Below are 57,671 nucleotides of genomic sequence, written 5' to 3' on the forward strand. Positions count from 1 at the left end.
CGAACTCAGACGTGAAACGAGGTATCGCCGATGGTAGTGTGGGGTCTCCCCATGTGAGAGTAGGTCATCGTCAAGCTCCTAATGAACAACCCCGCCCTGCACTCAGTGCGGGGTTTTTTATTAGCTTCAAGAAATGACCTACTCTCGAGTAGGGTGATGCGCGGTGGGCAAAGCCCATTGAAAGCCCCTTAACGGGGCTTTCAAAGCAAAGAACGCACGCAGCTGTGCTGCGGGCTGGGCCATCGTCAAGCTCCTAACAGACCAACGAACCCAGCCTTGTGCTGGGTTTTTTGGTTTTGGGGCAAGGCAAACATGCCCCCAAAACGGGCTTTCGAGGTGTGCCTCCGGCGCTCCACGGCAGGCCGGGAGGCCGCCTTGAGGCACACGCCCTACGCCCGCGGAATGTTCATCAACATAGGCTGCTATAAACGCACGCAGCTGTACTGCGGGCCGGGCCATCGTCAAGCTCTTAAATGACACCAAGAGTTCGGCTTAGTGCTAGTGATTGAGGTCGAAGTTACAATTTAAACTGGCGAACCAGTGTTTGTGTTTCCTGCACTGTATCTTGTATTGTGACCACGTCGCGCTGAATCATCTCACCAAACTCTGCGTTTTCCTTCGCTAAATCATTGATGTGGGTGACATGTCCACTGATGGATTCGGTGACACTCTCTTGCTCGCGAGCATTTTCGGCAATTTGCGTGATCAGTTCGGATAACTCCTGTACTTGCTCAACCATGCGGGTGATTTCGGCACTCACTTCAGTGGAAGTGGCGCGGTTATCCTGTGCCAATGATGATGCTTGCTCTGCGGATGTTAGTGCCGCTTGTGCGGCATGGCCTAGGCGTTCAATTACCCCCGATATCTGCTTTGTGGATTCTGCTGAACGAGTGGCTAATGTGCGCACTTCATCGGCCACTACGGCAAAGCCACGACCTTGCTCGCCTGCACGAGCGGCTTCAATGGCAGCATTCAAGGCCAGCAAGTTGGTTTGCTCTGCAATGGTGCTGATGACGCTGAGAGCGCCGCTAATCTCGGTTGTTAGGCTAGCTAGGCTATTAATTTTCTCTTGTGTATCACTCATGTATTGACTGACCTGTTCGGATTTCTTGGCTGAGTTTTGTACGCGCTCACCAGAAGTCTGTGCTTGTACGGCAACACCTTGAGTGATTTGGCTAACCGACAAAGCACGTTGGGCGACTTCGCCTGCTGAAGCGGACAATTCATTAATCGCCGTCGCAACCTGATCGGTTTCCAGTAGTTGATTCTGCATGTTATGTGATGCTTGTACGCTGGAGGTAGCAAAACGCTCGGAGATGACTTTTAATCCATCAACGCCATCGCGAACGGTGCCAAACGCTTGCGCTAGAGACAATGTCATACTGTTCAGGTCGCTGGCCAAACGAGCAAATTCATGTTTGCCGTTCACATGAAAATGGGTCGTTAAATCTCGACTGATCAGGCTACGAATCGGCGTAATAAGGTTATTGATCGCTTGGGCTGCGGTTCGCCCAATGAAAACGGTTGCGGTTCCTGTTATCAAAATAATGACAGAAATGATGACCAACATCAGGCTCTGTACGCGATCAATCGTATCCAGAATGCGGCCACTGCCTGTTGCTACCAAGTCGTCAAGAATGTCGTCAACACTGGACATAGAGGTCTGAAAGCGCGTGAAGTTGGCGTTTAAGTCAGCTTCGGTAGAGCTTCTGAGTGCACGCCAGTCGCGATTTACATTCTGTTGGGCGGCAATAACGGCGGGCACGCCTGATCCCGCATCTATGACGCCATTTAAGGTGTTTAACCAGCGATCACCGTCACTCTCCAGGGCGGTTGTAGTTCGACCGGCCTGTGCTTCTAGGTAGAAATTCAACGCCGTGATATTGAGATTCTTTACAGCCACCGTACCTGGTATGAGGGTTTGCGGAAAATATCCGGCTAAAGCTTTTGATAGATTAAGACCAATCAATGCAATGACTGCAGTCAGGACGATGGCTAATATTTGTGCAATGAGAAGTGCACGCATTTTTCCGAGAATGGTCATAGTAATGGATTACCTATTGAATTCAGATGCTAATTTGACTTATCGGCAGATGAGTACGGTGGTTGAGAGTTGCCATAGCAAAGACTCTCTGTACACTGACTAACAGTGACGATTCACTGTCTACCTGAATTACCGAGGTGCCTATGCCCCAACTTGTTGTCGATGAGCTTCTGCCTTTGCTGAAATCAATAGAGCATAGGGGTGCCAAAACTATCGCTTGGGAAGCGGCGTTGCATCGGTTGTTGCAGGCCAGTCAGTTTGCCAGCCAAACGCTGGCCCGTTGGCCAGAAATGTTAGAACCCATTATAGCTGCGTTACCGGATACAGAGAATTTTGCCGAGCAACGTTTGGTTCATTATTGCCAGAACGTCAGTAGTGAAGATGAGTTCATGTCAGCTTTGCGCGTGTGGCGTAATGAACAGCAGGTGTATTTGATTTGGCAGGAGGTTTTAGAAAGTCCTGAATTGCCCGTTCGATTGACCCGGATTTCTCATGTCGCGGATCTCGGGATTACTGCCGCAGAGGACTTCGCCGTAGCCCAGTTGGTGAAGAAATATGGATCGCCTGCCCTGTGCCCTTTTAGCAGCCAGCCCCAGCGTTTGGTGGTGCTCGGGATGGGGAAATTAGGGGCCGAGGAACTCAACCTGAGCTCTGACATTGACCTTATTTTTGCCTATCCAACGGAAGGTGAAACGAAGGGTGAGCGCAAGGTGACCCATGGCGAGTTCTTTACCCGCGTGGGTCGTAAGATCATTCAGTACTTAGATCAACGGACCGTTGATGGCTTTGTGTATCGCGTGGATATGCGTTTGCGTCCGAATGGTCAGAGTGGGCCATTGGCACTGAACTTCCGTGCTACGGAAACCTATTACCAGGACCAAGGGCGCGATTGGGAGCGCTATGCCTTGATCAAAGCACGTCCTGTTACCTCAGTAGCGGTCGCTGAGCAGGCCTTGATGCCTCCGTTAAAAGCCTTTGTGTTTCGTCGCTACGTGGATTACCAAGTGCTGGATGCCTTACGCGAGATGAAACAACGGATTGCTGCCGAAAACCGGCGTCTGCAACGGCAGGCAAATATTAAATTGGGGTCAGGCGGGATTCGTGAGGTCGAGTTTATTGTGCAGGCGCTGCAGCTCATTCAGGGCGGACAGTCACATGGCTTACAGAATCCCAATATTTTTGCCGCAATGGACACGATTCGGCAGGAGCAACTGTTACCAGAAGGCGTCTGCACAGAACTGATGCACAGTTACCAAGCCTTACGCCGTTTAGAGCATCTGATTCAAGCACAGGAGGACAAACAAACACAAGAGCTGCCGGTTGATGATGAATGGCGACAGCGGCTGGCAGAGACGCTGGGCTATCAGGATTGGACATCGTGTCTGGACTGGGTTGACAACATTCGAGGGGCGGTTAGCAAACACTTCGATGCCTTTATTGCTCCGCCTGAAGAAGTGATGGATGTCGAGCATCCGTGGGAGCCATTTTGGCTTGAACCCCAAAAGGCAGATTGGCAGGCTGATTTTGGTGCGCATGCCGACGCGCTGCGCAGCGCCATTGAGCACCTGCGTGCCGATGCAGAAAAGTACCACCTCTCTGACATCGCATTGGCGCGGTTGGATCGTTTTATGCCGTTGCTCTTGAATGAGCTGTCGCGCTTGCAACACCCCGCAGAAGCCATGAATCGACTGATTCCAGTGATCAGTGGTGTGCTGCGACGAAGTGCCTATTTGATCATGTTGGTTGAGAACCCGGCAGCGATTCGTGAGCTCGTGAAGCTCGTCATGCTCAGCCCATGGGTGGCCGACCAGTTGGTGGACAAGGCCTATCTATTGGACGAGTTGACCGACCCAAATGAGTTGTACCGCTTGCCCAGCCGACGAGTTTTGGCCGATGATCTCAAGCAGCGCTTGTTGCGCTTGCCCGATGATGACTTGGAACAACAAATGGAACAGTTGCGCCATTTCCGGCACAGCCGAGTGTTGCGGGCGGCAGCTTGTGAATTGACGGGCAATTTGCCGCTCATGAAAATCAGTGACTATCTGACCTACACGGCGGAAGAGGTTTTACAGCAGGTATTGTGGCTAGCTTGGGAGCAAATGACGGAAAAATACGGCATTCCAACGCGGGTTGATGGTCACTTGTGCGACCCTGACTTTGTCATCATGGCCTATGGAAAAATGGGCGGGTTGGAACTGAGTTATGAATCTGACTTGGATTTAGTGTTCATTCATGACGGCGCACCACAGGGGCAAACCCGTGGTGTGAAGCCCGTAGACAATAATGTGTTCTTTATGCGTTTGGGCCAACGCATCATTCACTTAATGACCACACAAACACCTTCCGGCATTTTATATGAGGTGGACATGCGCCTGCGGCCATCCGGGAACTCGGGTATGTTGGTGTCTTCATTAACTGCCTTTCAGGCCTATCAAGAAAAAGAAGCTTGGACTTGGGAACACCAAGCGTTAGTGCGTGCACGTGTGTTAGCCGGATGTCCCAAGTTGAAAGAGCGGGTAGAAGCGGTGCGCGCCAACATTTTACGCCGACCTAGAGACGGCGTCCGATTGTGGGAAGACGTTACCGCCATGCGCGACAAGATGCGCAGCAATTTGGGCACACCCGCAACGCGCCGTGCCGAAGAATATAACGTCAAACAAGACCCCGGTGGAATCGTAGATATTGAGTTTTTGGTGCAGTATTTGTTGCTGAAACACATCTCTGAAGTACCGGAGTTGGTGCTGTGGTCTGATAACATGCGCTTGTTGGAAACCCTTGCCGACCATGGGGTGCTGACGCAAGAACAACGTACTGCACTGAGTACGGCGTACTTGCAATGGCGACAAGAAGTGCATCGGCAAGCGTTGCAGAATGGCGGCGGTAAATTGATCAGTGTCGCCGAGCGGGCGCAATTTGAAACCACCATTGCTACCGTTACCGAGCATTGGGAACGCTTGGTTGTGGCGGCTAAGCCTACTTAGTAGATCTTGGGCTCGCCTTCCGGGCGGGTTTTAAAGCGCTTATGCAGCCACAGGTATTGTGCTGGATTCTCCCGTATACGAGCCTCAAGCCATCCATTGTACGCCGTGGTATCGGCTTCAATATCGCCACTGTTCATTCCGGTATGCTCTGCGAGGTAGATCTCATAGCCTTGTCGGGTACGAATATGATGGGTGAGGAAAATGCGTGCTTGGGCGACGTGGGCGAGTTTAGCTGTAGCGGTTACGGTGGCCGTTGGCAGCCCGAAGAAGGGGACGAAAATAGACCGTTTACGCCCCAGATCTTGATCCGGTGCGTAAAAAATAATTCGACCCTGCTTTAATCGTCGAATCATACTGCGCATGTCATTTTTTTCGATCAATGCCTCGACATAACGCAGACGTCCCCGGCATTGAAAATAATTCATCAGTGGATTGTCATGTGGGCGATGCAAGGTGTCATAGTCCAGCACGGTGCCGAGCAGCGCACCACAAATATCAACCGAGGAAAAATGTGCACCCAGCAACAGGATACCCTGCCCGGTTTCAGCGGCTTGTTTTAGCGCTTCTAACTGGTGGACTTGCCACTGAATGGATAAGCGAGACGGCTTAGAAAACCAAGCCATACAGGTTTCAGGTAAGGCTTTACCGGACTCTCGGAATACGGCTTTTACCAGCTCGTGTTGTTCCTCCGGTGTGCGTTCGGGAAAGGCCAGTGCAATGTTCTTCTTGGCCACCTGGCGGCGACTGCCAATCACATAATAAAACAGGCGACCTAAACCACTGCCAAACGCCATTTGCACCCGATAAGGTAAGTGAGCAATTACCCACATCAAGCCCAGCAATACCCAAACAGCCCAGTAGCGGGGGGCAAACCAAGCTCTATCAAGTATAGGGGTTTGGGTCATCACGATAATGCTGAGCCTATGCAAACAGTCAGGCTGTGCATTGTACGCGAATGTGCGCTCGTGTTAAGACCGTGTAGGCCGATATAATGTTGTTAACATTCAATTGGAAAAGCGTTTCCGCATGAGCACCAGGCCCGCCCAACGTCAGGATATCACCGCCATTTACCGTGCACTGAGCAGCGTGATTGCCGAACAACACTATTTGATGAGCGCACATAAGCCCGACCTACCGCATTTTTCACGCTTTCTGGAGGCCAATCTTGAACGTGGTTATCCCGTTTTGGTGGCGGAAGAGGGTAGGCATGTGGTGGGGTGGTGCGATGTGTACCCGCGTGGCCCGGATGTGCAACGCCACGTGGGGCGCTTGGGTATGGGCGTGGTGGCGCATTTTCGAGGCCGTGGACATGGTAAGCAATTACTCACGGAGGCAATAGCGGCCAGTTGGCGCGCCGGGTTTACCCGACTGGAGCTGGAAGTTTTTGCTGATAATCCGGTTGCTATTGCGCTGTATGAGCGCGCCGGCTTTCAGCGCGAGGGGCTGCACCGGCGAGTACGAAAAGACAGCAAAGGCTATCGGGATATGATCAGTATGGCGTTGCTGGCGCTTTAAGTTGTTAGCGCTGTAAGCGTTGATTCTCTTGCTCAATATGTTGGTAGAAGTCGCGCATTTTCAGTTGTTGCGCGGCGGCTTCATCAATCACTACGGTGACGTTTGGATGCATTTGCAGAATGCTGGCCGGACAAGCTGCGCTAATGGCTCCTTCTATCATGGCCTGCACGGCGGGTGCCTTGCTCTCACCCGTCGCCAACAGGGTAATCTGTCGCGCTTCCAATATGGTGCCAATACCCATGGTGATGGACAAATGCGGTTGAAATTCGTCGGCATGGAAGAAGCGCGCATTGTCGGCGATGGTCGCTGACGTCAGGGTTTTGATGCGAGTTCGGCTACCCAGGCTCGACGATGGTTCATTAAAGCCAATGTGGCCGTTGCGGCCTAGCCCCAACAGTTGCAGGTCAATACCTCCGGCCGCTCGAATCGCTAACTCATAGTCGGCGCAAGCTTGTTGCGGGTCGGTGGCCATACCATCCGGCACGTAGGTGTTTTCCCGGTTTATATCAATGTGTGAGAACAGATGTTGATCCATGAATGATCGATAACTTTGCGGATGATCAGCCGCCAGTCCCAGATATTCATCCAAATTGAATGTCCGTACCGCACGGAAGGACAGCTTGCCACGGCGTACGCGTTCAATCAGTTGTGCATAGGTATGGAGGGGCGTGGAGCCTGTTGCTAAGCCCAGTACCGAGTCTGCGCGTCGGGCAATTTGCTGTTGAATTTGCGTTGCAGCGTACTCAGCGACGGCCTGTGCATCCGGTAATATAATGACTTTCATGCTGCGTTGTCTCCCGCACGGTTTTCCGTGCGCTCGGCCATACCGGCAACCCAAGTCTCTAACACATTCAAGTCGTCATCCAGATGCACTAAATCGGCTTGGTGGCCCGGTTTTAGCCAACCCAGTTGTTCATCCAAATGCAGGTATTCCGCCGGAAAACGTGATGCCATGGCCAAAGCATGTTCCAGTGGAATGCCGACATCTTGCACGCAGCAGCGCACCGCATCGATCAGGCCAATGGCCGAGCCCGCTAGCCGACCTTCTGCCGACACCAATCGTCCATCAACCGCAGTGAGGGTTTCATCATATAAGGTAAAGGAGATGCTGGTACTACCCACGGTGGCCATGGAGTCACTGACCAAATACAGTTTACCCAAGGGCTTAGCCCGATACGCCAAGAGCACAGAGGCCGGGTGAACATGGAAATTATCGACAATAATACCTGCATGCATTTCATGGTGCGTTAAAGCCGCACCCACGACACCGGGCTCGCGACCTTGTAACGGACGCATGGCGTTGTACAGGTGAGTCACGCCATTCAAACCCTCCTGAATGGCCCGCTCCACTTCTTCATAGCGTGCGTGGGTATGCCCCGCAGATACTTCGACCCCGGCACGCACGAGCTGCGCTATTTGACCCGGTAGCATCATTTCAGGTGCCAGAGTCAGCAGTACAGGCATATCGAGTGCTAAGGTGCTGATCATTTTAAGGTCGCTGGACGTCATGGTGCGTAAATAGTCGCTGTGATGTACGCCACGTTGTTCGACATTAAAAAACGGCCCCTCAATGTGCATGCCAAGAATGCCGGGGTTGTCCACCCGTGCGTCTTTCACCGCAGCCATACAAGCCTGCAAGCGTTCAGGTGTATCGCTGATGGTGGTGGGCAGAAGGCGGGTCGTGCCGACTTTTCGATGTCCGGCGGTGATGCGCTTTAGGGCATCCACACTCGGGTCGTTATTGAACAAAACACCACCGCCACCGTTGACTTGTAAATCAATAAACCCTGGTGCAAGTAGACCACCGTTCAAGACCTGGCGTGCCATGTCGTGAGGCACTTGATGTTTTGGCACTACATTGGCGATCGTGTTGCCATCCACCAATACGGCGTGGTCGTCGAGAAAGCGCTCACCGTCAAACAGTCGGGCGCCTAACAGGGCGGTGGTCATGATAATTCCTTGCTAGAGTGTGTCCAGCTTCAGCTCGACCACAAAATCGTATATGTCGCCACGATAATAGGACCGAGTGAATTCCACTGGACGATTGTTAGGGTCAAACCCCTGACGCTCGATGTATAACACCGCGTCGCCTGGGGACATCTTTAAATAGTCAGCAATTTGTTGATCGGCATTACGTGCCGTCATTGTTTGTAAGGCTCTGACTGGCCGCGCGCCGCGCGCCTGCAGCGCGGCATAGAAGGAGTCGTCAACTTCATCCACCGATCGCACCAAATCGGCTGGCGCAGAAGCAATTTCATAGGCCATGGGCAGTTCATTGGCGTAGCGAATGCGGGCAAAACGGCAGATGCGCTGACCGGGAGACAGGTTCAATGCGATGGCTTCCTTGGGCGAAGATTGCACAAGTACGCGGCTCACCCATTCAGAACGCGGGGTCATACCGCGTGCCGTCATGTCTTCGGTAAAGCTGTTCAAGACGGACAAATTCTTATGGATGGACTCACTGCGCGGAGCAGTAACTAAAGTACCGGCACCTTGCTTTTGTACCAAGAGCCCCTGCTGAACCAGGCTCTCTATGGCTTTGCGCACGGTGACGCGGGACACATCGAGGGCGACGGCTAGTTCGCGTTGTGGCAGCAAATAATCACCATCGTGGAGTAAACCTTCATGAATGGCTTGCGTGAGTGCACGTGCTAACTGAACATACAGTGACCCCGGTTTACGCGGATCGGGTCTAAGGTAGTCGATGAGCTGTTCGGTAGTGGTCATGGTTTGGCCTCTTGGCGAATCATCAATAGTGCGCCCGCCAATGGATCCTGTTGCGCAGGGACGATCAGTGGTCGCAAGTGTGATACCAATTCTGTACCAACAAAAGGCCCAAGGCCACCTAAAAGGGCAATACGAGAAACGTTCAGGTTGGCCAGGCGCTGCACCAGCAAGCCAACGGCATAGGCTTGTTCTTGCACCAGTTGTTGCGCCAACGCGTCACCGTTTTCAAATGCTTGAACCACCCAGCGCGCAAACTGACCGAAGTCGCTCGAATGTGCATCGCGAGCCCATCCAGGAATGGCGCGTGGGGTTTGCCCAAAATGCGCCAAAATTCGATCCGTGAGCGGCGATCTTGGACGTACGCCATCACTGGCGCGCAAGCTCTCCTGTATCGCTCGCATACCCAGCCACGCGCCGCTGCCTTGGTCGGCAAGAGGAAAGCCCCAGCCATCCAGCATGATTGTCCGGTCGTGTTGAATGGCCCAGGCCACAATGCCCGTTCCCACAATGACCAGACCACCTTCTTCTCCACTGTGTGCACCCAAACAAGCGATATGGGCATCGTTATTGACCTGAATGCGACTATACGGATGTTGCCATTGGGCAATTAACGCCTGGCTTTCGGGCAACTCGGCTCCAGCCAGCCCCAAGCCGACGGACGTGCGTGCTAGGGTAACTGGCAAAGCATCGGGTGCTAAACTGATTTGCGTGAAAGCCTGGGCAATGGTGTCTTCAATGGTACGCAGGGCGTTGTAGCCTTGTTGATACAAATTGGCGCTGCCACCCTGTGCTTCGGCGCAGCACCGGCCATTGGCGTCAACGATGCGTACGCGACAGTGTGTACCACCGCCGTCGACACCGACATAATAAAGAAATGAATCAGGCTGCATAGTCATCGTTCTTATGTTTCTTTCTTTGCTAGGCCAAGATAATACCAATATAATACCTATACATAAGGTTGGCAAGTACAGGTTATAACAAATTGCGCCCAGCTGGAGACTGATATGACGTTACGCTATGAATTCAAACCTACACCCCTGAGCCGAGAAGGCGGGCCGGGCTATCAAGCATCTATTGTATTGACCAATACCACCGGTGCGGCGATGAATGTAGCTCGCCTGACGTTTTCGTCTGCGCGGATTTTGAAGCCCGGCGATATTCAGGGTGCTGAATTGTTGCAGCGTGATGGCGACTTGCATGTCGTAGGCATGGCAGAGAGCATTCCTCCGGGGGTGACGAAAGAGATTTTCATCAAGAATCCGCGTGACCGGCTGCTCAAGATCACAGATTGGCCCTATGGGGTTTTTGCCGAAGATGCGAAAGGTACATTGCTGGATCTTACGATAGTCCAGCCAAGCCTGCGGTGGGACAAACGGCCCACGCCGGTATCCGAGCCGAATGTTGTCCGCTCGCTGATTCCTGCGCCCTCACATTTAACCATGAGCGAAGTGTCATTCCCTCGTCCAAATCATGGTCAGTGGGTGGGTATCAATACCAGCGAAATATCAGGTCTAACACCGGAAGTGCTTGCTGCTTGGGCGCGCCAATTTCAAGAGTTTGCTGGGGTATCGTTTACTGATGTTCGGGATGATCTGAAGAGGTGGCCAGTAAAGATCACTCGAGCGGAAGGTCATTTGGATGGCTATCAGTTACGGGTGATGGAGCATGGCGCTGAGCTGATAGTGATGAACGTAGCAGGCGTGCATGCGGGCCTGGCGTCTTTGGTGCAGTGGGTCGCGGGCCTGACCGTTCAGCCCGTCACCATTCAAGATCGGCCACGCTTTGACTATCGTGGTTTGCATTTAGATGCCGTACGGCATTTTATTCCCTTTGCGGATGTTTTGAAAACGGTGCGCTTGGCCGCGCTGTACAAACTGAATTATTTGCATTGGCACCTAACGGACGATGAAGGCTGGCGGCTGGAAAGCACGGCATTTCCTGAGTTGACGAAAAAAACGGCTATGCGTGGGCGTGAACGTGTTATGCCGCCGCAGATGGGTAGTGGGGCAATCGATCATGGCGGCTATTACTCTCAAAGTGAAGTCCGAACGCTGGTGGCCTATGCTGCGGCGCTGGGCATTACCGTGGTGCCAGAGATGGATGTGCCAGGGCATGCTCGCGCACTATTGCGTGCGTTGCCAGAGTTGATCGAGGAGGCTGATGACTCGGAATATCGGAGCGTCCAGCACTATTCTGACAATGTACTGAATCCAGGTTTGTCTGCCACGCTCGGTGTGGTGAAGACGCTGCTGGACGAAATTATGGACCTGTTTCCTGCGCCTTACATTCACCTTGGGTCGGATGAGGTGCCGGAAGGTGTTTGGGAGAACAGTCCGGCGGCCCAAGAAAAGGCCAAGGCGTTAAGGTTGCCAAATGTGCGGTCACTGCATGGTTGGTTGATGCGTGAACTCGAGCAACACGTGCAAACGAGGGGGCGCAATGCCGCAGGGTGGGAGGAGATTTTGGTCGACGAGGCCGTGTCAACGGCAACCCTAGTCTACTCATGGCAAGGCGTTGAAGCCGGACGTCTGGCCGCTCAGCGCGGACATGATGTGGTGATGACCCCAGCCCAATATTGCTATTTGGATCTGGGTGCAAGCGACGCACCTGACGAGCCGGGCTATTACTGGGCGGGTACACCGACTTTGTCGGCGGTTTATGGTTACGAGCCAACGCAAGGTTGGGAACATGATGTTGCAGAAAGGCATTTAAAAGGTATGCAGGCGTGTTTGTGGACAGAATTATTGGCCGAGACTTGGCAGCGTGAGTACATGCTGTTGCCACGCTTACTGGCGGTTGCCGAGCGTGCGTGGTCATCCATGCACGTCAATGATCTAGCCAACTTTAAAGAGCGGGTGGCCTTGCATCAGTCAATATGGCAACGCGCAGGTTGGCATTACAACGCACACTGCGAGTAAGCGATTAGCCGGGCAGAAGATGTGTGCCAAATCCGCACAAAAATAAAATGAAGCATTTTTTGTTGTCAATGGTATCTAAAGGTATTATATTGGTATTGCCTTGATCAACAACAATAATCCGAGAGGTGAGATCACATGAAACTGCTCAAAGGCTCTATTGCGACTGCGGTCGCTGTTGTAACCCTAGGTTCTGCCGTTTTTACGTCGGCACAAGTCGCATCGGCTGAGACCGCGTTAAATGCGTACACTTGGCGCCCGCAAGATCGTGCCTTGTGGGACTACATCAACAGCAACAATTTGATTGATGGCGTCACCGTTCGCCTTGATGTCACCCCTGAAGACTATGAGTCCAAACTGCGCATCGATATGCAGAGTAATCGCCCAGACCTGTTCTTCGCGAAAGCGGGAGCACCTTGGTTAAGTTCTTGGATTGATGCTGGCGTGATCGCGCCAGTGGCCGACTATGACATCAATTTGGATGTGTATGGAGAGGCCGCATTGGGTGGTTTTACGGGCTCCGATGGCGTGATTTATTCCGTGCCGGTAGGCATGGAAATGCAGGCTATTCTCTATAATAAAGGCGTGTTTGCTCAGTACGGCATTAACGAGCCACGCACGCTGAGTGAATTGCAGGCGGCATTCAATACGTTTAAATCGAATGGCGTAGTGCCCATGCATGTAGATGGTCGCGACGGTTGGTATTTGAATCAAGTGTTGAACGAGGTCTTGACCGCTGGTTTCGCGAGTGATGCATGGACACAAGGTGTGATTACCGGTGAAGCCTGTTTTACCGACTCAGAATATGTGAACGCCTTGGCGCAGTTAGACCAGTGGCGTAGCGACGGCTACTTGAACCGTAACCCATTGGCGGATGACTACGGTGCCATGAGAACGGAAGTTGCTTTGGGGTCTTCGGCTATGATGATTGACGGTATTTGGTCTGCTGGACCTGGCTCGCCGATGTTCGATATTGAACCCGGTTTAGAAATAGGCATCATGCCTATCCCTGGCGGCAAGGTATATGGTTTCCCTGACTTTGGTTTGGCAGCGAATCCTAATTCCGATCAGCAAGACGCTATTGCTAAGGTGATGCAGTTTGTGAGCACCCCGCAATTTGCGCAACTGTATGCTGAGCGTGTCGGCTTGCCTGCCTCTAATCACTCCATTAATGTCGATGATGCGCGCATCAGTCGTGCCGCCGAGTTGATGGCCAGTAACAATGTGGCAGCGAACCCATTCTTTGTTTTCGATTTGAACGCCAATGAGCCGACCTATCAAACATTGTCTGCTGAGCAATTGCAGCGTTTATTGGCCGGTCAGGTTACGCCTGAACAAGCGGCCGCAGCCATTCAAGCAGGCTTGAACTCTTGGGGCTATGTTGGCGCGGCAAACTGCCGTTAAGTAGGGCTGGCGCGATTAGCTTGCGCTGATAAACCTACCGTGAGAGCCTCTCGCAAGAGGCTCTCTGCTGCTACGATTCTGTACTACCTTATTCATCCCGGAGTTAGCCACCATGCCCCAGTCTAAGGCGAAACTGTCATTTGCTGCTCGTGAGAAAATTGAGCGCACGCTATTGCTACTGCCCGGTGTACTGCTCTATGCGGTGTTCTATTTTATACCGATGCTGGGGTTGCTGTATTTGTCGCAAGTGAAGTGGGCAGGCATTGGCCCCATGGAATATGTCGGCTTCGATAATTTCCGACAAGTATTGGGTAACGCGTATTTTCGCGACCAATTGTTTCAAGCCCTATGGCAAAATGCGGTATTTTTCTTGGTCATTATCGGTAGTTTTCTGACTATTGGCAGCGGTTTGGCACTGTTGCTTAGCTTGAAAACCTGGGGCCGTAAGCTATATCAAATCATCTTTTTTCTGCCTTATCCCATGGCGGGTGCGGCCGTCGCTTATCTGTTGAACCTCTTTGTTGCCCAGCGCGGACCGCTCAACGCGCTGTTGATGAGCTGGGGCATTACCGATCACCCCATACCATTTTTGGGTTTGGAAGATACGGCACTCGTAACCTTGGCGTTGTTTTATTCTTGGCATCGCATGGGGTTCGCCATCATGTTGATTCTGGCCGGTATTCTCGCCGTGCGACAAGATTTGTTGGAAGCCGCTGTACTGGATGGTGCCAGCCGTTGGCAGGCCATTAAAGCCGTCGTAGCACCCGTCGTTGCACCGGCGTTTATTTTGATCACGGTGATTATTATGGTGGATGTGTTCAATAACGCGGACTATACGCTGATTATTATGGGGCCGGAGGCCGGTCCGCTGCGTTCCACTGATGTAATGGGCACCTTTCTATTTCGAACCGCTTTTGGTGCCGGAGCAAGTACGGTGAATACGAACTTTGGTATGGCGGCGGCCGTGGGTTTGATTACCGCCGTGATGATTCTTCCGGCAGCGTTGTTCTTAGCGTTGCGCAATTTCCGAAACGATTAGGAACATCGACCATGGACAAGATTTTTAAATTACGCCCGCATGAGCAGGCGGTTGTTCAGCTCATTATGCTGGCCTGGGTGGTCGTGGTTCTAGTGCCTTTTGGTTCAGCTATTCTGAATTCCTTGAAGCCCAGTGTCGGGGCGATTTTTCGTGATCCATTCGGCTTACCCGACCCATGGACATGGGGCAACTACGCCAAAGCTTGGGTGCAAGCCAGCTTCGACCAGTATTTCTTAAACAGCATGATCATCGCCGGTTGTACGGTGGTATTGGTGGTGTTTTGTTCCACCACCACGGCGTTTGTGCTGGCACGGATGCCGTTTAAAGGCAGCACGGCTATTTTCTTATGCTTTATGCTGGGGGTGATTGTTCCTATTCGCTTAACCCTTGCGCCCCTGTTTGTGGTGGTGCGTGAACTGGGCTTGTTGGATACCTTAGCCGCGGTGATTCTGGTGCAGTCCGCCAGTATGATGCCGGTGGCGGTGTTTATTCTGGTGTCCTTCATGCGAGGAATTTCGAAAGAGTTGGAAGAGGCGGCGCGGATGGATGGCGCCCTACCAATTCGCATCTACTGGAGCATTATTCTGCCTTTGATGCGGCCCGCCGTGGCAACGGTGGCGTTGTTAACCTTTGTACAGGCATGGAATGAATACTTTCTGCCGTTGATCTTCCTACAAAGCGAAGAGCTGTTTCCGTTAACGCGCGGCATTACTCAGTTCAATCAGCAATTCGCCGTGCAATGGCACATGATGTTTGCGGGCATCATGATCATGATGGTACCCACGATTTTGGCGTTTGTGTTGGCGTCGCGGCAGTTTATCTCGGGGTTGACGCAGGGTGGTGTTAAAGAGTAAAGGAACACCTAAAAACCCCCTTTTCTCAAGCTGGCGTTGTTAAAAATGTCCTCAAAATGCTCATTTACGTACAGTAAACTGCGCTTTTTCGGACATTTTTTGCCTAGCCAGCTTTTCGCCTCTGAGGTTTTTAGATGCTCCTTGGGGAACGCGGGCAGGAGAATATGTCACCTGCATTTTAAATTCCTAAAGGAAAAGGTAGAATACCGCGACATTAACCCAGTAATTTAGTAGGACTTTTGACATGACCGACACTCTTGATGTTATCAAGCAACAAATCGGCGATAACCCGGTGTTGCTGTATATGAAAGGCTCGCCAAATCAGCCGATGTGTGGTTTTTCGGCGCAGACCGTGCAGGCTGTTATGTCGTGTGGACGCCGCTTCGCCTTTGTGGATATTTTGCAAAACCCGGATATTCGAGCCGAACTGCCCAAGTACGCTAATTGGCCGACTTTCCCCCAGTTGTGGATTAATGGTGAGTTGGTGGGAGGGTGCGATATCGTGACCGATATGCACGCCAAAGGTCAGCTGCAACCGTTGATCGAAGCGGCTGTGCCAGCCGACGAAGAAGAGTAGTACCCCGCTTGCTGAGCAATACCTCGGGTCACTGAGGCATTGCTCAGTTCTAATTATCCCGTCTTGTGTGCACACCCTATGTTTGAGTTGACTGTGCCATTTTGGCAGTGGGGCTTGGCTTGTCTGGTGGTAATGTTCGGCGCTTTGGTGCAAACCTCCATCGGTTTTGGAATTTCCATTGTAGCAGCACCCATCTTGGTGTTTATCAATCCCGCTTGGGTGCCGACCAGCCTGTTAATTGCTGCTATATCCCAATTGATACCTGCCTTTTTACAACAACGCCGCGGTACGCAATGGCGTGGACTCCGAATCGCATTACTGGCTCGAATTCCCGGAACCCTAGTGGGCATTGGTTTGTTATTGGTGATGACGGTATCGGGCTTAATGGTGATGATCGGGGCCGCAACCTTAATTGGCGTGGTACTCAGTCTGACTAAAGTCCGGCTCATGCCGACGGACCGTAACTTAGGTTGGGCAGGCTTTGTATCGGCCATCATGGGCACCACCACCAGCATTGGTGGGCCGCCCATGGCGTTGGTGATGCAGCATGCCGACGCCGTGCACTTGCGGGCGAACTTGACCGCGTATTTCCTCGTCGGCGCGTTAATTTCTTTTGCTGCACAATGGAGCGCGGGCTACGTCACCAAAGCGTCTATTTTGGCGGGCTTGTTTTTTGTGCCCGCCAGTCTGATCGGCTTCGCTTTCGGTTCTGTGGTGGCGCGCCATATCCCGGTAACGGCTTTTCGCTACGGTATTATTGTGCTGTGTGGTATCGCTGGCACCTTAGCCTTAGTTCAGGGCTTTCTTATGCATTTCGAGTTCATCAGTTAAAGTAGCGGTTCCAACACCGACCACACGTGCTCCAGAATCATCGGTTGCGCTTCTGCCGTCGGGTGTATGCCATCGTGCTGCATTAAGTTGGGCTGGTCGGCTATGCCGTCCAGAATGAACGGATGGTAGGGCAGATCGTGGCGCTGCGCCAAATCACCGAACAGGGCAAAAAAAGGTTCGGTATAACGTGGCCCATAATTCGGCGGGATGCGTATGCCCAAAAGAATGACTTGAACACCTTGTGTTTGGGCCAGCTCGATCATACGGTCGAGCCGTTGCTCGATGCCGCCAACGTCGAGCCCTTGCAAACCGTCGTTGCCACCCAATTCTAAAATCATGTAATCGGGCTGGTATTGGTTGAGTAAAGCGGGTAGGCGGCTTAAACCGCCTCGGGTAGTTTCGCCGCTGATACTGGCATTAACGACACTATGACCCAGGGGTTCAAGGCGTTGTTCAAGTAAAGAGACCCAACCTTGCTGTTCGTTGGCCAAGCCGTAAGACGCACTGATGCTATCGCCTACCACCAAAAAGGACGCACCTTGCGCAACGCTGCTTAACGATACCAAGCAAATTAATGAAACTCGAATAAAGAACTTAAAAACCATGACGCAAAATGCTCCTGTTGTACAAACTGTCGACTTGTGGCAAACCGTGCCCACCAGTGCAGGTACGCTCGACATCCTGAAAGGGATTGATCTGGAAATCAAGTCGGGTGAGAGCGTGGCTATCGTCGGTGCCTCAGGATCAGGCAAAACCACCTTGCTGGGCATGCTGGCTGGTTTGGATACGCCGACCCGTGGCCAGGTCATGTTGCAAGGCAAAGACATAACCCAAATGAATGAAGAAGCACGTGCCCGCTTACGTGGTGAGTTGGTGGGTTTCGTGTTCCAGAATTTTCAACTTTTGCCTGCCTTGACGGCCTTAGAAAATGTGGTGTTACCGCTGGAACTGCGCGGCACCAAAGTGGATATAAAGGAAGCGAGCGACTTGTTAGCGCAAGTCGGGTTACAAGACCGTGGACAGCATTTTCCGAAACAGTTGTCTGGCGGTGAACAACAACGGGTAGCCATTGCGCGGGCTTTTGCGGCGCGCCCGCCGATTTTGTTTGCCGACGAACCAACCGGCAACTTGGATACGGTGACCGGAAATACCATTGCAGATTTACTGTTTAACCTGAATGCGCAATTCGGTACGACACTGATCTTGGTCACGCACGATCCCAAATTGGCGGCTCGTTGTGCGCGCACCTATGTGATGGATTCTGGCGTATTACAGGCGCAGGAGATCATTGCATGAGCTTGACGTGGCGCATGTTCTGGCGTGACTTCAAAGCCGGTGAATTGACGCTGTTGTTAGTGTCTGTGGTATTGGCCGTCACCGTGGTGACCAGTATTGGCATTTTTTCCGAACGTATCCGCCAAACGATTTTCTCCGAGGCCAGTGCCTTGCTGGCTGCTGACTATGCGTTATCTGGCTCACGGGCACCTGAACCCGCTTGGCTTGACTTGGCGGCGGAGCAGGGTTTGGCGCAAGCCGAGGTGATCAGCTTTCAAAGTATGTTGTTCGGTGCGGAAGGCAATCAACTGGGTGCGATTCGGGCGGTGACGGACAACTTTCCTTTGCGTGGGCAGATCGTGGTCGCTGAGCAACCTTTTACAGCTGGGCAAGCGGTGCAGGGCGGTCCTCCGCCCGGTGAGATATGGCTGACCTCACGCTTGTTCCCCATTCTTGGCGTCGCGGTGGGTGATATGGTCGGCATCGGTGCGACCGATTTACGCGTCGGTGCAGCGCTCATTACCGAGCCTGACAGCTCAAGCAGTGCCTTTAATGTCCAGCCGCGAGCGCTAATCAACCGGGCCGACTTGGCCGCTACACAGGCCGTACAGCCAGGCAGCCGAATCAGTTACCGTTGGTTATTGGCGGGCGATGAGGCTGTTATCCTGGCTTTGCAAGACACCATTGGCGACGACATTGAGCCGCATTTTCGCTGGCGCAGTGCGCGTCGGGCTAACGACAATATCGGTGCGACCTTGGATCGCGCTGAAAGCTTTTTATTGCTCGCCGGTTCATTGGCCGTCGTGTTGGCGGGCGTAGCGCTCGCCATGTCGGCGCAGCGCTATGCCGGGCGGCATGTGGATGCGGTGGCGTTGCTGAAGACTCTGGGTTACCCACCGTCGCGAATCATTCGCTTGTACGGTTCGGGGCTCTTGGGTTTAGCCGCCGGTGGTATTGTTGTTGGTTTATTGATGGGTGAGCTGTTGCATCAGGTCATCGTTTGGTTATTGGGAGATTTATTGCCCAATAATCTGGCCGTGCACGGTTGGCAGGCCTATGGCTTGGGCGCGTTAACCGGATTCGTTACCTTGATGGGGTTTGCGTGGCCGCCATTCTATCGTTTGCGCGATGTGCCGCCGGTGCGCGTTATTCGCAGCGATGTGTACCAGCAACCCAAGCTCCTATGGCAGCTTTGGGGTGCCTTGGGTGTGTTGGTGATCGTGTTTCTATACAGCGGCGATTGGAAGTTGACCTTGGCCATGGTGGCGGGTGGAGCATTGTGCATTTGGGGGGCTTCCTTGTTTGCTCGTAGCTTGCTGTGGATGTTGCGTCGCTATGGCAGTCGACTAGGGCGAAACTGGCGGCTGGGTTTGGCTAGCTTGCAACGTCACAGCCAACAGAATGGCTTGCAGGTGGTGATCTTCTCCATTGCCTTGATGTTGCTGTTTACGCTGACCTTGATACGTACGTCTCTGCTTTCGGAGTGGGAACGCCAATTGCCCGAAGGCTCGCCGAACCATTTTGTGTACAACGTCTTTGCCGAGGACCTGCCCTATGTCGAAACCTGGCTAACGGATTCGGCCGAAAACCCTTCTCCCGCTTATCCGCTCACTCGTGGGCGCTTGGTTGAGGCGCGTGGCATTGATATTGATACCCTTACCGAGAACTTACCGGATCGAGGCGACTACGTGCGTGAGTTAAACATGACGTGGTCGGAGACTTTGGGCGCCGATAACGAGGTAGTGGCCGGTGCATGGTGGGAAACGTATGGCGAAGGTGAGTTACTGGTGTCGGTGGAGCAGCGCTTTGCCGAAGACCTGGGGGTCACGGTTGGCGATCTATTGGTATACAGCGTCGGTGGTTTGCGCATCGAAGCCACCGTGGCCAGTTTGCGCAGTTTGGATTGGGAGTCGTTCAACCCTAATTTTTATATGATTTTCAATCAGCCTCTGCAAGCGGGGGCAGGCGCCACCTATTTGGTCAGTTTCTATTTGGCAACCGACAATAAGATTGCCTTGAATGAATTGTTGCGCAATGTGCCGACGTTGGCCGTTATTGAAGTGGATGCGTTGATAGAACAGATCCAAGGTATTATTGCCCAAGTGACCTTGGCGATTGAGTTCATTTTGGCTTTGGTTTTAACGTCTGGATTGCTGGTGTTGATTGCGGGCATTCAGTCCAGCCTCGATACCCGATTCCGAGAGAGTGCATTGTTGCGCACCATGGGTGCCTCTGCGTCGCTGGTGCGCGGTACGTTGTGGGTTGAGTTTGGGGCCTTGGGGGTGTTGGCCGGTCTGTTGGGCGCGGCAGGCACAGAGGCTATCTTGTTCTATTTGCAAGGCAGTGTGTTTGGCATGGAGACGCGTTGGCATCCTGTATTGTGGTTGGTTGCACCAGCGGCCGGTTTAGCATTAATTGGTGCGGTGGGGGTGTGGTCGACCAGCAAAGTGATTCGCACGCCGCCGATGCGGGTATTACGAAACTGGCTTTAATCGAGCCGTGGCGCTATTAGTCGAGCGATGGCAATTCGATGCACTGGTCAACCCAAGGTTCACTCTTTGGGCTGGCCCAGCGCACGGCGTTCACTAACACCCGTTGAATGTCGGCTTGGTGATAAATAGGAAAGGTTTCATGGCCGGGGCTGAAATAAAAAATCCGGCCGCCTCCCCGCTGAAACGTAACCCCGGAGCGAAACACCTCGCCGCCCGCAAAATGGCTGATAAACACCGTTTCATCGGGGTTCGGAATAGCAAAGGGCTCGCCATACATTTCACTTTCCGGTACTTCAATAAAACGGCCTATGCCCTGAGCGATGGGGTGGCTGGGGTTGGTCACCCATACTCGTTCTTGCCGCCCGTCTTCGCGGTACAGCAACGAACATGACGTGCCCATCAGCCGTTTAAAGATTTTGGCGTAGTGCCCGGAATGCAACACGATCAGCCCCATGCCTTGCCATACCCGCTGCGCTATGCGTTCGACCACTTCATCCGTGACGTCATCGTGGGCTAAATGGCCCCACCACAGCAAGACATCGGTATCGCGCAACCGCGGTTCGGTAAGGCCGTGTTCAGGCTCCTGCAGCGTGGCGGTACTGGCTGATATATCCGGGGCGGTGTTCAGGGCTTCGGCAATGCAGGTATGCATACCCTGCGGGTAGAGCGCACGCACCGCCGGGTGAATCTGTTCGTGAACATTTTCTCCCCAAACAACGGTGCGTATGGTCATTGGTTCAAGCCCTATGTATGCAATAAATCGCGCACGAACGTGGGTAGCGCAAAGGCAGCAACATGCACTTCCGCGTTGTAATAGCGGGTTTTAAAGCCAGCGGCTTCGACGCGCTGTTGAATGGTCGAAACGTTTTGCTGGCGCAAGGTTGTGTCATCGCTCGCCCATGCTAAGGCCATGACGCCACCGGCATAGGTGGGCACGGCCGCGACATAAAAACTGACATCTTGATAAAGCGGCGTCAGTCGTTTAAACGTGTTGGTCACTTCATCGCCTTGCATAAAGGGCACGCCATTTTGCGCCACCATGATGCCGCCCGGTGCTAGGCAGGTTTTTTCGTCGGCGTAGAAGTCTGAGGTGAACAATACTTCGCCGGGGCCGATGGGGTCGGTTGAGTCGGCAATAATCACATCGAAGGTATCGTTGCAACTAGCGACGAAATCTTTGCCGTCGGCAATCACGATGTTGGCACGTGGGTCGTCAAATGCGCCGTTTGAATGCTTGGGGAAATAGGTTTTGCACATGTCGATCACGCTTTGGTCAATCTCAACCTGTGTCACATGTTCAATGTTCTTGTGGCGCAGCACTTCGCGAAGAATACCGCCGTCACCACCGCCAATAATCAATACTCGCTTCGGGTCCGGGTGAGCGAACAGGGGGACATGAACCATCATTTCATGATAGATGAACTCATCGCGCTCGGTGGTTTGTACAATACCATCCAACAACATGACGCGACCCATGAAGGGCGTATCGATGATTTCAAGATGTTGATGCTCGGTTTTGAATTCAAACAGCAGCTCTTTTACGGTAAAAGACTGCGCATAACCGTTATAAAGCGTTTCAGCGACAATGCGCGGAGCGGTGGGTTTAGTCATGCTAGAGTTCCATCATTTATTGGCTAGATTTTACCAGCGGCCAACCGCCTAATGATTGTATCCGATTGACCATGGCGCAAAACAGCTCGGCTGTGCGCAATGCATCGTAGGCGGCGCTGTGCGCACTGGAATTGTCGAATTCAATATCGGCCACTCGACAGGCTTTAGCGAGTACCGTTTGACCATAGATCAACCCGGCCATTGAGGCCGTATCGAAACTGGAGAAGGGATGAAAGGGATTGCGTTTGGCGTCAATGCGTTCGGCTGCTGCCATAATGAAGTTATGGTCAAAGGTGGCGTTGTGGCCCACCAAGATAGCGCGCGTACATTTTTCTGTTTTCACGGCACCACGAATCATGCGGAAAACTTCATCCAAGGCTTCGCTTTCATCCACCGCATCCCGGTCCGGATCGTCCAGATTGATGCCGGTAAAATCAAGGGCCGATTGTTCAATGTTGGCACCGCGAAAAGGCTTTATTTCGTACGACAGTTGCTCGCCGGGTTTCATAAAACCTTTGTCGTCCATGGTGAGCATGACGGCAGAAACTTCCAGTAATGCATCCGTTCGGGCATTAAAACCTGCCGTTTCAACATCCACCACTACGGGTAGGAAACCACGAAATCGCTCAGCGATTAAGGGCGTTTGAGAGAAGTCTGACACAGAGCGTTTCCAACCTGAATATGGGGGGTATGGTACGGGGGTATGAGAAAATGGCAAGTGCCGACCGAGGTAATCGCAAATTATGCTCAAGAATTCCGATGGGACGCCGTTATGCATAGGGAAGAATCAGGTATCATGCAGCTATGAAACTCCGACAGGCCCCCTTCGCAGCGCTAGCGATATTAGCGTTGATCCTGCCTACGCCCACGCCCGGCGTAGAGTTTGGTGCTGGCCTGCATAACACGCAATGGTCGCTCTACGGTGATGTCTTTGGTTGTTTTATTACCCAGCCAATCCCGCGCTACGGCAATGCTGTCTTTTATCATGAGGCAGGAGAGGACGTGCGGTTTTATCTGGAGACGACGAATAATCGCATGCAGCCGGGGCGCGCCGCGTTGACCATAGAAGCGCCGGTTTGGCGATCTTCGGCGTTAACGAATGATTTGGGGTATGTTTCGGTAACGAATACCGATCGCCCACTGAACGTTGAAGCGACAAGAACACTCAGAATGTTGGCTGAACTGGAGGCGGGCATGGCGCCAGCCTTTACCCGCCAAGGCCGAGGGATGGATGAGCCCGTGCGGGTGAAGCTGTCGCCGGTAAATTTCGGCCGTCAGTGGGAAGACTACCAAACCTGTGTGGCTGACTTGTTGCCGGTCAATTTTCGCCAGATCGAACGCAGTCGAATTCAATATGAGCCGGATATTTTCACCATCGACGATGAAGGACGTACCGTATTGAATAACATTGCTATGTACGTTAATGCGGACCCCAGTGTGGTGGCTATATACATCGAAGGTCACAGTGACAACCGCAATACACGTTTTGATAGCCGTCGATTGTCGGAACGCCGCGCCTTAACGGTGCAGGACTATTTGATCGAGCAGGGTGTGGACCCGCAATTGCTGTTGGTGGATTTTCACGGTGATCGCTACCCCATTGGCGATAATGCAACCGCCGCCGGGCGCGCGGAGAATCGCCGTACCACGCTAAGATTGGAACGGCTCCCTTAATTCTTGCCCGTCACTCTGGCCGCCCACCATTGAGTTAGCAGCTTACCCTCCGTACAATACCGCGAGTTTTTACTTTCAATGCCTCGTTTGTGGTCGGAGAACCAACCTCATGTCTGATATTAAAAAAGTCGTTTTGGCGTATTCTGGTGGCCTAGATACCTCCGTGATCGCCAAGTGGATTACGGAAACCTATGGCTGTGAGGTGGTGACCTTCACTGCAGACTTGGGGCAGGGCGAAGAAGTTGAACCCGCGCGCGCTAAAGCTCAGGCTCTGGGTATCAAAGAAATTTATATCGATGACTTGCGGGAAGAATTCGTGCGCGATTTCGTATTCCCCATGTTTCGCGCCAATACGATTTATGAAGGTGAGTATCTGCTGGGCACCTCAATTGCGCGTCCGTTGATTGCAAAGCGCTTGATTGAAATTGCCAATGAAACCGGTGCCGATGCGATTGCTCACGGCGCAACAGGAAAGGGTAACGACCAAGTACGTTTTGAATTGGGCGCTTACGCCTTGAAACCAGGGGTGAAAGTGATCGCGCCTTGGCGTGAGTGGAACCTAAACAGCCGCGAGAAATTGATGGAATACTGTGAAGAACACAATATTCCGGTCGACTTTAATAAGAAAGGCAAAAAGTCCCCGTATTCCATGGATGCCAACCTGCTGCACATTTCGTATGAAGGCGGCATTCTGGAAGATCCTTGGGCGGAAGCGGAAGAAGATATGTGGCGCTGGTCAGTATCGCCTGAGGCGGCACCTGATAAAGCGGAATACCTTGAATTGACGTACAGCAAAGGCGATATCGTTGCTATTGACGGCAAAGACATGACACCGGCTGAAGTGCTGACCTATTTAAATAAAGTGGGTGGTGCGCATGGTGTCGGGCGGTTGGATATTGTGGAAAACCGCTATGTGGGTATGAAGTCTCGGGGCTGTTACGAAACCCCCGGTGGGACCATCATGTTGCGCGCGCACCGGGCGATTGAGTCCATCACGCTAGACCGGGAAGTGGCGCACTTGAAGGATGATTTGATGCCCAAGTACGCCGAGATGATTTACAACGGTTACTGGTGGAGTCCTGAACGCATCATGATGCAGAAAATGATCGACGCTTCACAAGAAACCGTAAACGGTAAAGTGCGAGTTAAACTGTACAAAGGAAATGTCATCATCGCGGGTCGACAATCGGAAGACAGTCTGTTCGATGCCAGTATTGCGACCTTTGAAGACGATGCTGGCGCTTATGACCAGAAAGACGCTGAAGGTTTTATCAAATTAAACGCGTTACGACTGCGTATTGCGGCAAAGAAAGGACGCAGTCCGTTGTAATCTTGCTCGGTAATAGCGCGGAACTGCTAATAAGCACCTTCGGGTGCTTTTTTTCGGCCCAATTCTTGCATTTGACGATACAAAGATGTCAATTTTTGTGTCATAGATCACGCTTTACCAAAAGGTCAGTTGTTCTGTCTAACACTATTCAGTAACATTGCGCAATGTAAAGTCAAAGATTTGACTAAAATTGGCGCGATAATCTGTACAAATCGTATGGGTTTTTAGGCAGAATTCCGCAGCATTGGCAAAGTATTGTCGGCGAGGCTAGGTTTGAACGGAAACTATAACAATAAAGCGTCCGCCACGAGGCTTTTGTCTTGGTTGGTTGTCATGTTTATTGTCGTGTCCAATGGTGTTTTGGCACAAAATTTAACGCTGCCAAACGTTGAACCGATCAATGAGGCGTTGTCCGGCGATGTTGTGGATGAGGCTTCTGACTTTGAAGCTGAAGCGGAAACCTCTGACCTAGAAGCGTTACCTCCCGCAACAAACGACGATACGCCCGCGGAGAGCGAACCGTTGGCAGCAGTTGCACCGCCCGAGCCTGTCAATAAATTGGCTGTCTCCCCCATTATCCGTCAAGCGTTAAATCATAACCCTGAGGTGCGTGCCCGCTTGGCAGCCTTTTATGCCGCCATACAAGATCTGCGTGGTTCTGAGGGTGCGCGGCTGCCATCGGTAGATTTGAATGCGAACGCTGGTGTTGAATGGTTGTCGTATGACGACCGTACGGCTTATGACATTTTTTCGGGTGATGTGGTGGTTACACAATCCTTATACCAGGGTAATCGCACCGTCAATGAAATGGCCCGACTGAACCATCAGGGAGTAGTACGCTTTTTCGAATTGGAAGAAGCGGTCAACCTAGCGGTTTATGAAACCATTGTCGCTTATGAAGATGTACAACGAACGCGACGGTTGTTGGCCTTGGCGCGTGAAAACCACGAGTTGACACGTCGGGTTAGGGCGCAGGTGGAAAGTCGGGTGCAGTCGGGTGCAGCGCCTCGCGTGCAGTTGGAACAAATGAATGGGCGTATGGCTCTAGCGGAATCAAACCTACTGGTCGAAAGTGCCAATTTGCATGACGCTATGGCACGTTTTCGGCGTTATGTCGGTGCATCGCCGGACGACGAGTTGACACCGAATGAATTCGACGCGGCATGGATACCGGAGGATATACAGGATGTGTTGAGTACCGTTTATACCTATAACCCCCGGTTTAGGGCGGCGGTCGCGACTGAGGCAGTCGCAGGTTCTGCGGTAGAAGTTCAGCGCAGTGCCTTTGCGCCGGAAGTCTTTTTACGCGCCCGCCAAAGCATAGGCCGCAATCAAGGTGGCTTTGATTCTCGGATTAATGAGCTGGGTGGGCGTACGGGGGTCGAAGTGGTCTTGAACTACAGCCTATATCGAGGTGGTGCTAATGAAGCAGCGTTGCAAGCCACTCTGGACCGGCAAGATGCGAGTCGTGAGCGTCGTGAAAATGTGTGTTTGGATTTACGTTTCCAGACCCAGGTGCGTTACAACGACCAACAAAGGTTGCAGGAGCAACTGGCATCTTTGCGCTTGCATCAAGCGTCAGCCGACTATGTTCGGCGTGCTTATCGTGATCAATTCGACATTGGGCAGCGTAGCTTAGTTGAAGTTTTGGATATCGAAACGGAATACCTAGACGCCTCGCGAGCCTTGGTAAACGGCGAGCATGATTTGAATATTGCGAATGCGCTTACCCTGCGCACCATGGGGCAATTGTTATCCACGTTAGAAATAAACCACCCAGCAATGCCTACCCTGCAAGACTTCGGATTACAAGCACCCATCATTGATGGCGCTTCCGCCTGTGGTCCAATAGAGCCAGAACCCGAGCCCGTCGAGGCGACCCCAGTAATCGAGTTCGAATTGCCAGAGTTCTTGATGGAAGCCCCCACACCGGCTGCGCCGCCGACGCCGCCACCGCTCGTCTTTACATCGACCACGTCGTTTGATGTGGGCAGTACAGAACTATCGGCCGATGGGCGAGAGTTCTTGGAAACCCTGGCGCAACATTTAAGTACGATGAGCAATGTTGAGGCCATATTGGTGGCTGGACACACGGACAATACCGGGCCTGACCGTATTAACCGACAGTTGTCACAGGCGCGCGCCGATGCTGCGCGTGATTATTTGATCAACCTTGGGGTGCCGGCCGAGAGCATCGAAGCCATTGGCTTTGGTTCGGAAATGCCGGTCGCAACCAATGACACACCGGCCGGTCGAACGGCGAATCGGCGTATTGAGGTTGAGGTGAGAGCGCGTGACTGACACACTGGCACAAACATGGCTTGCCGCGCCTGCTCAGAGACTACCCTAGGTAGAGGTAATGATGACCCGCCAGCACACAGAGTCTGAAGCTATTACCCTTTCGGCGAACACGCCGGCTGATGCCTTGTCTGAGTGCCTGCTGAAACTTGCCCAGTTGCATGGTCGAAATCTTACCCGTGAAGCTTTATTGGCCGGGTTGCCGTTGAATGATGGCCTCCTAACACCGGAATACGCGGATCGCGCGGCCCAGCGTGCAGGGTTATCCTTACGGGCCGTACACCATCGCTTAGGGGCGATTAATCGTCAACTTTTGCCCGCCATTTTGATTCAAAAGAACGATACGGCATGTTTGCTGATGCGCTTGGATCGCAAGGCCAAAAAGGCCTGGGTCATTTATCCGGAACTCAGCGATTCCGTCGTTGAGGTGCCGTGGGCGGAGTTGAAGGAAGACTTTGCGCATGCTGTGCTCTATGTTCAGCCGGAATTCCGCTTTGATACGCGTGCGCCCGAGCGCCAACCATCCCGTCGCGAGCACTGGTTCTGGGGTGTCATTCTCGGCAATACCCGGCTTTACCTTGATGTAATCATCGCTGCCGTCTTGATTAACCTCTTGGCTATTTCCATGCCGCTGTTTGTGATGAATGTATACGACCGGGTGGTGCCCAATCAAGCGCTGGAAACGCTCTGGGTATTGGCCGCGGGGGTGGGTACGGTTTTGGTGGCCGATTTAGTTCTCCGTTCGTTGCGTACGTGGTTTGTCGACCATGCCGCTCGGCGGGCTGATACGGAGCTGTCGGCACGCATCATGACCAAAGTTCTCGGTTTGCAGCTCGCGGCGCGGCCTGTTTCGGCGGGTTCTTTCGCGTCTGTGGTGCAATCGTTTGAGTCAGTGCGCGGATTTATCGGGTCGGCAGTGGTGATCGGCTTGGTGGACTTACCCTTTGTCGTCTTCTTTGCCCTGATCATCGCGATGATCGGGGTGCCCTTGGTGATCCCTGTGGTCATTGGTGGCAGTTTTGTGTTGTGTTATGCGTTGATCATGCAGGGCGCTATGCGTCGCCTGGCCGACGAGTCTATGCAGGCCACGGCGCAACGAAACGCAACCTTGGTGGAGAGTCTGGTTGGGATGGAGACTGTAAAAAGTTTTCGGGCCGAGCAAAAACTGCAAAGTGTGTGGGAGCGGACGACGGCTTACCTAGCAGACAAGACTTCACGCAGTCGTTTTTTTGCCGGCAGTATCGGGCATGTGGCGCAATGGGCGCAGCATACGGTGGCTGTCGCCATCATCGTGATCGGCGTGCATTTGGTGGGTGCGGGCGACCTGAGCCAAGGGGGCTTGGTGGCCGCCTATCTGTTATCGTCGCGTGCAATGGGGCCGATCAGCCAAGCGTCAGCGTTACTCGGACAATTTCATTCCGCCGCGACGGCTTTACGTGGCTTAAATAATGTCATGCAGTTGCCCTCCGAACGCCAGCCGGATGAAACCCGGGTCAGCCGTCCGACGGTCAAGGGCGACATCGAATTTCGTCAGGTGACCTTTCGGTACCCGCAGGATGATGTCGATGTGCTGCGTAATGTCAGCTTTAAAATCAAAGCCGGGGAGCACGTCGCCATTCTTGGGCGCAACGGCTCGGGCAAATCCACCATCGAAAAACTCTTACTCGGTTTGTATCAGCCCAATCAAGGCACAGTATTGGTTGATGGCGTGGATCTGCGCCAATATGACCCCGGTGAACTGCGCAGTAACATCGGCTATGTGCCGCAAGACATTACGTTATTCTTTGGCTCGCTCCGTGACAACGTGGTGCTGCCTTTTCCAACAGCAACCGATGACGAGGTTCTGGCGGCGGGCGAATTAAGTGGTCTGTCTGCGCTGGCTGACCAACACCCGCAAGGTTACAACATGCCGGTCGGAGAACGCGGGGAGCGCCTTTCGGGTGGGCAACGACAGAGCGTAGCGTTAGCACGCGCCTTAATTCGTCGTCCTAATCTGTTGCTGATGGATGAGCCCTCCGGCGCGATGGACCATTCCAGTGAGGAGGAATTCAAGACGCATCTGAACCAATATGCGGTGGGTAAAACCCTCTTGTTGATTACCCATCGCACCTCGTTGTTGGAATTGGTGGACCGAATCATCGTCATTGATCGCGGCGTGATTGTGGCCGATGGCGCGAAAGCCCAGGTCGTTGATGCCTTGCGCAATGGTCGCATTGGGAAGGCCTTATGAAGCCGACCATAGAAACCCCTGTTCGTCCTGAACAACGTCCAGAAGCGGTGTCTACGTGGACACAGGTGATGGGCCACAATTGGGCGGATAACAGTAATTGGTTACGGCAGCAGCAGAAACCACTGCGGGCCCGATTACTGCTATATGCCTTGGTGTGTACCCTGGCCGCCCTAGTCTACTGGGCATCGATTGCCGCGTTGGATGAAGTAACTCGGGGTGATGGCCGCGTAGTTCCAGCGTCGCAGCGTCAGTTAATTCAATCGTTTGATGGTGGTGTGGTGTCTGAAATCAATGTCCGTGAAGGCGAAGTGGTGGAAGCCGGAGCGTTATTGATGAGCATAGACCCGACGCGATTTTTGGCCAGTTTTCGCGAAAATCGTGCGGAAATTTTGTCGCTTACCGCCCGCGCAGAGCGCTTGGAAGCGTTGTCCAACAATCGCCCCATGCGCTTTTCAACCGAGATTTCTCAAGAGGCACCCGAACTGATTGCCCGTGAACAGAGGCTCTATGATGCCGCGCAGAATGAGTTGAGTTCGCGCCAGAATACTGCCTTGGAGCAGCTTAACCAGCGTCGACAAGAACTGAATGAAGCGCAAGCGCGTATAGATCAGTTGCGGCGCTCCTTGGAGATCACGCAGCGCGAATTGGATATAACGCGCCCGTTGCTGGCCAGTGGCGCTGTTGCAGAAGTCGAGGTATTGCGCTTAGTGCGGGATGTCTCCAATGCACAAGGTGAAATTGCCCAAGAAGAAGCACGAATTTCGCGCTTGAACTCCTCCATAGCGGAAGCTCAGAGTGCCTATAACCAATTGGATTTGAACGCCATTGCGGACTGGCGACGCGAATTGTCGGATGTAGAAGGGCGCTTGGCCGGATTAACCGAAACGGCTGCCGGACTGGCTGATCGGGTGCGCTTTGCCGAAATTCGCGCCCCGGTGCGTGGGATAGTCCAGCGGCTGTTCATCAACACGTTGGGTGGTGTAGTACAACCTGGCCGCGAAGTGCTGGAGCTGGTGCCGTTGGATGATCAACTGATCATTGAGGTTCGAATTGCACCCCAGGATATCGCTTTCTTGCGGCCGGGACAGCCAGCGGTCGTGCGTCTTACCGCTTATGATTACGCGGTTTTCGGCGGTTTGAATGGCGTGGTAGATTTAATCAGTGCAGACACCATTACAGACGAACGCGATAACACCTATTATCTGGTTCGGGTGCGCACCGAGGTCGCACCAGAAGAAGCCAACATGAACATAATTCCGGGCATGACGGCGCAAGTAGACATTCTCACAGGCAAGAAAACCGTACTGGAATATCTGCTTAAACCTATTCTCCGGGCAGGATCATTGGCGTTGAGGGAACGATGAGACAACATTATTTTGTAGCGCCAGCAGGCACGGTTTCACCTCGGTGGGAAGAAGCCTACGAGGATGCGTTAGTGATTGCGCAGCTTCCACCGGTTATGGACGCTGATACCACGGTCTGGTTGCACACCGCCTTGCCGGGCTGGGCTGATTGGGTCGGTCCGGTGCTTGCGTGTGAAGGTCGGGTGATCATTTTGTCGTCCGCACCGCGGCGTGACGAGTTGATTGTGGCGCTGGGTGCCGGTGCCAGAGGCTATGCCCATGCGCTTTCCTCGGTATCGATCTTACGTCAGATTGAAGAGGTGTTAGATCGGGGCGGCATCTGGGTTGGCAGTGAGCTGGTGGCTTTACTGGCAGAGCAGGTTGCACCGCAAGTGGATACCAATGCGGCGGCGATGCAAGATGTCCTGCAGTCGTTAACCGAGCGTGAACGCGAGGTGGCACTGGCGGTGGCTAATGGGCAGTCCAATAAAGAAATTGCTCGCCAACTCGGCATAACCGAACGTACCGTTAAAGCTCACCTAAGCGGTATCTTCAACAAATTGGATGTGCGCGACCGCCTGCAATTGGTGTTGCGAGTAAAAGGGCAAAATTAGTCCGTATTGTCCTTTAGTACAATGTTCAGTTTGCTTTCTCTCCCGTAATCTACACCCTGTAGAATTCTCCGTATTGTTTAAAGCAAGGAACTTTCCATGGCAATTGCAACCATCGTCTCTTTAAACGGCCCCGCATGGGCACGTAACCCCGATGGCTCTTTGGTTGAACTGCAACCCGGTGATGAGTTGCAGGTTGGGCAGATTCTGCTGGCGGCAGAAGGCACCATGGTTGAAATGGACTTTGGTGACGGAGAGCCCATGTATTTCGCAGGGGAGAGCACCCTGTTCCTGACCTCGTCGGTCGGCAAAGATGCCTTCATGGACGCCGAAGACGCAGCCTTGTTTGATGAGTCTGTACAGGCCGTATTGCAAGCCTTAGAAAATGGCGAAGACCTTAATTCTGTATTGGACTCCACCGCCGCCGGTGGGCAACAGCAAGCAGTGCCGAATGCATCCGGCGCTGCCACCTCACGTGCTGCGCGATTGTTCCAACAAGCTACGGAAGATGATGGTTTGGGTGATGCTGGCGCCCTAGAATTTGAAACCCCCAATATCACCCGCGACGACAATGGCCCTCAGCGTTTCGACGGCGATGAAGCGACATCCGATACGGATTTGAGCGAAAACGACAACGACACAAATACTCCGCCAGAAATCGAATTTTCTTTTTCGGGATCAGGCGACTCTATACTTTCTGGCGTTGTGCAAAATGGCCAAGCCGGCAGTGATGTTCGTGTAGACTTCATCGATAGTGCCGGTAATACCTATACCGTTAATGTCCCCCTTAGCCCAGCAGGGAGCTTCTCCGTATCGCCTGCTGATATTGACAATTTAGTCTCTGGTGACTTATCCGTTACCGTGACAGCTCAACGCAGTGATGGAGAGACAATCACTGGTCAAACGACCGTAGAAAATTACCAAGCACCAGAAGTACCGACTGGTCCAGTTGACCCGGAAGATCCTGTTGATCCAGAAGATTCGACCGATCCTGTTGATCCAGTGAATCCGTCAGAACCTGATGACTCAGATACCGATGCAGACGCTGATGCCGATGCTGATGAGGACTCCGATGCTGACGCGGATGCTGACGCGGATGCTGACGCGGATGCTGATGCTGACGCAGACGCCGATGCCGATGCAGACGCTGATGCTGATGCTGATGCGGACGCTGATGCGGACTCCGATTCAGACGCTGATGCTGATGCGGACGCTGACTCCGATGCTGATGCTGACGCCGACGCTGATGCAGATTCAGATTCAGATTCAGATGCTGACGCCGATGCGGATTCTGATGCGGACTCCGATGCCGATGCCGATGCCGATTCAGACGCTGATGCTGATGCTGATGCTGATGCTGATGCGGACTCTGATTCCGACGCTGATGCTGACGCGGACGCAGACTCTGATGCCGATGCCGATGCCGATGCGGACGCTGACTCCGATGCTGATGCTGACGCCGACGCTGATTCAGATTCAGATTCAGATTCAGATTCAGATGCTGACGCCGATGCGGATTCTGATGCGGACTCCGATTCAGATGCTGATGCTGATTCAGACGCTGATGCTGATGCTGATGCCGACGCAGATTCTGACGCGGATTCTGACGCGGATTCTGACGCGGATTCCGATGCAGACTCTGATTCCGATGCCGATGCAGACGCTGATGCGGATTCCGATGCCGATGCAGACGCTGATGCGGATTCTGACGCGGATTCCGATGCCGACGCCGATGCAGACTCTGATTCCGACGCTGATGCTGATGCCGATGCCGATGCCGATGCAGACGCTGATGCGGATTCTGACGCGGATTCCGATGCCGACGCCGATGCAGACTCTGATTCCGACGCTGATGCTGATGCCGATGCCGATGCCGATGCCGATGCAGACGCTGATGCGGATTCTGACGCGGATTCCGATGCCGACGCCGATGCAGACTCTGATTCCGACGCTGATGCTGATGCCGATGCCGATGCAGACGCTGACGCGGATTCCGATGCCGACGCGGATGCCGATGCCGATGCCGATTCTGACGCGGACTCAGATGCTGATTCTGACGCGGATTCTGACGCGGATTCTGACGCAGATGCTGATGCTGATGCTGATGCTGACGCCGATGCGGATGCGGATGCGGATGCGGATGCCGATTCCGACGCTGACGCCGATGCGGATTCTGACGCAGATGCTGATTCTGACTCCGACGCTGATGCCGACGCTGATGCCGACGCCGATGCCGACGCAGATTCCGATGCAGATGCGGACGCTGATGCCGATGCAGATGCGGACGCTGATGCCGATGCAGATGCAGATGCAGACGCTGATGCGGATTCCGATGCCGATTCAGATGCAGATGCAGATGCTGACGCTGACGCGGATTCCGATGCCGACGCCGATGCAGACTCTGATTCCGATGCCGATGCCGATGCAGACGCAGACGCTGATGCGGATTCCGATGCCGATGCCGATGCAGACGCTGATGCTGATGCGGACGCAGACTCTGATGCCGATGCAGACGCTGATGCTGATGCAGACGCCGATGCGGACTCTGATGCTGATGCTGATGCTGATGCTGATGCTGATGCGGACGCTGATGCCGACGCAGATGCTGATTCCGACGCAGACGCAGATGCTGACTCCGATGCAGACGCTGATTCCGATGCTGATGCCGACGCAGACGCAGATTCCGACGCAGACGCTGACTCCGATTCAGACGCTGATGCTGATGCTGACGCCGACTCAGATGCAGATGCGGACTCCGATTCTGACGCAGACGCCGATGCAGATACCGATTCAGATGCTGACGCGGACGCAGATTCCGATGCAGACGCCGATGCAGACGCCGATGCTGATTCTGATGCAGATGCAGATGCAGATGCTGATGTTGATGCTGATGCTGATGCGGACTCCGATGCAGATGCAGATGCAGACGCCGACGCCGACGCCGACGCCGACGCCGACGCCGACGCCGATGCGGACTCCGATTCAGACGCAGATGCAGATGCTGACTCCGATTCCGACGCTGACGCTGATGCCGACGCCGACGCTGATGCTGATTCAGACGCTGACGCTGATGCAGACGCCGATGCTGACGCAGATGCAGATGCTGATTCCGATGCCGATGCAGACGCTGATGCTGATGCTGACTCTGATGCTGACTCTGATGCTGACTCTGATGCTGACTCTGATGCTGATGCTGATGCTGATGCTGATGCTGATGCCGATGCCGATGCAGATTCCGATTCTGACGCCGACGCCGACGCTGATGCCGATTCTGACGCCGACGCGGATTCTGACGCGGATGCCGATGCTGATGCAGATTCCGACGCGGATGCTGACTCCGATGCAGACGCTGATTCTGATGCTGACGCCGATGCTGATGCCGACTCTGATGCTGACGCAGATGCCGATTCCGATGCTGATGCCGACTCTGATGCTGACGCAGATGCCGATTCCGATGCTGACGCCGACGCCGACGCTGATGCTGATGCCGATGCCGATGCCGATGCCGATGCCGATGCCGATGCTGACGCTGATGCGGATGCGGATGCCGATTCCGATGCGGACGCCGATTCTGACGCAGATGCCGATTCTGACGCAGATGCCGATTCTGATGCCGATTCTGATGCAGATGCCGATGCAGATTCCGACGCAGACGCTGATGCGGATGCCGATTCAGACGCGGATGCCGATGCTGACGCTGATGCGGATGCCGATGCAGATTCCGACGCAGACGCTGATGCGGATGCCGATTCAGACGCGGATGCCGATGCCGATGCCGATTCCGATGCGGACGCAGATTCCGACGCCGATTCTGATGCAGATGCCGATGCAGATTCCGACGCAGACGCTGATGCTGATGCCGATGCCGATGCCGATTCCGACGCCGATGCAGATTCCGACGCTGATGCTGATGCTGATGCTGATGCTGATGCGGATGCCGATTCAGACGCAGACGCCGACGCTGATGCTGATGCTGATGCTGATGCTGATGCGGATGCCGATGCGGATGCCGATGCCGATGCCGATGCGGATGCCGATGCTGACGCTGATGCTGATGCGGATGCGGATGCCGATGCCGATGCGGACTCTGATTCCGACGCTGATGCTGACGCGGACGCGGACTCTGATGCCGATGCCGATGCCGATGCCGATGCCGATGCGGATGCCGATTCAGACGCTGATGCAGATTCCGACGCGGATGCGGACGCTGACGCCGATGCTGATGCCGATGCTGATGCCGATGCCGATGCCGATGCCGATGCCGATGCAGACGCTGATGCGGATTCCGATGCCGATGCCGATGCAGACGCTGACGCGGATTCCGATGCCGATGCCGATGCCGATGCCGACGCAGACGCTGATGCGGACTCTGATTCTGACGCTGATGCTGATGCGGATGCCGATGCGGACTCAGACGCTGACTCCGATTCCGATGCAGATGCAGATGCAGATGCAGATGCAGATGCAGATGCTGATGCTGACGCTGATGCAGATTCAGATGCCGATGCTGATGCTGATGCTGATGCTGATGCTGATGCTGATGCTGATGCTGATGCTGATGCCGACGCCGATGCCGATGCCGATGCCGATGCCGATGCCGATGCCGATGCCGATGCTGACGCGGACTCTGATGCAGATGCAGACGCTGACTCAGATTCTGACGCGGATCTCGAAAGCGCACTGACCGTTAAGGTGTCTAATGAGCAGACGTCTTCACCGGACTTCTCAGAAGCAAACAGTCATACGGTTGCGCAACCTGAAGCGTGGGGAGAGACTGCGACGTTCACCCAAGCAGAAACAGGGCAGCCTGGAACCATAGAAACACAGTTTGACGACGCGAATTCCGTAGCGGTTGAATTAACAACCTCTTGGAATAGCGTTAAAAATATCAGCGTAACGAGCGAAGAAAGTGCAAACGTCACGTTGGATAATTTCGTCTACGTTAATGTTGCTCTCGCTGGTCAAGGTGACTCCCAAGTCACCATAAATGACGCCAAACGAGGTGATATTGCGACGGGTGAAGGCAATGACACCATCAATATCCAAGCGCTCACTAATGGATCAGGATGGAGCAATCACTTTGACGTGAATGCCGGAGAAGGTGACAACACCATCAACCTGACAGGCTCTCAAGGCCATACGTCGGCGGACATTGTTACTGGTTCAGGCAACGATAGCATCACATTGGATGGCGACTTTGCCAGCATTGATATTCAATCTGCCGGTGGTTCAAATATCTTCGATTTGAGTGGTGCAAGCTTTAGCTCCGCAACCATCGACGGTGGTAATGACGGCAGTACGTTTGTCCTAGGTAGCAATGTGGATGGTGTGACATTGATAGGTGGCAGTGGTGCGGATGTGCTGCAATTGAACCTAACATCGGAACAACTAACCGACAGTGCGCTCGAAGAACTGTTTGCTTTCAGCCAGTCTGAAAGTGACACCTTCCAGTTCAGCGTCATTGGTGACCTGCATACCACGTATTTTGACGGCTTGGCACTGTATGTTGACGGTGAGTTGACCGATATTGAATCGCTGATGCCAGTGCCGGATCCGTCGATTGAGCTGTCAGTAGACTATGAAGCGGAGTCCGTGCGCCTTGATGAAGCGTTGGCAGCTAGCCCTGACCAACCGATTTCAATCAGCACCGGTGCTTCGGGACTTGTGTTAACGTCTATGGGCAAAATGGACGGTGACGGTGGTGAAGATTACAGCGTTTGGCGGCTGCGAAATGGCGGAGATGAGGAGGTCTATGTGACCTTGGAATCGGTGGATGGAACATTCACAGAAACCTACTTGCTGCCACCGAACAGTGACACCTTCGTTGCTAGCACAGCTCATGCGGGTTCTGCCACGCACAAGCTGATCAGTGAAGACGGCAACACGTCGACGAAAGCGGCGAGCAATGCTGAGTTCTCCTATGGCCAGATGGTCGATGGTGAAAATCAAGTGCTGACCGTTCATGGCTCTACCGAAAGCATCGATGTAGGCACCACGATAGACATTACGGTGACGGACGTGGCGGGCAATACCGTGGAATTAACCACACAGGTGGATGAAGACGGTAATTTCACTGTACCCCTCAGTGACCTGGAGGGATTGGTCTCAGGTAACCTTACTATTGATGCAAGCCATACCAATGCGGAAGGTGGGGTTGTCAATGGCAGTGTAGTCTTCGTTGATTACGTGGCTCCTGTTGTAGAGCCGACGGTGCAAGCGCCCGAGATCGTGAGTGTTGAGGTGTCGCAAGAAGCAACTTACGGCAAACCCGAACTGGATCAACCGGGCCGTAACCTGAATAATCACAACATGAATGGCGGCGACAACGATCACCAGATTGCCGTCAACAACATCAACAATACCAGCATGAATTTAGGTAATGGTGATGATGTATTGGTCATTCGTGGCAATGGTAACAATGCCAATATCAACCTGGGTAATGGTGACAATACCATCGTTCTCGAAGGCAACAGCTATAACAATATGTCGATCAATGCCGGTAACGGAAACGACGTACTGTACTTGCCAGGCAGTCAAGGTGATTATCACCTCAACGCCTTGAACAATAACAATGGTGTCTATTCCGGGTTTATAGGTACTAATGGTGGTGGCAATAAAGGCATAACGATCAATAACTTTGATTTGATTGTGTTTGCTGACGGTACGTCGCTGGGTAACGGCCAAGAGCCAGTGCAAGGCGAAGTAACGATGACCACCATTGCTGGCGAAGCGGAACCTGCACATGATGTTGAGGTATACGCTGACGGTGAATTACTAGGTACCGTGGTGGCCGATGCGGAAGGACAGTGGCAGTTTGACTATGAAGGGGATGGAACTGCGGAATATACGGCAGTTGCGATCAATTCAGACGGCGAGCGGAGTGAGCCATCTGCGGCTTGGTTGCCTGAATTGGGCGACCTTAATGCGTTAGCTGCCGACATGAAGGTTCAAATTGGTACCGACGAAAACGATGCGCTGGAAAGTGCAGGCGGTGACAACCTGCTGTTGGGTGGTCTGGGTGCCGATACCTTTGCTTGGTCTTTGGCTGATCTAGGCTCGGCCGATCAACCCTTCCTCGACATCGTGGCTGACTTCACCGAAGGTGAGTTCACGTATGACGGAGAGGCGGATCGTATCCATCTGAAAGATTTGCTGAAGGATGGTGATACGGAAGATGATCTGGCGAACTACCTGCATTTTGAAGTGGTTGACGGTGATACTTTGGTGCAGATCAGCAGCAATGGTGGCTTTGCGGATGGCAGTGGCCATGCCGATCAGACGATCATCTTACAAGGTGTTAGTCTGTCCGGTACGGATGATGAAATCATCCAACAGTTGCTGAGTGCTGGCCAATTGTTGCTGGACAACTAAGCGTATCTCGCACCTTAGAAACGCCGCCGATGGGCGGCGTTTTCATTTATACTGCTGGGCATAGCTTAATAGGGGTGCCGTAACGATGTTCGTAAAAAGAAACGCGGATGGTCTCGTGGTGGCTCTGAGTCGTGAGGCCAGTGCGGATTGTACGGAATTCGTGGCTGACGAATCGGATGAAGTGAAGAACTTCGTTCAGATTTCTGACGAAAAAGAAGCCGCCGTAGAAGACTTGGCTCAGTCGGACTTGGATATGGTTCGGGTAGTAGAAGATCTGGTTAATCTGTTGATTGACAGTAGCGTGATTCGCTTTACGGATTTGCCGTCTGCCGCGCAACAAAAATTGCTGAATCGGCGTGCTATGCGGGATCAAATGAACCCGGTTGATTTATTGGATAACGAAGACGATTTTAATTTCTAATGAACCTATCTGATGCATTAGCGTTGGCTCATGGCTTTCTGGCTCAACATCTACCGCCTGAGCAACCAGACGTTTTTCATTGTTTTATTTCAGTCAGTAACGGACGACAAAGGGCGACAGTGGTCTGTGGAACCGGCGGTCATTGGACAAGCGCTTGGCGGGAAGCCATCCGGGCACTGCATAAAAAAGCTGATCAAAACACGGAGCACCTGCGTTGGTTACGAGTTGATTGGGTAACTCAGGTATATGCGCATACATGGACTTCATTGGATGCGCTTCTGCAGAAAACAAAGAGAAATTATTTTCGTAAAGGCATCGCCTTAGACAAAGGTTTTAAACGGGCTTTTTTAGAAACCGAATTGCATGCTAATGCGATGCTTTATCCCGGCGCCAAAATCAATCACGCTCAACTTAATGAGAAAAATTTTACTCGATATCTTCGATTGAAATATGGTGCACAGAGTCATGTAGAATTCACCCCTAAAACAGAGGTTTATTCCTTCGCTACTGAGGCTGTTTTGGTGGATGACAAGGGCGAACTTCATACAATATCGGGCACGGGCCGCGATAGTGGGCGTCGAGATGTCGAGGCTCTAACGCCTGCTCTAGTTGGGCAACTGATTCATGATGGCAGTCGCTTTCTCGCTCGACAGGTGAAGTCGTCGGGGCAGTTTGTTTATGGTATTCATCCGTGTTTTGATCGCAGGGTGCCAGCTTATAACGCCTTGCGGCATGCAAGTAGTACTTATGCCATGCTGGAAGCTTGGGAAGTAACCAGAAGTGTTGAGTTGCGAGAGGCTATAGAGCGTTCTTTGCTTTATTTGTGCAACAACCTCATTCAGACTCGAACTCTCCCTAATGGCAACGCCGCAGGCGAAACGGCCGCTTTTTTGGTGGATGTGGGTGATGAAATAAAGCTCGGCGGTAATGCTGTATGCATCTTGGCGTTAACCAAGTATACCGAGCTTACCCGGAACACCACTTACCAAACGCTGCAGCATCAATTGGCTGTAGGCATTGAACACATGCAGAACCCGGAAACCGGGCAGTTCGTGCATGTATTGCAAGCGAAAGATTTGTCGGTAAAAGAACCTTTCCGCATTATTTATTACGATGGTGAAGCGGCCTTCGGCTTGATGCGTTTGTATGGGCTGACGCGAGACCCCCGATGGTTAATGTGCGTGGAACGTGCTTTCACGTATTTTATTGCGGCCAAACATTGGCAAGCGCATGACCATTGGCTGAGCTACTGCGTTAATGAACTGACCCGCTATCGTCCGGAAGCACGCTACTATCAATTTGGTATCCAAAACGTTAACGGCTACTTAGATTTTGTGTTAAACCGCATCACGACCTACCCTACGTTGTTGGAATTGATGATGGCGGCGCACAAAATGATTACGAGATTGCGGCGTGATGCGGAACATGCGCACTTGTTAGAACAACTTGATGTGGCAGAATTTTATCGTGCGTTGGAATATCGGGCGCAATATCTATTGAATGGACATTTTTGGCCTGAATTGGCGATGTACTTCCAAAAGCCGGAATCTGTGTTGGGTAGCTTTTTTATTCGCCATCATTCATTTCGTGTGAGAATCGACGACGTTGAGCATTATTTGTCTGGATATGTTGCCTATTTGCAGCATTATTTAACCACTGAGTCGAAGTCCGAATTACCCCAGCAGCATTTTATTGTGAGCGGATCGGTGCAATTGAACGCCGACGCGGCGTTAGTGTTTGAAATCATGCGGACTGCTGCCATGCGAGCTGGATGCTTGATCAATGCACGTCAAGCCAAGAATAATCGCGTTTGGTTGACCAGTGCCACCATGACCGCAGAAGCTGAGGCTTGGTTAGGCCAACATGCACCTTTGTTCGGCTGGACACCAGAGGACGATGAAGATAGCTGCTCTTGGCATTACAGTGGGAATGTAACCATTGCAGAGGCCCGTCAGGTACTGTTTGATACGTCGCCCTTGGTGTCTGGTGTTGGAGTGTCTTGTTGGTCCGCTGACTCGGTGGCATTGGCGACAGGAGGCCACTGGCGTGTCGAGCCCGCTACGTCGTGGCAAGCTTCTGGCTTGTGTATTGCATTACCTACACTGAAAGCAGGGCAAATAGTGACTGTTCGGCCAGTAGACGGTAAGCGTGGTTTAACGGTGGCTCAAATTCGAGCAGTCCTGAGAAAAGGCAACTGCCAGATTGCCGGACTAATGGCACAAGACCAGTGGGCGTCTATCGCCGAGTTTCGTCTGCCAATTCTGGCGGTGCAAGATGTGGGTACCGCTGTTCTTAACTTTGGTTTTTCTGCGCGCTCGTTGCTGGGTGGAAAAGTCATTGGGGTGACGGGCAGCTCAGGAAAGACAACCGTATGCGCATTGTTGGAGCATTTGCTGTCCTTTGCAGGACAGTCTGCGGGCAGTCGACACAGCGCCAACCTTCCACATGGATTGGCATGGAATCTGGCCAGCATGCCGTTTGATGCCGACTATGTAGTTCTGGAAATGGCCATTGGGGGAATGGGCGTCAATAGTTTGATGGCGCGACCGGACATAGCGGTATTTCTAAACGTCTCTGCTGCGCACTTGATACACCATCGATCCACGCTCGAGATCGCAGATAAGAAAAGTCGACTGTTCCTGGGGATGTCGCCCGACGGTGTCGCGGTCATTAATCGGGACATGAAGGAATACTCTGTTGTTGCCGCAGCTGCGAAAGAGCTTGATATCCGCCTAATTACCTTTGGTTGTCATCAAGACGCCGATTATCGACTGATGACGTCTCCAGAGATACAAAGTTTGACATGGCAGGTCAATGACCAAACATTTAATTGGTCGCTCACGAATCCCGAAACCTTTTGCAGTGTGCCTTTGCAACTCAACGTTTTGGCAGCCATCGCAGTGTTGGAGGTGTTGGGCGTAGCTATCGAGCAAGCATTACCTGCATTGTCTACGTTTTCAGCGCCTGCAGGCAGAGGAAACCAGCGTGATTTAATGTTAGGTGAACGGCGAATCTGTGTTATAGACGAAAGCTATAATGCCAATCCCGATTCTATGCGTGCCGCGCTGGACCGGTTCGCTAACCTGCCGAAGGTATCCGGTAAGTCATGGCTGGTGCTGGGTGATATGTTGGAATTAGGCGCTGATGAACTGGCGTTGCATCGGGATTTGGCCACAGCCATTAAGCAAACGAAGGCAGATCGAGTTCTACTTTTTGGCTCATTGATGTCAACCCTCGAATCGGAATTAAAGAAGACAGGTCAGACCTGTCAAACATTTACTGACTTATCTGCATTGCAAAAGGCGTTGATCGCAGAGCTCTCGGATGGCGATCGAGTATTGATTAAAGCATCACACGGTACTGGGTTGCATGCTTTGATCACGTATTTGGGTCGTGAAGCGGTACCTGAGCCTCAATAACGCTTCATGCCACGCTTTAGCGCACGGCCGTCCCCGTTTGCGCATCCAACCCAAGGTCCGCCAATGTATTCACATCATCGGCGGTGGTGACACCCTGCGCGATCATGGTAATGCCCAGTGAATGGCCGATGGAGCACAGGCCGCGCACGAAAGTTTGGTTGCCGGAGTCTTGCTGAATATTGCGGATAAGGGCATGGTCAATTTTAATGTAGGACAGCCCCAAGTCTTGCAGGTTTTCGAGGCGGGCAAATTCTGGCCCGACATGCTCCAAGCCAATGCGCGCACCGCACGCTTGGAGTTCGTTGCACAGCACCCGGAATGCTTGTGCGTGGCGAATAGCGCAAAATTCATGGCATTCGAAATCAAGCTGTTGCGCCGCTTTAGGGGCACTTTCAAGCATTTTGAGCAGTGCTTGCCGGAACCCAGTGTCTTGAACCGATTCAGTGGCAATATTGACCGCCAGTCGGGCGTTTTGATGTTCAGGTAAGGCAGCCAAACGCAACGCTTCTTTGATAACGCACAAATCCATTTTGGGCAGCAGGCCCAGCCGTGCCATCCAGGGTACAAAGTAACGGGCTGGCCGCAGGGCACCGTCCAGTTGCCAGCGCGCGGGGACTTCCGTATGAAACAGCTCACCCTGCAGGGTACGGACTGGATAACTCGCCAAGTCCGGAGACACTTTTGTTAAAGCTTCTTCCAGTACACGACGCCATTCATCCAGGTTCGCATGTGGTGCCTCGCGTTGTTGCAGCGTGGTCATGACCATACCACGAGGGCCATTTTGCTCGGCTTCAGCCAAGGCACCGTCAAGCTGCATCATTAATTTGCCACGAGTCGCCGACTCGTCAAATTCGCAACAGGCCAGTGGTAACGCAAATTCATCCTCCGGGTGGGTGCTGATGAGTCGATCCAGCAACTCATCCAGCGTTTGGCGTATGCGTTTCGCCATGGGTTGAGGGTCGTACAAGCTGGGAATCAATAAAATAAAATCACTGCCGTTCAGGCGACCGGAAAAGCATTGTCCGTGGGTGTCCGTTACTTGCTGCAGCACGCGTGCTACGTCTTTCAAGAACTGATCCGTCGCCACGCGGCCCAGTTGTGTATTGACATCCTGCAGGTTCATCACCCGAATGATCAGCAAGGCGGCATCGTGATCCGTGGTATCCACGGCTAATTGCCCATCCAGCACATTAAAGAAGTGCTCGCGATTAGGTAGACCTGTTAAGTCATCGTGTTGCAAGCGTCGGCGCAGGGTGTCGAGCTGCCGGGTTTCTTTTTCCAGCATGTCGCGTACCCGCTCGGAGAGCAGGTTCATGGCACTAACTAAACGCTTGAATTCGTGGATACGTGGTTCATCTGACCGGATAAAGCGACGATCGCCTATGGCTTCGGCTTGCTGCACCACAGTATCTAGAGGCCGTGATACCGATTTCAAAAACCAAGTGCCGAGCAAACCACAAAAAAGGCCCATGGCCACGAACCATTGCAACAGCCGGACAGTGCTTTGCCAGAGTGCATCAACGGCGTAGCCGCTGTGGCTCAGCACGGTTAGGGTGCCGTATTGCTCCCAGCCATCTTGCACCAATGCTTCCCCGGCTTCCGCGTGTATTGGTACCCAGTTTTGAAACCATTGCGGTGCCTGTGCCGTCGTGGCCGACCGTTGCGCGCGCTCGACCATGACGCGCCCTTCCGGATCCGTTAGGGTGATGCGTTGATAGTGTCCGGCATCAAACTGTGCGGCGACCAACAGTTCAATGGTGATGGGGTCCTTGTCCAGTTGCGACATGGACAAGGCGAGGGACGTGGCGTTGTCAATGTTCTTGAGTTGCAACTGTTGGGTGAGGACCTGTTGCGCCGACAAGGTACTGACGAGAAAGCTGCCACCAAAGGCGAGCAACATCATGCAGCCGATGGCAATCCAGAGTTGTTTAATCAATGACATGGTCGTACGCCTCCAAAAAAAACAAGACCTTGTGCAGGAGCTAAAGCGTTCATAACTGGATACCTTCTTGTTGCATGCGTTGCAGCACATCACCCCAGCGCGATACGCGTGCCGTCGGGTCGGCGGCCGAGGTGCTGCTGTTGCCCACCCAAAGACCGCGGTCATTAAAACTGAACACGGGTCGTAAGTCTGTGCGCTGCGTCGCAGGAACGATATTTGGGTTAATGTTGTCGAGATTTTGCGGTATGGCATTGGCGGTGGGGTAATAGCCCAGCACCATGTGCGCTTGCGAGCTGCCTTGGTATTGTGCGTTAACATAAATTAATCGGAGCCGCTCGTTGGGTACGCCCAGCAAACGCAAGGTGATGTATTTGGCAATGCTGTAGTCTTCGCAATCACCTGCGGCCTGGCCGAGGGTTTGCAACGGGGAAGCCCAATAGTCTTCTTCGCCCCAGAGTTCTAAGTCGTCTACCCAGAGTACCTGTTGGTTAAAAAAGTCGTTAACGGTGCGCAGTATATCGGGTTCGGTCATGTTGCGGGCGCTGTCCATCATGCTGAACCATTGCTGCAATACAAACACGCCTGCGTCACCGTATTCCGTATGCATGACGGTTCTAACCCGCGCGGTGTCCAGGGTGACGGCGGGCGTCGAAGCGGACAGGAAGAGCACAAAGACAGCGCTGACGGCATAGAAGCAGCGCATGCCATAACGACCATGGCGCCAATGGGCGCGCCAGCCTCTGTACCCGGATCGGCCCATGGCCACACTCATTCCATACACTCGTGGTTTTGTTCTCAAGATTCACTGACTATACTAACCAAGTGCCCTAGCGATGTAGAGCATTGAATACGTGCCTGTCTGAATTTCACCCCACACCACCCCAGTAAGGACAGAATATGCAGCAGTGGATCCGGTTCATTATTCTCTCGATTTTCTTGTCGGGTTCGGCGGCTGCATTCAGTTTGGAGCCGCGCATCGTGGGTGGCGATGAAGTGGCAGGCAGTAGCGAGGAAGATGCTTTTAGCTATACGGTAGGTGTGTTTTCATCCGGTGGCGTGTGTGGTGGAAGTTATATTGGCAACCGAATGATTCTGACGGCGGCGCATTGTGTGGAAGACAGTACCTCGGTGACGGTGCGCTTCAGTGAAACCGGTAGTATGTTTGTCACGGCAGGGGATTCGGTTTTTTATGCGAACGACACGGTGGTGATCAAGGTGTCGGATTGGTACATCCATCCTGATTATCGAGCGTCCTCGTACGATAATGATGTTGCCGTGTTGGTGTTGAGTGAGAACCCGCCAGGCTTTGCGCGGTCGATTGCGTTGGCCTCAAAGCCACAAACAGATTCAATCATCTCGAATAGGCTGACTATGACGGCCTATGGCTGGGGATTAACCCGTGAAGATGGGGACTTGGCTGATGAGTTGCAGTTTGTTGAGCTTGGTGCGGATAGCATGGAATACTGCCGTTCGCGATACGGCGAAAGCACCATCACTAACAAGATGATTTGTGCCGGCGGTTCGTCCCTTCTTGATCAAGGTCAAGACACCTGCCAAGGCGATAGCGGCGGACCTTTGGTTTATGTTGAAGGTGGCACGCCCTATATTGTCGGTATAACCAGTTTTGGTTCTGGTTGTGCAGAACTTGGAATCCCCGGCGTTTACGCTCGGGTATCGGCCTTTATTGATTGGATCAATGCCATGACACCGTCTTCCGTGCCCGTTTATCAACAGGTGGTGGGGCCGCGCTCTGGCGAGCCATTTCATGGCGCCATGGGCCCGGGGTGGTTAGTCGTTTTACTCGCACTGTTTTTCTGGGGCCGCCGCGTACGCTCGGGTTCGTTACAATAGCGGTGGTAAAGCGATGCCTGGCAAGCTGGGTTGCAGCTCAGGGCTGATCCCGTTACCTTCGCCCTGTTCCGGGAAGAGCCAGCGCAGCAGGTCGTAATAGCGCCGAATGTTCTGCACATAAACCACGGGTTCGTCGCCACGGGCAAAACCAAATCGGGTGAATTCGTAATACTCCGGGTCGCGTAATTTGGGCAGAATTTGCTGCAAATCCAACCAATGATCAGGACTGTATTCCAGCAATTCGGCGATACGTCGTGCATCCTCCAAGTGGCCTAAGCCCACATTGTAGGCGGCTAGGGTGAACCACATGCGGTCCGGGTCCGTGATGTGTTCGGGCAAACGGCCATAAAGACTGTTAATGTACTGTGCGCCGCCAAAAATGCTTTGCGTCGGGTTTAGGCGGTTGGTTACGCCCAGGTCGCCCGCCGTGCGCAAGGTCAACATCATGACCCCACGAACCCCCGTCGGGGACACCGCACGCGGGCGCCAGTGTGATTCCTGATAGCCCACCGCCGCCAGCAGGCGCCAGTCTAAATTGTACTGTTCGGCGGCCTGTTGAAAGTCAGTGATGAGCGCTGGTAAGCGCGACGCCACATGCCGTTCAAACAATCGAATGCCGACATAGTCAAATTCTCGTAGATGGCCAAAGTAACGGTCGAGTACCAATTGCAACTGACCAGAGGCCTCTTGTTGCTCAATAAAGGCGTTGGCCGCATCGCGCAAGCTGGTGTCTTTGTCGATGGGAAACAACCAGCCGACCGGAATGGGTTCCGTTAAATCAAATGCGTGGCGTAGGGTGGGGTAAAACGGTTGATAAAATGCGTGGTCATTGGAGTCGATGATGGCGTAATCCAGCTCACCAGCCACCACTTTTTTGATCAGCGCTTCAGTGTTCAAGGCGTATGCGGCGAGGTTCAGGTCAGGGTATTGCCCTCGTAACTCTTGCGCCGCTAGGGCTTGCGTGCTGTCCTGTTTGACCCCACCGCGCAGGCCAACCAGTTCCTCGGGCGAGCGCACCGCTGTCTGCGAATACACCACTTGATGCAGTGCTTCCATATACGGGCGCGAATAACCTAACGCGCTATCGGGAGGTGTACTCACCGTTAGGCCGCCAATGGCAATGTCGGCAAAACCTAACTCCACCGCTTTGTACAGTTCCGCGTAGGAGTTGACCGTTTGCACTTGCAGTTCAACCCCAAGGGCTTGCGCAAAGGTGCTGGCCCAACTGACTTCAAAGGTGGTGTTTTGGCCGTTTATGTGCCGGGTATCCTCGACCACGACGGCTCGCAGTAGGCCATCGCGCTGTATGGTTTCGACATGGGTTAAATTGGAAAAACCGAGAATAAACAGTATGACAACCACAGACAGGGCCATCGCCCAGCGCAGCGTGCGTTTTAAATAGCGTTGTCGGGTGAGAATGTGCATGTCAGCGATGAAACTTGCTCTGGTTTTGAGTATTATACGCGCCGCTCAATGCGTTCGTGCTTTTTTTAATCCTGAACAGAGGCAAACCCCACATGCTGGCTCTCCGCGGTGCTCCCGTTCTTTCGCCATTCCGTCGCCAAAAATTGTTGCGTACTTTGCAGGAAAGTGTTCCTGCCGTCACGGCGGTTTACGCAGAATATGCGCACTTTGCAGAGCTCAAGGCTGCCCTGGATGAGACCACAGAGGGCGTGCTTGCCAAGCTGTTGCAGTACGGTCCAACCGTGCCGGTGGAGCAGCCGGAAGGCCAGTTGATGCTGGTAGTGCCCAGACCCGGAACGATATCGCCGTGGTCGTCAAAGGCCACCGACATTGCCCACAATTGTGGTTTGCACCAAATCAAACGATTGGAGCGGGGCATTGCCTATTATATTCACGCTGAAACAGCATTAACGGAGCAGCAGACGGGTCAATTAGCGGATAGGTTGCATGACCGCATGATGGAAACCGTACTGGATGACCTGGCCGCAGCCGATATCCTATTTGCAACCGCCGAACCGGCTCCACTGACTACGGTGGATGTGCTCGCGGGTGGTCGGTCCGCGTTGGATGACGCCAATGTCACGCTCGGCCTCGCGCTGGCCGACGACGAAGTGGACTACTTGGTAGAAAACTACCAAGCCATGCAGCGGAACCCCACCGATGTCGAGCTGATGATGTTTGCCCAAGCCAACTCAGAGCATTGTCGACACAAAATATTTAACGCGGAATGGACGATTGATGGCGAGGTACAGTCGCATTCGCTGTTCAAGATGATCAAGCACACCTATGAGTGCTACCACGAGGATATCTATTCCGCGTATCAGGACAACGCGGCGGTCATCGGGGGCTTTTCCGCGGGGCGTTTCTACCCGGACCCGATCAGCCGGGAATACGGTTACCACGAAGAAATGACCCATATTCTGATTAAAGTGGAAACCCATAACCACCCGACGGCCATCTCACCGTTTCCGGGTGCGGCAACGGGCGCGGGTGGCGAAATCCGTGATGAAGGTGCTACAGGGTTGGGTGGTAAGCCTAAAGCTGCCTTAACTGGCTTTACGGTCAGCGATTTGCGCATTCCCGGGTTTGAACAACCGTGGGAAAGCAAATATGGCAAGCCGGGGCGCATTGTTTCGGCACTGGACATTATGGTAGACGGCCCCTTAGGTGGCGCAGCGTTTAACAACGAATTTGGCCGCCCCAATTTGGTTGGCTATTTCCGTACCTTTGAAATGGAAGCGCCCAGTGTGGCGGGCGACCAAGTTTGGGGCTATCACAAGCCGATCATGATTGCTGGCGGTTACGGCAACATCAAGCCAGAACACGTCGACAAAGCCTGGGATAATATTCCCGTCGGTGCGCAGTTGATTGTGCTCGGTGGCCCGGCCATGCAAATCGGTCTGGGTGGCGGTGCGGCGTCTTCCATGGCGTCCGGTACGGGCAGCGAAAGCCTCGATTTCGCGTCGGTGCAGCGCGGTAATCCGGAAATGGAGCGGCGCTGCCAAGAGGTCATCGATCGATGCTGGCAGTTGGGTGAACACAACCCCTTGGTGTTCATTCACGACGTAGGCGCAGGCGGTCTGTCGAATGCCCTCCCAGAACTGGTTAATGATGGTGGCCGCGGTGGCCTGTTCAATTTGCGTGCTATTCCGAATGACGAGCCGGGCATGTCCCCCTTGGCGTTGTGGAGCAATGAGTCGCAAGAACGCTATGTCTTGGCGGTGATGCCGGAGCAGCTTGCCCAGTTCACGGCCATTTGCGAGCGCGAACGTTGCCCTTTTGCAGTGGTGGGTGAAGCGACTGAAGCGCGACATTTGCGTGTTACCGACCCTTATTTCACCAATACCCCAGTGGATATGCCACTGAGTGTTTTGTTGGGTAAACCCCCGCGTATGCAGCGCTCGTATCAAACGCAACAGCGCCCCAGTGATGCATTCAAGCAAAAAATCGATTTAGCCGATGCGGCGGAGCGAGTACTCAAGTTGCCTTCCGTGGCTGGTAAAGCCTTTCTCATTACCATCGGCGACCGTTCTATTACCGGCACAGTGGCGCGTGACCAAATGGTGGGGCCATGGCAAATTCCGGTGGCCAACGCGTCCGTAACCACCACGGGTTACACCAGCTATACCGGAGAAGCCATGGCAATGGGTGAACGTACCCCGGTGGCGATTCTGAACCCTGCGGCATCCGGGCGTTTAGCCGTCGGAGAGGTGATCACAAACTTAGCCTCAACCCGTATCCGCAAACTGGGCGATATCAAAATGAGCGCAAACTGGATGGCCGCCGCCGGTCATCCCGGGGAAGACCAAGCCTTATATGAAACGGTGCGCGCCGTTGGTATGGAATTGTGCCCGGCATTGGGCATGACCATTCCGGTCGGTAAGGATTCCATGTCGATGAAAACGCAGTGGGAAGACAATGGACAAGCCAAGTCCGTGGTGTCGCCGGTGTCGCTGATCATGACGGGGATGGCGCCGGTTCTGGATGTCCGCAAAACGGTGACGCCGCAACTGCGTGACGATCAAGGTGAAACCGACCTGTTACTGGTGGATTTGGGGCGTGGCAAAAACCGTTTGGGTGCGAGTGCCTTGACGCAGGTATATCGACGGGTCGGGCAAACCCCTGCTGATTTGGACAGCCCCGATGATGTAAAAGCCTTTTTCGCGGTCATACAAGATTTGTTAGAGGACGATCGACTCCTAGCCTATCATGATCGCTCGGATGGCGGTTTGTTTGCTACCCTGGTGGAAATGGCATTTGCCGGGCGCATAGGCATCGATATTCATTTAGATGATGCGCTGCTGGCTGCTCAGGCAGCGGGCTCGGAAACCGGCGTGGCGGGGCAGTTATTCAGCGAGGAGCTGGGTGCCGTGCTGCAGGTTCGCCGTGCCGACATGATGGCTGTGCAACAGGCTTTCACGGATGCAGGACTGCAAGGTTGCGTACATCGGGTGGGTGAACCCAACGAAGATGACCTGATTCGTTTCTTTGTGCACAGCGATGAAGTCTTGGTAAATACCCGTACGCAATACCTGCGCTGGTGGTGGGAAACCAGCTACCGCATGCAAGCGCTGCGCGACAATGCAGAGTGCGCGAAAAGCGAGTTTGATGCGCTGTTGGATGCCGCAAACCCTGGCTTACACGCCCGACTTACCTTTGACCCCAATGAAGACATCACCGCAGGTTTGGCGAATGAACGCCCGCGTGTTGCTATCTTGCGTGAACAAGGCGTAAACGGTCAGATTGAAATGGCCGCCGCATTTGACCGCGCGGGCTTCAGCACACAGGACGTGCACATGAGTGATGTACTGACTGGTCGTGTTGATTTGGCGGATTTCCGTGGTTTGGTGGCGTGCGGTGGGTTTTCCTATGGTGACGTACTGGGCGCGGGTGAAGGCTGGGCAAAATCGATCTTGTTCAATGCCAAAGCCCGGCAAGCGTTCAGCGAATTCTTTGCTCGCCCGGACACCTTTGCCTTAGGTATCTGCAATGGCTGTCAGATGTTGTCGAATTTACATGAGATCATTCCCGGTACGGACCATTGGCCGCACTTTGTGCGCAATGAAAGTGAGCAGTTCGAAGCCCGTACGGTGATGGTTAAAGTGCAAGACAGTCCATCCATCTTCCTGCGTGGCATGGCCGGGTCGCGGCTGCCGATTGCCGTCGCGCATGGTGAAGGTCGTGCTGAATACGCGGATTCTGCCGCCGTACAGGCCGCCCTGGACAGCGGCACCGTCGCCTTGCGGTGGGTCGATAACTACGGCAAACACACGGAACAATACCCGTACAACCCGAACGGTTCGCCCAAAGGCATTACCGGGCTTTGTTCGGCCGATGGCCGTGTCACCATCATGATGCCGCACCCGGAGCGCGTGTTTCGTTCGGTAACGAATTCATGGGCGCCAGCCGAGTGGGAAGAGGACGGTGCTTGGTTGCGCATGTTCCGCAATGCTCGGGTGTGGGTTGCCGAGCAGGACGCGTAATTCCAATGTGGTGGGATATGTTGGCGACCCTTGGAGGCATCGCGTGCTTGGTGGGCATGGTGTGGGTGCTGTTGTTTATGAAAAAAGACAAGAGCGCCTTTTATCAAGTTGATCGGGACCAGATATTGGCCCTGCTGAAGCGTGTGCAATCCGGCGATGCGCACGATATGGAATGGCGCACGTTTTTGTCAGTGCGAATCAGTGCGGATGAATTTTTAGAGCACATTCGCGCCCGCTGCGAACAACTGGATGACCACTACCGCGGCACCAGCAGAGGCCGCATTCTAAACCGGGCTGGCCGTGAAAAGCTGGCCGAGTTAGTGGCCGAACTTGAGGCCTATGACCACAAAACTTTCTGAGGCAACGCGGGGGTTTGACCCGAAACCTGGCATCAGCCATCGCCCTGACCGTTTATATCTTGCCCCTATGGAGGGCGTGATGGACGCGACCATGCGGGACATCATTACCCGTCAAGGTCGATTCGACCTGTGTGTGACTGAATTCTTGCGCGTGGTCGATGAACTGCTGCCGGCTAAGGTGTTTTATCGCCTATGCCCCGAGTTGCATCATGGTGCACGTACGTCGAATGGTACGCCCGTGCGCGTCCAGTTGCTGGGTAACAACCCTGAAGCTATGGCCGCCAATGCGGCGCGCGCCGTTGCCCTTGGCTCGCCGGGTGTCGATGTGAATTTTGGCTGCCCAGCCAAAACCGTCAATCGTAGCCGAGGCGGTGCCGTGCTATTGACCGAGCCCGATACCCTGTATGACATCGTAAAAGCCATCCGCACAGAATTACCCTCGACCCAGCCCGTTACCGCGAAAATGCGCTTGGGCTACACCGACAGCACCCTGGCGCTCGAGAATGCGCTGGCGCTGGAATCTGCCGGTGCCGCAGAAATCGTCATTCATGCGCGAACCAAAACCGATGGCTATACACCACCTGCCTATTGGGAGCTGATTGCCCCGATTGCCGCACGCCTGCACATTCCCGTCGTCGCCAATGGCGAAGTCTGGAACCGGCATGACTATCTGCGATGTCAGGCTCAAAGTGGCGTGGCGGCGGTCATGGTGGGGCGAGGTGCGTTGGCGGTACCGAATGTTGCCGCCGTGCTGCGCGATGGCGCTTCTCCGATGCCATGGCACGAGGTGCTGGATAGGGTCATTGCCCTCGGTGAACACGACCAAGCGCATGGTAAAGCACGCTATATGCCGAGCCGCATCAAGCAGTGGTTGAATTACCTCAAAATAGGCTATGCTGAAGCACAAGCGCTGTTCGACGATGTGCGGCGCCTGCGTGATGCCGACACCATGGATGCTGCCCTGCGGCAGGCGCAAAAACACCATCCATCAACCAATGTAAGAGGATCACATGGCGAAGCCATTACCGAAGTTTCTCACCGCACGGCCGGAGGCGCATAAACTCATCAGTTGGTTGCAAAGCCTGCAAATCCGGTTTGCCGCGTGGCAGGATAAACGCACCGCAGAAAAGGCCGTGAAATCTGCGCGTCGCAAGTCGTCGGCGCGAGGCTAATCGAATATGGATGCAGCGTTTGGCTTGCAGCCGTGGCACGACATCGACCCCTTTCATTGGATTGATATTTTTGCTGCTTTATTGTGTGGCGTCATCATCGGTCTGGAGCGTCAATTGCGTGGCAAACCGGTCGGTATCCGAACCGCTTCATTGATCGTGATGGGCACCTATTTCTTTGTGGTCGCGGCCGAATCGGTATCGACCGACTTCACCGATCCCTCACGGATCATCGGGCAGGTGGTTACTGGCGTCGGTTTTTTAGGCGCAGGGGTGATGATGACCAAAGATGGTATGGTCTTGGGGGTAACGTCCGCCGCTGTAATCTGGGCCTTGGCCGCGATGGGGATCGTGGTGGCGGTGGGTGAGGCGCAAACCGCGGTAAAATTATCGGTGGTGTTGGTTATCCTGCTGTATGGCGTGGATATGTTGGAAAATTATTCCACGTTGTTTACGCGGGGAGTCCATGCGCGTTACCGCGATTGGCGCCGCCGTAGCACCGACACGCACAGTGACACCAGTAAATAACGGAGGAGAATTTATGACCTCAGCACTGAAAGCCTTAGTGTCCGCCGCACCGAAAGTAGAATTGCATCTGCACATCGAAGGCAGTTTAGAGCCTGAATTGATGTTTGCTTTAGCACAACGGAATGGTGTGGCACTGCCCTATAAGCGTGTCGAAGACGTGCGTGCGGCTTATCAGTTCAGCAATTTACAAGAATTTCTGGATCTCTATTATCAGGGCATGTCGGTATTGCAAACCGAACAAGATTACTACGACCTGACCATGGCCTACCTACAACGTTGCCAACAGGATAACGTTGTACACACGGAGATCATGTTTGACCCTCAAGGGCATCTTGAACGCGGCATCGCGTTTGCAACCGTATTTAACGGTATTTCGGGCGCCTTGCTTGACGCCGAGCGCCAATGGGGACTTTCGCACCGGTTGATCATGTCGTTCTTACGCCATTTGTCAGAAGAAAGTGCGTTTGCTGCCTTGGCAGAAGCCGAGCCTTTCCTCAAACATATTCATGCTGTGGGTTTGGATTCGTCTGAAATGGGCCATCCTCCCGAAAAGTTTGCTCGCGTGTTTGCGCGGTGCCGTGAATTGGGTTTGAAGATCACCGCACACGCCGGTGAAGAAGGGCCGCCAGCCTATGTTTGGCAAGCCATTGATACCCTGCAGGTAGACCGCATTGACCATGGCAATCGGTCGTTAGAGGACGATGCATTGGTGCAGGAACTGGTGAAACGAAAACTTACCCTTACCGTGTGTCCGCTGTCGAATTTAAAACTCTGTGTCGTGCCCAGTCTTACACAGCACCCCATGCTCGATATGCTGAAACAGGGTTTGAAAGCCACCGTAAATTCCGATGATCCGGCGTACTTTGGTGGGTATGTAAACGACAATTATCATGCCTTGATCGACCATTTGCCGTTAACTCATAGCCACCTGTATGACCTGCTGCGCAATGGATTTGACGGTGCATGGATGGACGACAAACAGCGACAACAGCACATACGCACACTGGACCAAGCGTTCAGTGTGCGGTGTTGATCTGCCGGAGCCGGGGAAAATCATGGCGATACCCATAACCATTGCAGATGATTCAACAATGTCCCGTAGGGCGGTTCGGCGTGCCTTGCCGCCAGAATGGGACGTCACAGTACATGAAGCGCAGAATGGGCTGGAAGCACTCCAAGCTTATGAAGAAGGTAAGGCCGAGGTACTGTTTCTCGACTTGACCATGCCCGAACTTGACGGCTATGGCGTGCTCGAATACCTGCACAGCACCCAGGCAAAATGCATCGTTATTGTTATCAGTGCTGATATCCAGCCGATCGCACAAGAGCGTGTAGCGAAACTGGGTGCCTTTCGGTTTCTGAAAAAGCCACTTGTGGCAGAAGAACTAAAAGAAACACTCAAAGAAGTGGGGTTGATCTAATGAATTCGATGTCGCTGGACCATCAAGACGCATTGCAAGAATTGATGAATGTTGCCATGGGGCGTGCTGCACGTGAACTGGCGATTCTGCTCGGGTTGCCTGTTACCTTGTCCATTCCATCGGTACGGCGTGCCACCGATGCTGAGTTGCTCGCCATTCAGCAAGCCCATTCAGACAGTTATTTCGTGCGCCAACCCTTCGACGGGGATGCCGTGGGTGAGGTGATTTCGGTACTCAGCCGCTCCGGTTGTATAGATGTTGCGCGCTTGTTGCGTGGGGAAGATCAAGCACCTGATGATCTATCGGAAGCGCTATTGGCGTCAGCGGGTATCTTATCCGGTGCCAGTTTACAGGGCTTTTTGCAGTCATTATCCATCGACACTACCTTGGGTAGCCCGCTGTTGGTCGATCCCAGTACGGAGCCAGCGTGGTTAACGCACGATTGGGGCTTGGCACTGCTGATTGAAATTGCCTTTGAAGTGCAGAACCTTGCTTTCACCAGTAAAACACTGATCTGTATGGCGGATGAAGGGTTGGAACGCGTATTGCACCAAGTGGATGAATTGCTGCAGGCTTAACAAGCCCATGCTATTTATAGCCACGTTTTTAGCTGTTCATACAGAAGAGGTTCAGTGATCAAACCTTGTCCTCCTAGCGTCAGAAAGCGGTAGCCTTTGGCGGCATCTTGAGCTGCAATCACGCCAATAAGGGGCACTGTGGGCCAAGATTTTTTAAGCAATGTGACCGCTTCTGCCCAATTCTGGATGTCAGGCGTGCAGTCCATGACGATGGCCTTTGGACTCCCCAATGACGCCATCCAACAGGCACTTGAAATACATGCAACCGATTCACCTCGCAGGGCGTCAATCCATTGGGCCGCTGTTAGTGGATTATTGGTATGCACCGCTATACCTATTGAATTGCTTTGTTCGCTGTATGTGTGGACGGACGGTAAGGGAATGTCCAACCAGAATTGGCTGCCCTTTTGTGGTTCGCTAGAAACGCCTAATTCGCCCTTCATTATGTGGGTCAGCTTCTTGCTAATGTACAGTCCTAGCCCTGTCCCTCCACGTATTCTGTTGGTTGCCGAGTTGACCTGGGTAAAAGGGGTGAACAAACGCGCTAACTGATCTTCAGCAATGCCTGGTCCAGTGTCGGTCACCATGAACCGAATTCGGTCATTTTCTAGGCGTGAGACCGACAGGCCAATGTGCCCTGCATCGGTAAACCGAGCCGCATTACTTGCAAGGTTCAACAACACTTGTTTAATGCGCTTCGAGTCACCGCAGACGTACCAGGGAATGTCAGTATCCATGTGTACCACAAAGTCTACTTGCTTATTTTGCAACGCAGGGGTGACCAGATGAAAAACATCAGCGAGGAGAGACGGTAAGGTGAACGTGGTTTGCTCGGCTTCAATCTGTCCGGACTCCATTGCGCTAACATCCAGTATGTCGTTGAGTACACCGAGTAAAGCATAGGCCGCGCCTTCCAATGAATGTAGGTGACGAATAGCTTGCGGACTTTGAGGCTGTACTTTTAGTAAGGCAGCAAGCCCAATGATGCCATTCAGCGGGGTTCTCACCTCATGACTCATCATGGTTAAAAATTCGCTTTTTGCAATATTTGCCGCCTGTGCTTGCTCTGCCGCAAGAATGAGATCCCGAGTGAGTTGTTCCGCTCTACTTCGTTGCCGTTGCTCGGCGGTTAGGAATCGAAATAAATAAAAAATTACGAAACTGGTGCTGATTAATAGAATGCCCACACTCAACCAGAGTGAACCCAGCAAGCGTAAGGTTTCTTCCCGGTTAATAGTAGACTCTTCACCCCTTACCTGGAGAACTCGATTAATAAAATCATTCGATAGCGCCAGTTGATGGTCGGATAAATTCCGTAACACAGTCAGGTTATCTGCATCGTTGTCCAACCAACGTTCCAGATGGTTCTCCAGCATCGCTATGTTGTGTGTAATATCGGACAGCAGTTTATTCA

Annotated in this window: 41 protein-coding genes and 1 rRNA gene (1 of these 42 running past the window's edge); 28 read left to right on the top strand and 14 right to left on the bottom strand. The window is 53.3% G+C overall.

The window, feature by feature from the left end; all coding sequences use genetic code 11:
- Positions 1 to 76: ribosomal RNA gene (gene rrf, locus ACFOSD_RS15755) — 5S ribosomal RNA — on the top strand; the annotation flags it as partial.
- Positions 77 to 517: 441 nt separating this feature from the next.
- On the opposite strand, the gene ACFOSD_RS15285 is transcribed toward rrf, so the two are convergent.
- Positions 518 to 2,044, bottom strand: a complete 1,527-nt coding sequence (locus ACFOSD_RS15285; RefSeq protein ID WP_380698089.1) for a methyl-accepting chemotaxis protein — start codon at positions 2,042 to 2,044, stop codon at positions 518 to 520.
- Between the two features lie 143 nt (positions 2,045 to 2,187).
- Between ACFOSD_RS15285 and glnE the strand changes: the two genes are divergently transcribed.
- On the top strand, positions 2,188 to 5,025 hold the full coding sequence (gene glnE / locus ACFOSD_RS15290) for a bifunctional [glutamate--ammonia ligase]-adenylyl-L-tyrosine phosphorylase/[glutamate--ammonia-ligase] adenylyltransferase (RefSeq protein ID WP_380698091.1): 2,838 nt from the start codon (positions 2,188 to 2,190) through the stop codon (positions 5,023 to 5,025).
- Here the strand turns inward: glnE and lpxL are convergent.
- On the bottom strand, positions 5,022 to 5,930 hold the full coding sequence (lpxL, locus tag ACFOSD_RS15295) for an LpxL/LpxP family Kdo(2)-lipid IV(A) lauroyl/palmitoleoyl acyltransferase (protein WP_380698093.1): 909 nt from the start codon (positions 5,928 to 5,930) through the stop codon (positions 5,022 to 5,024). The two genes, glnE and lpxL, sit on opposite strands and share 4 nt — an antisense overlap.
- Positions 5,931 to 6,051: 121 nt before the next feature.
- Between lpxL and ACFOSD_RS15300 the strand changes: the two genes are divergently transcribed.
- Entirely contained in the window at positions 6,052 to 6,540 is a 489-nt protein-coding gene (locus tag ACFOSD_RS15300) for a GNAT family N-acetyltransferase (protein ID WP_380698095.1), read from the top strand.
- A gap of 4 nt (positions 6,541 to 6,544) precedes the next feature.
- Here ACFOSD_RS15300 and nagB read toward each other — a convergent pair whose 3' ends face one another.
- The 4 genes from nagB to ACFOSD_RS15320 are packed head-to-tail and all read right to left on the bottom strand — an operon-like array spanning position 6,545 to position 10,157.
- Positions 6,545 to 7,324 carry a glucosamine-6-phosphate deaminase gene (nagB, locus tag ACFOSD_RS15305; protein ID WP_380698097.1) on the bottom strand — a complete coding sequence of 260 codons (780 nt, stop codon included), beginning with the start codon at positions 7,322 to 7,324 and terminating at the stop codon, positions 6,545 to 6,547.
- On the bottom strand, positions 7,321 to 8,490 hold the full coding sequence (gene nagA, locus ACFOSD_RS15310) for an N-acetylglucosamine-6-phosphate deacetylase (RefSeq protein ID WP_380698099.1): 1,170 nt from the start codon (positions 8,488 to 8,490) through the stop codon (positions 7,321 to 7,323). Before nagA ends, nagB begins: the two co-directional genes overlap by 4 nt.
- A gap of 12 nt (positions 8,491 to 8,502) precedes the next feature.
- Positions 8,503 to 9,267, bottom strand: coding sequence for a GntR family transcriptional regulator (locus ACFOSD_RS15315; RefSeq protein ID WP_380698101.1), 765 nt, complete (start codon positions 9,265 to 9,267; stop codon positions 8,503 to 8,505).
- Positions 9,264 to 10,157: a BadF/BadG/BcrA/BcrD ATPase family protein gene (locus ACFOSD_RS15320; protein WP_380698103.1), complete on the bottom strand. Its 894-nt coding sequence runs from the start codon at positions 10,155 to 10,157 to the stop codon at positions 9,264 to 9,266. Before ACFOSD_RS15320 ends, ACFOSD_RS15315 begins: the two co-directional genes overlap by 4 nt.
- A 114-nt stretch (positions 10,158 to 10,271) precedes the next feature.
- Between ACFOSD_RS15320 and ACFOSD_RS15325 the strand changes: the two genes are divergently transcribed.
- The 6 genes from ACFOSD_RS15325 (at position 10,272) to ACFOSD_RS15350 (ending at position 16,887) form a co-directional block, all read left to right on the top strand.
- Positions 10,272 to 12,185 (top strand): beta-N-acetylhexosaminidase, encoded by a 1,914-nt coding sequence (locus tag ACFOSD_RS15325; RefSeq protein WP_380698105.1) that lies wholly within the window; start codon positions 10,272 to 10,274, stop codon positions 12,183 to 12,185.
- Positions 12,186 to 12,320: 135 nt separating this feature from the next.
- Positions 12,321 to 13,586, top strand: a complete 1,266-nt coding sequence (locus ACFOSD_RS15330) for an extracellular solute-binding protein (protein WP_380698107.1) — start codon at positions 12,321 to 12,323, stop codon at positions 13,584 to 13,586.
- A 112-nt stretch (positions 13,587 to 13,698) separates the two neighbouring features.
- A complete protein-coding gene (locus ACFOSD_RS15335; RefSeq protein WP_380698109.1) occupies positions 13,699 to 14,625 on the top strand; it encodes a carbohydrate ABC transporter permease in 927 nt (308 codons plus the stop codon).
- A gap of 11 nt (positions 14,626 to 14,636) precedes the next feature.
- Positions 14,637 to 15,479, top strand: coding sequence for a carbohydrate ABC transporter permease (locus tag ACFOSD_RS15340; RefSeq protein WP_380698111.1), 843 nt, complete (start codon positions 14,637 to 14,639; stop codon positions 15,477 to 15,479).
- A 244-nt stretch (positions 15,480 to 15,723) separates the two neighbouring features.
- On the top strand, positions 15,724 to 16,056 hold the full coding sequence (gene grxD / locus ACFOSD_RS15345) for a Grx4 family monothiol glutaredoxin (protein ID WP_380698113.1): 333 nt from the start codon (positions 15,724 to 15,726) through the stop codon (positions 16,054 to 16,056).
- A 78-nt stretch (positions 16,057 to 16,134) separates the two neighbouring features.
- Positions 16,135 to 16,887 (top strand): sulfite exporter TauE/SafE family protein, encoded by a 753-nt coding sequence (locus ACFOSD_RS15350; RefSeq protein WP_380698115.1) that lies wholly within the window; start codon positions 16,135 to 16,137, stop codon positions 16,885 to 16,887.
- Here the strand turns inward: ACFOSD_RS15350 and ACFOSD_RS15355 are convergent.
- A complete protein-coding gene (locus tag ACFOSD_RS15355) occupies positions 16,884 to 17,492 on the bottom strand; it encodes an arylesterase (protein WP_380698117.1) in 609 nt (202 codons plus the stop codon). The genes ACFOSD_RS15350 and ACFOSD_RS15355 overlap by 4 nt on opposite strands.
- Between ACFOSD_RS15355 and ACFOSD_RS15360 the strand changes: the two genes are divergently transcribed.
- Together ACFOSD_RS15360 and ACFOSD_RS15365 are read left to right on the top strand one after the other, a co-directional pair.
- Positions 17,491 to 18,183: an ABC transporter ATP-binding protein gene (locus ACFOSD_RS15360; protein ID WP_380698119.1), complete on the top strand. Its 693-nt coding sequence runs from the start codon at positions 17,491 to 17,493 to the stop codon at positions 18,181 to 18,183. The genes ACFOSD_RS15355 and ACFOSD_RS15360 overlap by 2 nt on opposite strands.
- Positions 18,180 to 20,654, top strand: a complete 2,475-nt coding sequence (locus ACFOSD_RS15365; protein ID WP_380698121.1) for an ABC transporter permease — start codon at positions 18,180 to 18,182, stop codon at positions 20,652 to 20,654. The genes ACFOSD_RS15360 and ACFOSD_RS15365 overlap by 4 nt, the downstream gene beginning before the upstream one ends.
- A 16-nt stretch (positions 20,655 to 20,670) precedes the next feature.
- On the opposite strand, the gene ACFOSD_RS15370 is transcribed toward ACFOSD_RS15365, so the two are convergent.
- Genes ACFOSD_RS15370 through rnt form a run of 3 tightly spaced genes read right to left on the bottom strand, consistent with a single transcriptional unit; the run spans position 20,671 to position 22,926 of the window.
- On the bottom strand, positions 20,671 to 21,387 hold the full coding sequence (locus ACFOSD_RS15370; RefSeq protein WP_380698123.1) for a ThuA domain-containing protein: 717 nt from the start codon (positions 21,385 to 21,387) through the stop codon (positions 20,671 to 20,673).
- Positions 21,388 to 21,398: 11 nt separating this feature from the next.
- Entirely contained in the window at positions 21,399 to 22,265 is an 867-nt protein-coding gene (speE, locus tag ACFOSD_RS15375; protein ID WP_380698125.1) for a polyamine aminopropyltransferase, read from the bottom strand.
- Between the two features lie 16 nt (positions 22,266 to 22,281).
- Complete coding sequence (gene rnt, locus ACFOSD_RS15380) at positions 22,282 to 22,926, bottom strand: ribonuclease T (RefSeq protein WP_380698127.1); 645 nt, start codon at positions 22,924 to 22,926, stop codon at positions 22,282 to 22,284.
- A 143-nt stretch (positions 22,927 to 23,069) separates the two neighbouring features.
- Here rnt and ACFOSD_RS15385 point away from each other — a divergent pair, with 143 nt between their 5' ends.
- The 9 genes from ACFOSD_RS15385 to ACFOSD_RS15425 all read left to right on the top strand — a co-directional run bounded on the left by ACFOSD_RS15385 (position 23,070) and on the right by ACFOSD_RS15425 (position 42,962).
- Positions 23,070 to 23,939, top strand: coding sequence for a flagellar protein MotY (locus ACFOSD_RS15385; protein WP_380698129.1), 870 nt, complete (start codon positions 23,070 to 23,072; stop codon positions 23,937 to 23,939).
- Positions 23,940 to 24,048: 109 nt separating this feature from the next.
- Positions 24,049 to 25,269, top strand: a complete 1,221-nt coding sequence (locus ACFOSD_RS15390; protein ID WP_380698131.1) for an argininosuccinate synthase — start codon at positions 24,049 to 24,051, stop codon at positions 25,267 to 25,269.
- A 333-nt stretch (positions 25,270 to 25,602) separates the two neighbouring features.
- Complete coding sequence (locus ACFOSD_RS15395; protein ID WP_380698133.1) at positions 25,603 to 27,570, top strand: TolC family protein; 1,968 nt, start codon at positions 25,603 to 25,605, stop codon at positions 27,568 to 27,570.
- 58 nt (positions 27,571 to 27,628) lie between these two features.
- Positions 27,629 to 29,797 carry a type I secretion system permease/ATPase gene (locus ACFOSD_RS15400; protein WP_380698135.1) on the top strand — a complete coding sequence of 723 codons (2,169 nt, stop codon included), beginning with the start codon at positions 27,629 to 27,631 and terminating at the stop codon, positions 29,795 to 29,797.
- On the top strand, positions 29,794 to 31,161 hold the full coding sequence (locus ACFOSD_RS15405; protein WP_380698137.1) for an HlyD family type I secretion periplasmic adaptor subunit: 1,368 nt from the start codon (positions 29,794 to 29,796) through the stop codon (positions 31,159 to 31,161). The genes ACFOSD_RS15400 and ACFOSD_RS15405 overlap by 4 nt, the downstream gene beginning before the upstream one ends.
- The gene (locus ACFOSD_RS15410; protein WP_380698139.1) at positions 31,158 to 31,754 is read left to right on the top strand and encodes a helix-turn-helix transcriptional regulator; all 597 of its coding nucleotides are present in this window, start codon (positions 31,158 to 31,160) and stop codon (positions 31,752 to 31,754) included. The genes ACFOSD_RS15405 and ACFOSD_RS15410 overlap by 4 nt, the downstream gene beginning before the upstream one ends.
- 96 nt (positions 31,755 to 31,850) lie before the next feature.
- On the top strand, positions 31,851 to 39,122 hold the full coding sequence (locus tag ACFOSD_RS15415) for a hypothetical protein (RefSeq protein WP_380709212.1): 7,272 nt from the start codon (positions 31,851 to 31,853) through the stop codon (positions 39,120 to 39,122).
- A gap of 85 nt (positions 39,123 to 39,207) precedes the next feature.
- The gene (locus tag ACFOSD_RS15420; RefSeq protein WP_380698143.1) at positions 39,208 to 39,543 is read left to right on the top strand and encodes a tryptophan synthase subunit beta like protein; all 336 of its coding nucleotides are present in this window, start codon (positions 39,208 to 39,210) and stop codon (positions 39,541 to 39,543) included.
- Complete coding sequence (locus ACFOSD_RS15425) at positions 39,543 to 42,962, top strand: UDP-N-acetylmuramoyl-tripeptide--D-alanyl-D-alanine ligase (RefSeq protein WP_380698145.1); 3,420 nt, start codon at positions 39,543 to 39,545, stop codon at positions 42,960 to 42,962. Before ACFOSD_RS15420 ends, ACFOSD_RS15425 begins: the two co-directional genes overlap by 1 nt.
- Positions 42,963 to 42,978: 16 nt before the next feature.
- Here ACFOSD_RS15425 and ACFOSD_RS15430 read toward each other — a convergent pair whose 3' ends face one another.
- Together ACFOSD_RS15430 and ACFOSD_RS15435 are read right to left on the bottom strand one after the other, a co-directional pair.
- Positions 42,979 to 44,904, bottom strand: a complete 1,926-nt coding sequence (locus tag ACFOSD_RS15430; RefSeq protein ID WP_380698147.1) for a bifunctional diguanylate cyclase/phosphodiesterase — start codon at positions 44,902 to 44,904, stop codon at positions 42,979 to 42,981.
- A gap of 49 nt (positions 44,905 to 44,953) precedes the next feature.
- Positions 44,954 to 45,676, bottom strand: a complete 723-nt coding sequence (locus ACFOSD_RS15435; protein ID WP_380698149.1) for a transglutaminase-like cysteine peptidase — start codon at positions 45,674 to 45,676, stop codon at positions 44,954 to 44,956.
- Between the two features lie 125 nt (positions 45,677 to 45,801).
- Between ACFOSD_RS15435 and ACFOSD_RS15440 the strand changes: the two genes are divergently transcribed.
- Positions 45,802 to 46,755 carry a serine protease gene (locus tag ACFOSD_RS15440; protein WP_380698151.1) on the top strand — a complete coding sequence of 318 codons (954 nt, stop codon included), beginning with the start codon at positions 45,802 to 45,804 and terminating at the stop codon, positions 46,753 to 46,755.
- Here ACFOSD_RS15440 and mltF read toward each other — a convergent pair.
- Positions 46,747 to 48,180: a membrane-bound lytic murein transglycosylase MltF gene (mltF, locus tag ACFOSD_RS15445; protein WP_380698153.1), complete on the bottom strand. Its 1,434-nt coding sequence runs from the start codon at positions 48,178 to 48,180 to the stop codon at positions 46,747 to 46,749. The genes ACFOSD_RS15440 and mltF overlap by 9 nt on opposite strands.
- Positions 48,181 to 48,272: 92 nt before the next feature.
- Here mltF and purL point away from each other — a divergent pair, with 92 nt between their 5' ends.
- From purL to ACFOSD_RS15480, 7 genes are all read left to right on the top strand, one after another.
- Positions 48,273 to 52,202, top strand: a complete 3,930-nt coding sequence (purL, locus tag ACFOSD_RS15450) for a phosphoribosylformylglycinamidine synthase (RefSeq protein WP_380698155.1) — start codon at positions 48,273 to 48,275, stop codon at positions 52,200 to 52,202.
- 5 nt (positions 52,203 to 52,207) lie between these two features.
- Entirely contained in the window at positions 52,208 to 52,561 is a 354-nt protein-coding gene (locus ACFOSD_RS15455; RefSeq protein WP_380698157.1) for a hypothetical protein, read from the top strand.
- Positions 52,542 to 53,621, top strand: coding sequence for a tRNA-dihydrouridine synthase (locus ACFOSD_RS15460; RefSeq protein WP_380698159.1), 1,080 nt, complete (start codon positions 52,542 to 52,544; stop codon positions 53,619 to 53,621). Before ACFOSD_RS15455 ends, ACFOSD_RS15460 begins: the two co-directional genes overlap by 20 nt.
- Positions 53,622 to 53,739: 118 nt before the next feature.
- Positions 53,740 to 54,258, top strand: a complete 519-nt coding sequence (locus ACFOSD_RS15465) for an MgtC/SapB family protein (protein ID WP_380698161.1) — start codon at positions 53,740 to 53,742, stop codon at positions 54,256 to 54,258.
- Positions 54,259 to 54,271: 13 nt separating this feature from the next.
- On the top strand, positions 54,272 to 55,291 hold the full coding sequence (locus tag ACFOSD_RS15470) for an adenosine deaminase (protein ID WP_380698163.1): 1,020 nt from the start codon (positions 54,272 to 54,274) through the stop codon (positions 55,289 to 55,291).
- A 22-nt stretch (positions 55,292 to 55,313) separates the two neighbouring features.
- Positions 55,314 to 55,679, top strand: a complete 366-nt coding sequence (locus tag ACFOSD_RS15475) for a response regulator (RefSeq protein ID WP_380698165.1) — start codon at positions 55,314 to 55,316, stop codon at positions 55,677 to 55,679.
- The gene (locus tag ACFOSD_RS15480; protein ID WP_380698167.1) at positions 55,679 to 56,257 is read left to right on the top strand and encodes a hypothetical protein; all 579 of its coding nucleotides are present in this window, start codon (positions 55,679 to 55,681) and stop codon (positions 56,255 to 56,257) included. The genes ACFOSD_RS15475 and ACFOSD_RS15480 overlap by 1 nt, the downstream gene beginning before the upstream one ends.
- Positions 56,258 to 56,271: 14 nt before the next feature.
- Here the strand turns inward: ACFOSD_RS15480 and ACFOSD_RS15485 are convergent, their stop codons facing one another.
- Positions 56,272 to 57,671, bottom strand: the 3' portion of a protein-coding gene (locus ACFOSD_RS15485) for a sensor histidine kinase (protein WP_380698169.1). 376 nt of this gene lie beyond the right edge of the window; 1,400 of the gene's 1,776 nt are visible here — the last part of the coding sequence; its start codon lies beyond the right edge, outside the window; it ends in the stop codon at positions 56,272 to 56,274.

The organism is Salinispirillum marinum, assembly GCF_042650105.1.
GTDB lineage: Bacteria > Pseudomonadota > Gammaproteobacteria > Pseudomonadales > Natronospirillaceae > Salinispirillum > Salinispirillum marinum.

Coding starts and splice junctions, on each gene's coding strand:
- mltF (WP_380698153.1), bottom strand. CDS start 48,180: ATGCACATTCTCACCCGACAACGCTATTTAAAACGCACGCTGCGCTGG.
- glnE (WP_380698091.1), top strand. CDS start 2,188: ATGCCCCAACTTGTTGTCGATGAGCTTCTGCCTTTGCTGAAATCAATA.
- ACFOSD_RS15430 (WP_380698147.1), bottom strand. CDS start 44,904: ATGTCATTGATTAAACAACTCTGGATTGCCATCGGCTGCATGATGTTG.
- ACFOSD_RS15300 (WP_380698095.1), top strand. CDS start 6,052: ATGAGCACCAGGCCCGCCCAACGTCAGGATATCACCGCCATTTACCGT.
- nagA (WP_380698099.1), bottom strand. CDS start 8,490: ATGACCACCGCCCTGTTAGGCGCCCGACTGTTTGACGGTGAGCGCTTT.
- ACFOSD_RS15360 (WP_380698119.1), top strand. CDS start 17,491: ATGACGCAAAATGCTCCTGTTGTACAAACTGTCGACTTGTGGCAAACC.
- ACFOSD_RS15350 (WP_380698115.1), top strand. CDS start 16,135: ATGTTTGAGTTGACTGTGCCATTTTGGCAGTGGGGCTTGGCTTGTCTG.
- ACFOSD_RS15415 (WP_380709212.1), top strand. CDS start 31,851: ATGGCAATTGCAACCATCGTCTCTTTAAACGGCCCCGCATGGGCACGT.
- ACFOSD_RS15370 (WP_380698123.1), bottom strand. CDS start 21,387: ATGACCATACGCACCGTTGTTTGGGGAGAAAATGTTCACGAACAGATT.
- ACFOSD_RS15385 (WP_380698129.1), top strand. CDS start 23,070: ATGAAACTCCGACAGGCCCCCTTCGCAGCGCTAGCGATATTAGCGTTG.
- ACFOSD_RS15395 (WP_380698133.1), top strand. CDS start 25,603: ATGTTTATTGTCGTGTCCAATGGTGTTTTGGCACAAAATTTAACGCTG.
- purL (WP_380698155.1), top strand. CDS start 48,273: ATGCTGGCTCTCCGCGGTGCTCCCGTTCTTTCGCCATTCCGTCGCCAA.
- ACFOSD_RS15390 (WP_380698131.1), top strand. CDS start 24,049: ATGTCTGATATTAAAAAAGTCGTTTTGGCGTATTCTGGTGGCCTAGAT.
- ACFOSD_RS15335 (WP_380698109.1), top strand. CDS start 13,699: ATGCCCCAGTCTAAGGCGAAACTGTCATTTGCTGCTCGTGAGAAAATT.
- lpxL (WP_380698093.1), bottom strand. CDS start 5,930: ATGACCCAAACCCCTATACTTGATAGAGCTTGGTTTGCCCCCCGCTAC.
- ACFOSD_RS15475 (WP_380698165.1), top strand. CDS start 55,314: ATGGCGATACCCATAACCATTGCAGATGATTCAACAATGTCCCGTAGG.
- ACFOSD_RS15340 (WP_380698111.1), top strand. CDS start 14,637: ATGGACAAGATTTTTAAATTACGCCCGCATGAGCAGGCGGTTGTTCAG.
- ACFOSD_RS15320 (WP_380698103.1), bottom strand. CDS start 10,157: ATGCAGCCTGATTCATTTCTTTATTATGTCGGTGTCGACGGCGGTGGT.
- speE (WP_380698125.1), bottom strand. CDS start 22,265: ATGACTAAACCCACCGCTCCGCGCATTGTCGCTGAAACGCTTTATAAC.
- ACFOSD_RS15470 (WP_380698163.1), top strand. CDS start 54,272: ATGACCTCAGCACTGAAAGCCTTAGTGTCCGCCGCACCGAAAGTAGAA.
- ACFOSD_RS15435 (WP_380698149.1), bottom strand. CDS start 45,676: ATGAGTGTGGCCATGGGCCGATCCGGGTACAGAGGCTGGCGCGCCCAT.
- ACFOSD_RS15440 (WP_380698151.1), top strand. CDS start 45,802: ATGCAGCAGTGGATCCGGTTCATTATTCTCTCGATTTTCTTGTCGGGT.
- ACFOSD_RS15285 (WP_380698089.1), bottom strand. CDS start 2,044: ATGACCATTCTCGGAAAAATGCGTGCACTTCTCATTGCACAAATATTA.
- ACFOSD_RS15480 (WP_380698167.1), top strand. CDS start 55,679: ATGAATTCGATGTCGCTGGACCATCAAGACGCATTGCAAGAATTGATG.
- ACFOSD_RS15465 (WP_380698161.1), top strand. CDS start 53,740: ATGGATGCAGCGTTTGGCTTGCAGCCGTGGCACGACATCGACCCCTTT.
- ACFOSD_RS15420 (WP_380698143.1), top strand. CDS start 39,208: ATGTTCGTAAAAAGAAACGCGGATGGTCTCGTGGTGGCTCTGAGTCGT.
- ACFOSD_RS15365 (WP_380698121.1), top strand. CDS start 18,180: ATGAGCTTGACGTGGCGCATGTTCTGGCGTGACTTCAAAGCCGGTGAA.
- ACFOSD_RS15400 (WP_380698135.1), top strand. CDS start 27,629: ATGATGACCCGCCAGCACACAGAGTCTGAAGCTATTACCCTTTCGGCG.
- ACFOSD_RS15315 (WP_380698101.1), bottom strand. CDS start 9,267: ATGACCACTACCGAACAGCTCATCGACTACCTTAGACCCGATCCGCGT.
- grxD (WP_380698113.1), top strand. CDS start 15,724: ATGACCGACACTCTTGATGTTATCAAGCAACAAATCGGCGATAACCCG.
- ACFOSD_RS15405 (WP_380698137.1), top strand. CDS start 29,794: ATGAAGCCGACCATAGAAACCCCTGTTCGTCCTGAACAACGTCCAGAA.
- nagB (WP_380698097.1), bottom strand. CDS start 7,324: ATGAAAGTCATTATATTACCGGATGCACAGGCCGTCGCTGAGTACGCT.
- ACFOSD_RS15330 (WP_380698107.1), top strand. CDS start 12,321: ATGAAACTGCTCAAAGGCTCTATTGCGACTGCGGTCGCTGTTGTAACC.
- ACFOSD_RS15460 (WP_380698159.1), top strand. CDS start 52,542: ATGACCACAAAACTTTCTGAGGCAACGCGGGGGTTTGACCCGAAACCT.
- ACFOSD_RS15425 (WP_380698145.1), top strand. CDS start 39,543: ATGAACCTATCTGATGCATTAGCGTTGGCTCATGGCTTTCTGGCTCAA.
- ACFOSD_RS15410 (WP_380698139.1), top strand. CDS start 31,158: ATGAGACAACATTATTTTGTAGCGCCAGCAGGCACGGTTTCACCTCGG.
- ACFOSD_RS15325 (WP_380698105.1), top strand. CDS start 10,272: ATGACGTTACGCTATGAATTCAAACCTACACCCCTGAGCCGAGAAGGC.
- ACFOSD_RS15455 (WP_380698157.1), top strand. CDS start 52,208: ATGTGGTGGGATATGTTGGCGACCCTTGGAGGCATCGCGTGCTTGGTG.
- ACFOSD_RS15355 (WP_380698117.1), bottom strand. CDS start 17,492: ATGGTTTTTAAGTTCTTTATTCGAGTTTCATTAATTTGCTTGGTATCG.